The sequence below is a fragment of the Streptomyces sp. NPDC030991 genome (assembly GCF_055571235.1).
In genome coordinates, this window is sequence record NZ_JBVIFR010000017.1 from 1 (window position 1) to 56534 (window position 56534).

Below are 56534 nucleotides of genomic sequence, written 5' to 3' on the forward strand. Positions count from 1 at the left end.
ACAGTGGCTCCACACCTACAATCACCACCGCGGACACACCGCACTCGCAGGCAAACCACCCGCCAGCCGCGTCCCCAACCTCACAGGGCAATACATCTAGAGCGCGACTCCGAGGAGCGCGTCGACGGCGCGCGAGACGACGCCGGGCGCGCCCTCGTCCGTGCCGCCGCCCGAGGTCTGCGCCTCGGCCCAGCGGTCGACGGCGGCCAGCGCCGAGGGGGCGTCGAGGTCGTGGGAGAGCGCCTCGCGGATCTCCTCGACGAGCGCCTGCGCCGACGGGCCGTCGGGCCGCGACACTGCCGCCCGCCACCGTCCCAGACGGTCCACCGCGTCCGCGAGGACCTGGTCCGTCCACTCCCAGTCGGCCCGGTAGTGGTGCGCGAGGAGCGCGAGCCGGATCGCGGCCGGGTCCACGCCTTCGCGCCGCAGCGCCGAGACGAAGACCAGGTTGCCCTTCGACTTGGACATCTTCTCGCCGTCGAGCGCGACCATCCCGGCGTGCACGTACGCCTTGGCCATCGGGAACTCGCCGGTGAGCGCCTGCGCGTGCGAGGCGCCCATCTCGTGGTGCGGGAAGACCAGGTCGGAGCCGCCGCCCTGGACGTCGAAGCCCATGCCGAGGTGGTCGAGGGCGATGGCGACACACTCGATGTGCCAGCCGGGGCGCCCCTGGCCCAGCGAGCCGCCGTCCCAGCTGGGCTCGCCGTCGCGCGCGGCCATCCACAGCATCGGGTCGAGCGGGTTCTTCTTGCCCGGACGGTCCGGGTCGCCGCCGCGCTCGGCGGAGAGCAGCCGCATCGCCTCGGCGTCGAGGTGCGACACGGAGCCGAAGTGCGGGTCGGCCTCGACGGAGAAGTAGGTGTCGCCGTCGAGCTCGTAGGCGGCACCGCTGTCACGCAGGCGCTCGACGAGCGGCACGATGCCCGGTATGGCCTCGACGGCTCCTATGTAGTGCTGCGGCGGCAGCATCCGCAGGGCGGTCATGTCCTCGCGGAACAGGGCGGTCTCGCGCTCGGCGAGGCCGGCCCAGTCGATGCCGTCGCGTACGGCCCGCTCCAGCAGCGGGTCGTCGACGTCCGTCACGTTCTGGACGTAGTGGACCTGCCGCTTGGTGTCGAGCCACACGCGCTGCACGAGGTCGAACGCGTTGTAGGTCGCCGCGTGGCCCATATGGGTCGCGTCGTACGGCGTGATGCCGCAGACGTAGATACGGGCGACGGGACCGGGGTCGAGTGGGACGAGCCCACCGGTCGCGGTGTCGTGGATCCGAAGGTCGCGGCCCTTGCCAGGCAGGGCGGGGACCTCAGAAGCGGGCCAGGCATGCATGCCTTGAGCGTAACCGGACGGTGCTTCCGCATACGAACCGGACCGGTCCCATTGGCCGACGAGGCCCTCTTGCGCGTCCATCCGCCCACCCCCAGGGCCTGTCCTCGAAGCCGGCGCGGACCACTGACCACCGCCCTGCGGCCCGGCGAATCCGCAGGTCAGATGGGCGGCCACGGAATCGCCGGCCACTCGCCGCTCGGCTCCCGGTGCCGGCCGGTCTTCAGCAGGGCCGCCACCCGCTCCCGTACGGCCTCCAGCTCGGCTTCGGTGATCAGCTCGCCGAGCCTGACGCTCAGCGGTTCACCGGCCCCGAGGCGCTCGCGCAGCCCCTCGAGAGCCGCGGTCGCCTCGCCGGTCAGCGGCTCGCCGGCCCAGCCCCACAGCAGGGTGCGCAGCTTGTCCTCGACGTTGAAAGTGACCCCGTGGTCGATGCCGTAGAGATGGCCCCCGGCGTCGACGAGCAGGTGGCCGCCCTTGCGGTCACCGTTGTTGATCACCGCGTCGAGCACGGCGAGGCGGCGCAGCCTCGGGTCGTCGGCGTGCACGAGCAGCGCTGTGCGCCCCTCCTCGACCTCGGCGAACCCGATCGCCTTCCAGCCCTCGGACGGCTCCTGCGCGTCGACGAGAGCCAGCAGCCCGTCGCCCTGCGCGGGCCCGGTCTCCTCGGCCAGCCCGGCTTCCTCGGTCGGCCCGTCGATCCACAGCTGGCACATGCCCTCGCCGTACGGGCCGTCGCGCAGCACGGTCGGCGGCACGAGACCCCAGCCGAGCGCCTCGGAGACCTCGTACGCGGCGACCTCCCGCTGGGCGAGCGTCCCGTCGGGGAAGTCCCACAGCGGCCGCTCACCGCGCACGGGCTTGTAGACGCAGCGGCTCTCCCGGCCCTCGTACGTGACGGCGCACAGCAGGACCGCGTTCGAGGCGTCCCGGATCTGTCCCTGTACGCGCAGCTCCCCACGGGTGAGGAGCTCGATGTCCCGGTCCGTCACGCGTCGCGCCGGTATCCGTTCTGGCGCGGACATACGTGTCCCTCCGGGTCGAGCGGCAGACTGCACAGCGGGCACGGCGGGCGGCCCGCGTTCACGACGTCCAGGGCCCGCTTGGCGAAGGCGCGGGCCTGGGCGCCGGTGAGGCGGACCCGGAGCATCGGCGGGCCGTTCTCCTCGTCCTGAAGAAGCCTTTCCTCGGCTTCGGCCAGGTCCTCGTCGGAATCGGCGTCCACCTCGACGAGGGCCTGTGCCTCGACGATCATGCGCTCCTCGTCACCGTCCCAGGCGAGCGCCATCGTGCCGACGCGGAACTCCTCGTCGACGGGCGCCTCCAGGGGGTCGGTGTCGGAGGTCTCGCTCGGCACCACGGCGGGTACCGGCGCGTTGCCTCCGCTGCGCCGCACGACCTCGTCGAGCAGCTCCTCCATGCGCTCGGCGAGCGCTGCCACCTGGGTCTTCTCCAGCGCCACGCTGGTGACCCGGGGTCCTGCCGAGGCCTGCAGGAAGAAGGTGCGGCGCCCGGGGAGCCCGACCGTACCGGCCACGAAACGCTCCGGTGGGTCGTAGAGGAACACCTGACGGGACACGTCCTGTCTCCATGGGATCGGGGGGGAACGACTGGCTGGGCCCGGCCGTGGACGACCAGGCCGTGCTTACGGCTGCTTCACCCTACTGCGGCCGACGATCACGGTGCGCCCGCGCCGCCCCCGACGGGTGCGTCCGGCTCCCCCGGCTCCTCGCGCGGTGCCAGGGACGCGAAGTCGCCGGTGTCGCCGAGACGTACGAGAAACGGGCGCAGTCGTGTGTAACGGATCGCTGTGATGGAACAAGGCTCTACAGAGATGCGCTGAAAGAGGTCCAGATGCAACCCGATGGCGTCCGCCACAAGCGACTTGATGATGTCTCCGTGCGAGCACATCAGATAGACGGCGTCCCCGCCGTGCTCGCGCTCCACGCGCGCGTTCCACTCACGCACCGCTTCGGCGGCCCGGTGCTGCATCTGCCGCATCGACTCCCCGCCGGGGAACGCGGCGGCGGTCGGGTGCTGCTGCACGACCTGCATGAGCGGCTCGTCGGTCAGTTCGGCGAGCTTGCGGCCCGACCAGTCGCCGTAGTCGCACTCGCCGATCCGCTCCTCGGTGCTCACGGCCACGTCGGGCCGCGCGGCGAGCAGCGGCGCGAGGGTCTCCTGGCAGCGCTGCAGGGGGCTGGTGACGATGTGCGCGAGAGGCAGGTCCCTCAGCCGCTCGGGCAGCGCCGCGGCCTGCGTGGCGCCGCGCTCGTCGAGGGCCACGCCGGGGGTCCACCCGGCGAGCAGTCCCGCGGTGTTGGCGGTGGAGCGTCCGTGCCGGACGAGGATCAGCGTGGGCATACGGGCCAGCCTAGGCGTACACGGGAGTGCGGCTCCCCCGGCCCCTGGGGAGAATGCGCATCATGATCGTCGACTGTGCCATCTACCGGGACGGGCGCCGGACCGAGGGCCCCGCGGACTTCTCCGACGCCCTCGACAAGGCGCGCGCGGAGGGTGACGCGTTCGTGTGGATCGGTCTGCACGAGGCGACCGAGGACGAGTTCGCCCAGGTCACCCAGGAGTTCCGGCTGCATCCGCTGGCCGTCGAGGACGCCCTGAAGGCGCACCAGCGCCCGAAGTTGGAGGTCTACGACGACTCGCTCTTCGTGGTCCTCAAGCCGGTCGTGTACGAGCCGCAGAGCGACAAGGTGTCCACGGGCGAGCTGATGCTGTTCCTGGGCGACTCGTTCGTGGTGACCGTGCGGCACGGCGAGGGCGCGCCCCTGAAGACGGTACGACAGCGCCTGGAGGCCGACCCGGAGGTCCTCAAGCAGGGGCCGACGGCGGTGCTGTACTCGATCGCCGACGCCACGGTCGACCACTACCTGGAGGTCGCCAACGAGTTGCAGACCGACCTGGAGGAGCTGGAGGCGGAGGTCTTCTCCCCCGATCGCGGGGGTTCGCGGGACACGGCGTCGCGGATCTACACCTTCAAGCGGCAGGTCCTGGAATTCCGGCGCGCCACCGGCCCGTTGGCCCTGCCGCTCGACCGGCTCGCCGGCGTGGGCCCCTGGGGGCTGGCGAAGGTGCCGTTCGTGAACGAGAGCGCGAAACCGTTCTTCCGTGACGTGAACGACCACCTGACGCGGGTCAACGAGTCCGTCGACAGTCTGGACCGGCTGGTGTCGGACATCCTCTCCGCGCACCTGGCGCAGATGAGCGTGCGGCAGAACGACGACATGCGGAAGATCTCGGCGTGGGCGGCGATGGCCGCGGTGCCCACCATGATCGCGGGCATCTACGGCATGAACTTCGACCACATGCCCGAGCTGCACTGGGTGTGGGCGTATCCCGCGGTGATCCTGCTGATGGCCGTCCTGGAGCTGGGTCTGTACCGGCTGTTCCAACGGCGCGGCTGGCTGTAGTGCCCGTCCGGCGGACCGGGGCGGGTCAGGCGAACTCCACCGCGGTGGTCGCCGGGCCGCCGAGCGCGTCACGTTCGGGTGGCATCGTCAGGGAGACCATGCGCCGCCAGCCGCCGGCCCGTTCGTACGCGTAGATGGCGTGGATGCCGGCCGCGAGCACGGCCGACTTCGCCCTCGGCCACCGCAGGATGCGGCCCATGTGGTCCATGACGGCCAGGCTGACGTCCCGGTAGACGGCGATCTCCGCGAGCGCGCACTCGCGCAGGATGCGCTGGATGGCGCGCCCGTGGCCCGCGTGGGCGAAGCGGAGCAGTTCCTCGTGGCAGTAGGCGAGGTGGTTGTCCTCGTCGTGGGAGATCATCCTCACCGCGCGGCCGAGGTCCGGGTGGTCGGCGAAGTGTCTGCGCAGCAGTTCCATCTGTTCGGAGGCGCGTTGTTCGGTGACGCGGCTGTGCGCGAGGTAGGTGACGACGTCCCGCACGGAGAGCGGCTCGTCGCGCCGGAGCTGTTCGTGCGCGAGCCCGATGCCGTGGCGCTCCAGCAGCATCGTGTAGTCGGTCTCGGGCGGGACGGGCACGGGTCGCAGACCGCGCTTCTTCATGAGGGCGTGGAAGATGCGGCCGTGCTTGTCCTCGTCCGCGCCGTGCCGGGCCACCTTGGGGGCGAGGTCGCGCTCGCTCTCGGGGACGAGCGCGGCGATCCGCCCGTTCTCCCAGCCGCCTTGCGCCTCGCCGCTGGCCGCGATGGAGCAGAACAGTCGGAACGACTCGTCGTCGTCGAGGATCTCCTGGAACAAACTCTTGGCCGACAGCATCGTGGTACCTCCATGCCCGCGCACCGCATCCGGTGTTCCGCTCCGCAAAAGACGAGTCAAATGTGGTGCGCGGGGAGGGGCAACAGCTGTGCCCCACGACTCGGCCGAACGGCGGAGGCGGGCCACCGGGCAGGGGCGTAACCATGGCCGCGGCGACGCGTTGTGCTCCGTGACGGCCGTGGCGGGGAAGACCCCCCGAGCCCCCACCACGGCCGCGGAATCGTCCCGGCCCCTCAGCGCCCGTCCGGCAGGCCCCTCAGTGCCCGTCCGGCCGGGCGCTCACGCCAGGCCGGCCCGCTCCAGCGCCTCCGTGCCGGCGCGCAGAGCGGCCACCCGCTCGTCGAGCGTGAAACCGGCCGGATTGATCGTCAGCGTGGTGACACCGGCGGCGGCGTAGGCCCGCATCCGGTCGGCGATCCGGTCCACGGAGCCCAGCAGCGTCGTGGAGTCGATGAGCTGGTGCGGGATGGCCGCGGCGGCGCCGTCCTTGTCGCCGCCGAGGTACTTCTCCTGGATCTCGGCGGCCTCCTTCTCGTAGCCCATGCGCTGCGCGAGCCGGTTGTAGAAGTTCTGCTTGGGGCTGCCCATGCCGCCCACGTACAGGGCCGTGTAGGGACGGAAGAAGTCGGCGAGCGCGGTGACATCCTTGTCGGCGCCGAGGGCGAGCGGCAGCGTCGGGCAGACGTCGAAGCCCTCCATCGTCTTCCCGGCCTTCTCGCGGCCCGCGCGCAGGGGCGCGATGGTGGTCTCCTCCAGGTGCTCGGCCGACGGGAAGATCAGCAGGGCGCCGTCGGCGATCTCGCCGGTCTGCTCCAGGTTCTTCGGGCCGATCGCGGCGATGTAGAGCGGGATGTGCTCGCGCTGCGGGTGCAGGGTCAGCTTGAGCGGCTTGCCCGGGCCGTCGGGCAGCGGCAGCGTCCAGTGCGCGCCGTCGTAGGAGACCCGCTCGCGGCTCATCGCCTTGCGGACGATCTCGACGTATTCGCGCGTGCGCGCCAGCGGCTTGTCGAACTTGACGCCGTACCAGCCCTCGGAGACCTGCGGTCCCGACACACCGAGGCCGAGGCGGAAGCGGCCGCCGGAGAGCGAGTCGAGGGTGGACGCCGTCATCGCCGTCATCGTGGGCTGGCGCGCCGGGATCTGGAAGATGGCCGAACCGACGTCGATGCGTTCGGTCTGCGCGGCGACGTAGGCGAGGACGGTGGCGGCGTCCGAGCCGTATGCCTCGGCGGCCCAGCACACCGCGTAGCCGAGCTTGTCCGCCTCCTTCGCGACGGCCAGGTTGTCCGCGTCCATGCCCGCGCCCCAGTACCCGAGATTGATGCCGAGCTTCATTGACCACATCCCCTTAACGCCGTGCGGATCCGCTGGCTTACCCACCGGTAACGTCTCTTGCCGGGCACCCTAGCGCGACGGGCCAGGCGAGAGTTGTCCACAGGTGCCCCCATCTTGACCTTCGGCCAGTAATCTCAGCGCCCATGGAGCAGAGGCATCTCGGCCGCACCGGCCTGCGTGTGTCCCGGATCGGGCTCGGCACCCTCACCTGGGGCCGGGACACCGACGAGCACGACGCCGCCGAACTGTTGAAGGCCTTCTGGGAAGCGGGCGGCACGCTCGTCGACACCGCCGACGTGTACGGGGACGGCGAGTCCGAGTACCTGCTGGGGCGGCTCGTCGAGGGGCTCGTGCCGCGCCGGGATCTGGTCATCTCCACGAAGGCGGGCAGCGTGCCCGACCCGGACCGCCGCTTCGACGGCTCGCGCGGCCATCTGCTCTCCGCCCTCGACGCCTCGCTGGGCCGCCTCGGCACGGACTACGTCGACCTGTGGCAGGTCCACGCCTACGACACCGGCACGCCCCTGGACGAGACGCTCCAGGCCCTCGACATCGCTGTCAGCAGTGGCCGCGCGCGGTACGCGGGCGTCTCCAACTTCTGCGGGTGGCAGCTGGCCAAGGCGGGCACATGGCAGCTGGCCGCGCCGGGTGTGCGCACGCGGCTCGCCAGTACGCAGATGGAGTACTCGCTGCTCCAGCGCGGTGTGGAGCGCGAGGTGCTGCCCGCCGCGCTCGACCTGGGCATCGGGCTGCTGCCGTCCTCGCCGCTCGGCCGGGGCGTGCTCACCGGCAAGTACCGCGCGGGCACCCCCACGGACTCGCGGGGCGGCTCCGACCACATGGCGCCGTTCGTCGCGCCGTATCTGGACGAGGCGGCCGGGCACATCGTGGACGCGGTGGCCATAGCCGCCGACGGACTCGCGGTGACGCCGTTGCAGGTCGCTCTCGCCTGGGTGCGGGACCGGCCGGGGGTGGCCGCGCCGATCATCGGCGCGCGCAACGCGCAGCAGCTCACGGCCGCGTTGTCAGTGGAGGCCCTTAGTCTTCCTGACGAGATCTGCCAGGCGCTCGACGATGTGTCGGCGCCCGTGCACCGCTATCCCGATCAGGACTGGAGCACGTTGTGAGTACGGAGTCCGCTGCCGCGGAGAACGAGTCAGGGGCGCGCCCCGACGCCGGGCCGGACGAGCCGCTTGCCGCGCAGGGCACGGAGCCGGCGGGCGGCGCCGAAGGCACGGAGGCCAAGAGCGCCGAGGGTGGCGAGAGCACGGAAGGTGCCGAGGGGGCCGAGGGCGCGGAGAGCGCCGAGGGCACGGAGGCCGCGGCTCAACTGTCCGAGGCCGAGGCGGAGCTCGCCGCGCAGCGGGCTCTTCGGGAGCGGATCGCGGAGCGGAAGGCAGCCAAGGAAGGACCGGTCGCCGCCGGGACGAAGCTGAGCGGCACGGCCGCCGATCTGCTGGCCGCCGTACGCGCCGTGGAGAGCGGGGAGAAGCCCGTCGCCGTGTTCGCGGAGCCGGAGCGCGCGCCGCGCCGGGTCGTGGCGCCCGAGCCGGTCCGCAGGCCGGAACCCGTCGCGCCGACCGCCGACGCGGGGCCCGACGCCGGGACGGTGGACGCGGTGCGGGCCGTGCTCGTCGAGGGCGGGGCGCCCGAGGCGTTCGCCGCGCCGGCCGCCCGGACCCTGGGCGAGGACGCGGCCGGTCGACTCCGCGCGGACCCCTGGCAGTTGCTGCGCCTGAGCGGCGTCCGGCCCGAGCAGGCGGACGGGTTCGCGCGGGCGCTGCTCGGCGCCGAGTGCGCCCCGGACGACGAGCGGCGCGGGCGCGCCGTCACTCTCTGGCTGCTCGAACAGGCCGCGGTGGCCGGGCACACCGCCCTCGACCTGTCCGTCCTCGTCGAGGCGCTCGGCAAGCAGGGGGTGCCGGAGCCGGACGAGGCGGTGCAGAGCGCGGTCGCGGAGGGTGACGCACTGCTCTTCCAGGACGCCCTCGACGACGCTCCCGAGCCCCGACCCGAGCCCGAGGGCGAGGAGGAGGCCGAGGCCGAGCGCCCGGTCCGGATCCTGGTCGGGCTCGAACGGACCGCGCTGGCCGAGGAGAGCCTCGCCGACGGGCTGGCCCGGCTGATCAACTCCGGCCCCAAGGAGGGCGGCCCGGCTGCCGGGGAGTGGGAGGACGCCGCCGCCGCGAACGGCACGACGGCCGAGCTGATCCGCGCGATCGCCGCGCACCGGCTCGTCCTGCACACCGGTGGCGAGGCCGCCCGCGCGGAGCCGGTCGCCGCGGCGGCGGTCGCCGCCCGGCTCGGGCTGCGGGTCTGCGTGGCCGCACACAGCGCGGACGGACGGCGCCGCGCGGCGGAGCAGCTCGGCGCGGACGCGCCGGCGACCGCCACGGCGACGGTCGCGGGGCTGCTCGCGCAGGCGGAGGGCCCCGGCCGGGACGCCGACGGGGCGTTCGCCGTCGACCTGCTCGTCGTCCTGGACGCGCCGCAGCTGGACGTGGACGACGCCGCGATGCTGGTCGAGTCGCTCGCCGACGGCTCCTGTCTCGTGCTCGGCGGGGACCCCGGGACGCTCTGGTCCGCGGGCCCCGGCCGGGTGTTCGCTGATCTCCTGGCAGCGGGCATCTGCCCCCGTGTCACCTCCCGCACCCCGGACTTCGGGCCCATCGGCGAGCTGGTCTCCGGCATCGGCATCGGCGAGCTGAACCAGGTGGAGGCGCCGGGCAAGGAGGTCGTGATCGTGCCCGTGCGGGACGCGGCCGAGGCAATCCACCGCACCGTGCAGCTCGTCGCCGACTCGGTACCGCGGGCGATCGGCGTGCCGGCCGAGGAGACCCAGGTGATCACGCCGGGGCACGGCGGCGCGGCCGGGACGCGGGTGTTGAACGCGGCGCTGAAGGAGCGGCTGAACCCCGGCCCCGGCCGGTTCGGCGGCTTCGACCCCGGGGACCGCGTGGTGTACGCACCGGCGCCCGGGCGGGTCCGGCCCGGCCGGGTGCTGGGCGCCGACGCGGAGGGGCTGCGCCTGGAGTGCGCCGGCGAGCCCGTCCTCGTACCGAAGGAGCAGGTGGAGCGGGCTGTCCGGCACGGCTGGGCGATCACCGGACACCAGGCCGTGGGGCTGCGCTGGCCGGCGGCCGTGGTGGTGCTGCCCGGCGACGCGACGCAGGCGTTGAGCCGGCCCTGGGTGTACTCCGCGTTCGGGCGCGGGGAGCGGCATCTGTCCGTCGTGCACGGCGCGGACGCGGCGCTGCCGCGAGCTGTCGCGGAGGTCCCGGCGAAGCCGCGGACCACGCGGCTGCGCACGCTGGTGCGGGCCCAGCTGCCCGGCGCCTAGCCGACCAGGAAGCTCCCCCCGGCCGGTCGCCCGGCGCCGGCCGGGGGGGTGGTCGCTCCTGGGCCGGTGTCAGCGGTCGGCGTCCTCCAGCGCCTCGTCGATCTCGACGTCCGCCTCCACCACGTCGATGTCGACATCGACATCGTCGTCCGGGTCCAGCTCGTCGTCGTCGAAGACCGCGCTCACGTCGAAGCGGCAGACGACCCGCTGCGGGTCGGCCTGGTCGAACGGGGCCTCCAGCCACTCCCCCGCCTCGGGCGGCTCGTCCGCGGCGAGGACCCACAGCGTGGAGTCGCCCTCCTCCAAGCCGAACTCCTTGTGCCGGGAGCCGATCTCGTCGGGTTCGAACTCGCCGAAGAGGACGCCGAGCGCGGCGTGGACGCTGTTGCTCGCCCCGGTCGCGGTCTCGGTGTCGATGTCCGGGTCACCGTCGAGGTCGGCGACCCGGCCGGCCTGGGCGAGAAGACGCTGCGGCTCCACCACCGCGTAGTCGCGTCGGATCAGCACGCTCAGCGCGTTCGGCTCCTCGGGACCGGTGTACGGCGGCAGGGAGTCCTCTCCGCCGGGGATCTCGAAGGGGGTGACCTCGTCGTGGCGGTCGTAGAGGAGCTCGTCGTACTCCTCGGCCGCCGCGGCCAGCTCGTTGAACGCTTCGTAGACGGCCGGGTCGTCCTCACCCGACCTGCGCTCGACAGCCGCCAGGTGACGGTCGAGCGCGGCCTTGACCGCCTCGGCGGCGGCACGTACCTCGGCAGCGGTGGGCTGCGCAGCATCAGACATAGTGCAGACGCTATCCGTACCGGGCCACTGCCCGCACAATAGATGCGATGCCGGAATACGAATTTGTCGACGTGTACGTACCGCGCGGGGTATCCCGCAAGGAGGCGACGCGTCTGCTGACAGACCATGCAGAGTACGGACACTGGGAGTTGGACCGACTGAGCCTGCGCCGCGACGGCAGTCGCCGCGTGCGGCTGCGTCGCCGGATCATCCGCCAGCTACGGGCCACCTGGTGACCTGTACCTGACGGGCCGCCGACGGAAACGGAGCGGGCCCCGCGTCGGCGGGGCCCGCTCCGTTCGTCCTGCCGGCCCGTACGTACTGCTCGTGTACGGCCGGTCCGGCTCAAGCCGTCACGCGGCCGGCCTGGCCCGCCGGTAGAGCACCGCGCCGGCGAGCAGCGCACCCGCGCCCACCGGGATGGCCACGCCGATCGGCAGCGAGCCGCCGGTCATCGCGAGCTGGGACTCGGCCCGGGGCCGGCTGACGCTCTGCGCCTGCGGATGGTTGGCCCGGCCGGGCTTCGCCGCGGCGACGTCCTCGCCGACGAAGTGTCCGCCCCGGGTCTGCGGGGAGCCCGGCGTGCCCGGGGCGTCGGGGTGGTCCGGGGTGGCGGGGTCGCCCGGGTGGTGCGGCTTCGACGGCGGCTGCTGGGGCTTGCCGGGCGGCGTGCCGGGGTGTCCGTCGCCGGGGTTCCCGCAGTCGTTCCCGAAGGCCGGGTTGCCGAGACCGATCACATTGACCGAGTTGCCGCACGCGTTGGCCGGCACATCGATCGGGGCCTGGACGTTGTTGCCCGAGCCGACGCCGGGCGAGCCGCCCGTGTGGCCGCCGGCGTGCGCTCCCGATCCCCCGTCGGACGGCTTGTGCGGGCCCCTGCTGCCATGACTGCCGTGGCTGCCGTGACCCTCGTGCGAGGTGTTGGCGCAGTTGTTGCCCATCGCCGGGTTGAGCAGCCCGATGACGTTGACCGTGTCGCCGCACAGGTTGACGGGGATGTGCACGGGGGCCTGCACCGAGTTGCCGGAGCCGACGCCCGGCGAGTTCGACGCGCCTCCCTGCGCGCCGGAGTCGGCGTGCGCGTATCCGCCGGAGACCGCGAGCACACCGCTCGCCGCCGCCACGGTGATCAGGCCTTTGCGTGTGACCTGTCGCATAGCTTTTCCTGCCTTAGAACGTGCCCGAGCGCTGATGAAGGCGCGGGCCGATGCGCGCCGCGCCGGATGCCCGATCGGCCCCGGAGCGCGCGTTCGCACTCCGGGGCCGGCGGGCTCATACCCTCAAGGGGTGAGGTACCACGACGTCACTTGTTGACGCAGGCATTGCCGAAGGCGGGGTTCAGCAGTCCGATCACGGAAACCGTGTTGCCGCACACGTTCACCGGCACGTGGATGGGCACCTGGACGACGTTGCCCGACAGCACACCGGGAGAGTTCACGGCGGCACCCTGGGCACCGGCGTCGGCGGCGGAGATGCCCGCACCCGCGAGCACGAGACCACCAGTGGCAACCGCAGCAGCGACGATCTTCTTGATCATTGTTCCTCCTCATTGGCAATGCAGTCCCAGCCGCGGACTGCACTCCCTGTAACGAGGGGAGTGCCAGGGAGCTACGAGCTCAGGGCCCCTTTCACTCGTTCCAGGCAACTCCGCACGTACGCCCGATTGTTGGATTGTCAGGATGCGTCGATGAACCGGTCGAGCACCCGGACCCCGAACTTGAGCCCGTCGACCGGGACCCGCTCGTCGACACCGTGGAACATCCCGGCGAAGTCCAGCTCCGGCGGCAGTTGCAGCGGCGCGAAGCCGAAGCCGCGGATGCCGAGGTCGTCGAAGGACTTGGCGTCGGTGCCGCCGGAGAGCATGTACGGGATGGCCTTGCCGATCGGGTCCTCGGCGGTGATCGAGGACTTCATGGCCTCGACGAGCGCCCCGTCGAAGGTGGTCTCGACGGCCTTGTCCCCGTGCACGTCCGTGCGCGTGACCTTGGGGCCGAGGATGCGGTCGAGGTCGGTGAGGAACTCCTCCTCGTGGCCAGGCAGGAACCGCCCGTCGACGTGGGCCGTGGCCTCGCCGGGGATGACGTTGACCTTGTAACCGGCGCCCAGCTGCGTGGGGTTGGCGGTGTTGCTGAGCGTGGCGCCGATGAGTTTGGCGATGCCGCCGAGCCGGGCCAGCGTCGACTCCATGTCCTCGGGGTCGAGCTCGGTGCCGAGCGCGTCGCCGAGCTCGTCGAGGAAGGCGCGGGTGGTCTTGGTGACGCGCACCGGGAACTTGTGGCGGCCGAGCCGGGCGACCGCCTCGGAGAGCTCGGTGATCGCGTTGTCCCGGTGGATCATCGAACCGTGCCCGGCGGTGCCGGCCACGGAGAGCTTCATCCAGTGCATGCCCTTCTCGGCGGTCTGGACGAGGTAGAGGCGCCGCTGCTCGCTCACCGTGAACGAGAAACCGCCGACCTCGCTGATCGCCTCGGTGACCCCCTCGAAGAGGTCGGGGTGGTGGTCGACGAGGTGGCGCGCACCGTAGGTGCCGCCGGCCTCCTCGTCGGCGAGGAAGGCCAGGACGATGTCGCGCGGGGGCTTGCGGCCCGTGCGCAGCCGGTCGCGGACGACCGCGAGGGTCATCGCGTCCATGTCCTTCATGTCGACGGCGCCGCGGCCCCACACGCACCCGTCGGCCACCTCCCCGGAGAAGGGGTTGTGGGTCCAGTCCACCGCGTTGGCCGGGACGACGTCGGTGTGGCCGTGGATGAGGAGCGCGGGCCGCGACGGGTCCTCGCCCTCGATGCGGGCGACCGTGGAGGCGCGGCCGGGGTGGGACTCGAAGATCTTCGGTTCGAGGCCGACCTCGGCGAGCTTCTCCGCGACGTACTCGGCGGCCTTGCGTTCACCCGGGCCCGAGTGGTCGCCGTAGTTGCTGGTGTCGATCTGGATCAGTTCACGGCAGAGGTCGACGACCTCGTCCTGTCCGGAGACGGCCCTGCCCGTGCTCGACTCGCTCACGCTTGTTCCTCTCTCCCTGTGGATCCCCCTCATCCTCTCTCTCCCGGCGTCCGTGCCCAAGGCCGGGCCTCCCTCGTCACGTGCCGTTCACAGGGCCCGCGGGGCGGCCGGTGGCGTGATCGAGGCACTCGGAATCTTTGGTAATGTTCTCTGTGTCGCCGCGGGAGACACCCCGCACAGAGCGGCAGACACCTTGTCCGGGTGGCGGAATGGCAGACGCGCTAGCTTGAGGTGCTAGTGCCCTTTATCGGGCGTGGGGGTTCAAGTCCCCCCTCGGACACAGCGAAAGGCCCCAGTTCATCTGGGGCCTTTTTGTTTGCGCCCGGGCTCGTGCCCGCTGCCGACGAGAGGGAAGTTGTGCGGTTTCAGCGCGGTGGGCGGGATGCCCGCTGGTGGTTCACGTTCGGCGGGATCGCGTTCGGGACACTGTTCCTGGCGATCGGTCTGCTGGTGGGGGCCTCGTCCCTGTCCCTCGCGGTGAGCGGGAAGCACGCGGACGGCATGGTGGTGGACCTGGAGTGGAGCGGCGGCAGCAGCGGCGGCTCGTCCCGCAGGAGCCACAGCGACGGACCCACCGCGCACCCGGTGGTCCTGTTCACCCCGGCCGGCGGCGAGCCGGTGACCTTCCACAGCTCCGTGGGGTCCGACCCGCCCGCGTACGAGATCGGTGACCGCGTCGGCGTGCTGTACCGCGCCGACGATCCCGGGGACGCGACGATCGACGAGTTCGTGTCCATGTGGCTGCTGCCGCTGATCTTCAGCGGGGTCGGTCTGGTGGTCATGGCGGTCGCGATCGCCTTCGCGGTGGCGCGGCGCAGGCGATCCCGGGCCGTGCCCGCCGCCGCGCCGGTCCTGCTCACGAAGGCGTAGAGACGCACCAAGGCCCCCGGCCGGGCGGCCGGGGGCCTTGGTGCGTGCGGGCTCAGCGGGCTCTCAGCCGGTGAACCCGGCCGTGATCTTGGTGAACTGCCAGGTGTCCTGGTTGATGCCGGAGCAGTTCTCCGCGACGCCGCCGCCCGCGCACGGCCGGTCCCGGTTGACCGACCAGAAGGCGAGGCGGGCGATGTGCTTGCTGTTCGCCCAGTCCTTGATCTGGGTCCAGATGGCGGGCGTCGTGATCTCCTGCTGGTCGCTGAGGCCGTTCATCCCCGAGATGCCGAGGTGGGCGTAGGCCGTGGCGTCGTCCCAGCCGAAGACCGACTTGAGCTTGGTCTTGAGGCCCTCGGCGGCGTTCACGGTGTTGCCGTACATGTCGGAGCCGCCGCCGAAGTCGAACGGCATGATCGTGAAGACGTCGATGTTCGCGTTCAGGGCCTTGGACTGCTCGATGAGGCGGTTGCCGTAGTACGTCGGTCCGGTGGTGGACGTACCGAAGGTGAGGATGGTGCGCAGGCCCGGGTTGTTCGCCTTGACGATCTTCAGGGCGTTCAGGATGCGGTCCTGCACGACCGTGTTCTCGAACTCGTCGGTGTTCTCGATGTCGACGTCGATCGCCTTGAGGCCGTAGGCGTCGATGACCTTCTGGTACGCGCCCGCCAGGGCTTCCGGCGTCGAGCAGTTGGGGCCGAGCTTGTTGCCGCTCCAGCCGCCGATGGACGGGACGATGTCACCGCCCGCGGACCGGATGGCGTTGATGGCGGTCTGGTCCTGGCCGCCGGTGAGCGGGCGCTGGCCGTCCCAGGCCGGGTTGCAGCCGCCGGAGGAGAGGATGAAGGCCATGGTGAACCACTTGACGCCGGTGGCGTTCATGACGGTGGTGGGGCTGGGCGGGTCGCCCCAGCCGGTGTAGAGGTAGGGGGCGGCCTGTTTGAAGCCGGTGGAGCCGCCGGAGCCCGCGCTGGTGGTCACGGCGACGGCGTTGGAGGCGGCCGAGCTGTTGCCGGCGGCGTCGTGGGCCTTGACCGTGAAGCTGTACGCGGTGGACGGCGTCAGCCCGGAGACGGTGGCCGAGGTGCCGGACACGGTGAGGAGTTTGCTGCTGCCGCCTGCGTAGATGTCGTAGCCGGTGACGCCCGTGTTGTCGCTCGCCGCGCCCCAGGACAGAGAGACGCTGGTGGACGTCTTGGCGGTGGAGGTCAGGCCGGTCGGCGCGGTCGGCGCCTGGGTGTCGGAGCCGCCCCCGCCGCCCGGCCCGTCGAGGCTGAGGTCGTCGGCGTAGTAGGTGCCCTGGGCGTACCAGCCCTGGGTGTAGAGGGTGGCGCTGGTCTGCGAGGCGCCGGTGGTGAACTTCACCGTCAGCTGGCTGTACGTGGACGGGGACTGGGTCCACGTGGAGGCGCCGCCGTCGACGCCGAGGTAGACGTAGTTCCCGCGCACCCAGCCGGAGAGGGTGTACGCGGTGTTCGGCTGGACGGCGACGGTGCGGCTGCACTTGGCGTTGTCGCTCGCGCTCGCCGCCCCGGCCAGGGCTTTGGTGCCGCCGTGGACGGGGCTGGGGACCACGGAGCCGAGGTTACCCGAGCAGTTCCAGGAGCCGAGGGAGCCCGACTCGAAGCCGGGGTCGGAGAGGATGTTGGCCGCCTGCGCCGTGCCGGGCAGCGCGACGGCGCCGCCGAGGGCGAGTGCCGCGGCGCCGACGAGGGCGAGGAGGCGGGGCCGGCCGGAGATCGCGGCGCGGCCTATGGAGCGGATGCGTCTGGTGCGGCGTTGCGTTCGGTGTGGGGACACGCGAACTCCCTGTGCTCAAGGGGGATGGGGATGTGCGCGAACCATGTCGTTCCTGTGCCCCCATAAGTTGGTATGGACCAATGCCGTTGTCAAGGTCCAGGCGCGTTCGGCCGGGCGGGAGTTGGGCGCGGCCGGCGCGGCGCGCACGCGAAAGGCCCGCCGGACCGGGAAGGTCCGACGGGCCTGGGGAACGCCGCTGATTACTTGGCGGACTCGACCGCGTGGCCGCCGAACTGGTTGCGCAGCGCGGCGATCATCTTCATCTGCGGCGAGTCGTCCTGGCGGGACGAGAAGCGCGCGAAGAGGGAGGCGGTGATCGCGGGCAGCGGCACCGCGTGGTCGATGGCCGCCTCGACGGTCCAGCGGCCCTCGCCGGAGTCGGCCGCGAAGCCGCGCAGCTTGCCGAGGTGCTCGTCGTCGTCGAGGGCGTTGACCGCCAGGTCGAGGAGCCAGGAACGGATGACCGTGCCCTCCTGCCAGGAGCGGAAGACCTCGCGCACGTCGGTCACCGAGTCGGCGGCCTCCAGCAGCTCCCAGCCCTCGGCGTAGGCCTGCATCATGGCGTACTCGATGCCGTTGTGGACCATCTTGGAGAAGTGGCCCGCGCCGACCTTGCCCGCGTGGACGTAGCCGAAGTCGCCTTCGGGCTTGAGGGCGTCGAAGATCGGCTTGACCTTGGCGACGTTCTCGTCGGTGCCGCCGACCATGAGGGCGTAGCCGTTCTCCAGGCCCCAGACGCCGCCGGAGACACCGGCGTCGACGAAGCCGATGCCCTTGATGCCCAGCTCGGTGGCGTGCTTCTCGTCGTCCGTCCAGCGGGAGTTGCCGCCGTCGACGACGATGTCGCCCTCGGAGAGCAGTTCCTTCAGCTCGTCGACGGTCGACTGGGTGGCGGCGCCGGCCGGGACCATGACCCAGATCACGCGCGGGCCTTCGAGCTTCTCGACGAGCTCGGCGAGCGAGGCGACGTCGGAGACCTCGGGGTTGCGGTCGTAGCCGATGACGGTGTGGCCGGCGCGGCGGATGCGCTCGCGCATGTTGCCGCCCATCTTGCCGAGACCGATGAGACCCAGTTGCATCGATGTCATGTCAGTTCACTTACCTTCGGTGGTGCGGCCGCGCAGCGCGCGGTACGTGGCGACGAGGGACTGGGTGGAGGCGTCGAGGCCGGGGACCTGCGCGCCTTCGGTGAGGGCGGGTTCGACGCGCTTGGCGAGGACCTTGCCGAGCTCGACGCCCCACTGGTCGAAGGAGTCGATGTTCCAGATCGCGCCCTGGACGAAGACCTTCTGCTCGTAGAGGGCGATGAGCTGGCCGAGGACCGACGGGGTCAGCCCGGTGGCGAGGATCGTCGTCGTGGGGTGGTTGCCCTTGAACGTGCGGTGGGCGACCTGCTCCTCGGCGACGCCTTCGGCGCGCACCTCGTCGGCGGTCTTGCCGAAGCCGAGCGCCTGGCCCTGCGCGAACAGGTTGGCCATCAGCAGGTCGTGCTGACCGGCCAGTTCACCGAGCTCCTCGACCGGCTTCGCGAAGCCGATGAGGTCCGCCGGGATCAACTTCGTGCCCTGGTGGATGAGCTGGTAGTAGGCGTGCTGGCCGTTGGTGCCGGGGGTGCCCCAGACGACCGGGCCGGTCTGCCACTCCACGGGGCGGCCCTGGCGGTCCACGGACTTGCCGTTGGACTCCATGTCGAGCTGCTGGAGGTACGCGGTGAACTTGGAGAGGTAGTGCGAGTACGGCAGCACCGCGTGCGACTGGGCGCCGTGGAAGTTGCCGTACCAGATGCCGAGCAGGCCGAGCAGCAGCGGCGCGTTGGCCTCGGCCGGGGCGGTGCGGAAGTGCTCGTCGACGAGGTGGAAGCCGTCGAGCATCTCGCGGAACGCGGCCGGGCCGATGGCGATCACCAGGGACAGGCCGATGGCCGAGTCGAAGGAGTAGCGGCCGCCGACCCAGTCCCAGAACTCGAACATGTTGGCCGTGTCGATGCCGAAGTCGGAGACCTTCTCGGCGTTGGTCGACAGGGCCACGAAGTGCTTCGCGACGGCCGACTCGTCGGCGTCGAGGCCCGCGAGGAGCCAGGAGCGGGCCGCCTCGGCGTTGGTGATCGTCTCGATGGTGGTGAACGTCTTCGAGGCGATGATGAAGAGCGTCTCGGCCGGGTCGAGGTCGCGGACGGCCTCGTGCAGGTCGGCGCCGTCGACATTGGAGACGAAGCGGAACGTGAGGTCCCGTGCGGTGAAGGGGCGCAGCGCCTCGTAGGCCATCGCGGGGCCGAGGTCGGAGCCGCCGATGCCGACGTTGACGATGTTCCTGATGCGCTTGCCGGTGTGTCCTGTCCACGCGCCGGAGCGGACCTTGTCGGCGAAGACGGCCATCTTGTCGAGGACGGCGTGCACCTTCGGTACGACGTTCTCGCCGTCGACCTCGATGACCGCGTCGGCCGGGGCGCGCAGGGCCGTGTGGAGCACGGCGCGGTCCTCGGTCGTGTTGATCTTCTCGCCGCGCAGCATGGCGTCGCGCTGCCCGAACACGTCGGTGGCGGTGGCCAGCTCCTGGAGCAGGGCGAGCGTCTCGTCCGTGACCAGGTGCTTGGAGTAGTCGATGTGCAGGTCGCCGACCTGGACGGTGTACCGCTGGGCGCGGCCCGGGTCGGTGGCGAACAGCTCACGCAGATGCGTGCCGTTGAACTTCGCCCGGTGGTCCTCCAGGGCGGTCCACTGCGGGCGGCGCGTCAGCAGGGGGGTGGTGTCAGGCATCTTCAGCGGACTCCTTGGAAGCCTTCGCGTTCTTCGTGGCCGGCGCGGTCTTGGGGGCCGGTGCGCTCTTCGCGGTCTTGGTGGCCGACGCGGGCTGCGTGCTCTTGGCGGGGGTGACGCTCGCCACGTCCCCGCGCAGCGCGACGGCGTACATCTCGTCGGCGTCGAGGCGGCGCAGCTCCTCGGCGATCAGTTCGGCGGTCGAGCGGACCTTCAGGGCGAGGGTCCGCTCGGGCTGCCCCGGCAGGGACAGGGTGGCCAGCGGGCCGTCGGGGCGGTCGATGCGGATCTCCCCGTTCGCCGTGCCGAGGCGGACCGCGGTGACGACGGGGCCGGCCGTGGTGACGCGCTCGACCGGCACCCCGAGCCGGGAGCCGAGCCAGCGCGCGAGCAGCTCGGCGCTGGGGTTCTCGGCCTCGGACTCGACGGCCGCGGAGACGATGTCGGCGCGGGCCTGGTCGAGGGCGGCGGCCAGCATGGAGCGCCAGGGCGTGAGCCGGGTCCAGGCCAGGTCGGTGTCGCCCGGCGCGTAGGACGCGGCGCGCCGGTCGAGGGCGGCCAGCGGCTCCACGTCGGCGTACAGGTCGGTGATGCGGCGGGCGGCGAGCGCGCCCAGCGGGTCCTTGGCGGGCTCGTCCGGGGCCTCGACCGGCCACCACACGACGACCGGGGCGTCGGGGAGCAGCAGCGGCAGGACGACCGAGTCGGCGTGGTTGCCGACCTCGCCGTGCAGGCGCAGGATCACGGTCTCGCCGGTGCCCGCGTCGGAACCGACCCGGACCTCGGCGTCGAGGCGGTGGCCCTGACGGTCGCGCGGGGTGCGGGCGGTGCGCCTGATGACGACCAGCGTGCGCGAGGGGTGCTCGCGGGACGCCTCCTCCGCGGCCTTGATGGAGTCGTAGGCGTTCTCCTCGTCGGTGACGATCACCATCGTGAGGACCATGCCCACGGCCGGGGTCCCGATGGCGCGGCGTCCTTCGACGAGCGCCTTGTTGACCTTGCTTGCCGTGGTGTCGGTCAGGTCGATCTTCATGGCCTGCGCCAGCTCCGTCCGTCTCGTGCGAGCATCTCGTCCGCTTCCTTCGGGCCCCAGCTTCCCGAGGCGTACCGGGCGGGCTTGCCGTGTTCTTCCCAGTGCCCCTCGATGGGGTCGAGGATGCGCCAGGACTCCTCGACCTCCTCCGTTCGCGGGAAGAGGTTGGCGTCGCCCAGCAGGACGTCCAGGATGAGCCGCTCGTACGCCTCCGGGCTGGACTCCGTGAACGACTCGCCGTACGCGAAGTCCATGGACACGTCGCGGATCTCCATCGAGGTACCCGGGACCTTCGATCCGAAGCGTACGGTCATGCCCTCGTCGGGCTGGACCCGGATGACGATGGCGTTCTGGCCGAGCTCCTCCGTGGCGGTCGAGTCGAAGGGGGAGTGCGGGGCGCGCTGGAAGACGACCGCGATCTCGGTGACGCGGCGGCCCAGACGCTTGCCGGTGCGCAGGTAGAAGGGGACCCCGGCCCAGCGGCGGTTGTCGATCTCCAGCTTCACGGCGGCGTAGGTGTCGGTCTTCGACGCGGGGTCGATACCGTCCTCCTGGAGGTAGCCGCGCACGCGCTCGCCGCCCTGCCAGCCCGCGGCGTACTGGGCGCGCACCGTGGACTTCTCCAGGTCCGCGGGCAGACGTACGGACTTCAGGACCTTGAGCTTCTCCGTGACGAGCGACGCGGCGTCGAAGGAGGCGGGCTCCTCCATCGCGGTGAGCGCCATCAGCTGGAGCAGGTGGTTCTGGATGACGTCACGGGCGGCGCCGATGCCGTCGTAGTAGCCGGCGCGGCCGCCGATGCCGATGTCCTCGGCCATCGTGATCTGCACGTGGTCGACGTAGGACCGGTTCCAGACGGGCTCGTACATCTGGTTGGCGAAGCGGAGCGCCAGGATGTTCTGGACGGTCTCCTTGCCGAGGTAGTGGTCGATCCGGAAGACCTGCTCGGGCGCGAAGACGTCGTGGACGATCCGGTTGAGCTCCTTGGCGGAGTCCATGTCGTGGCCGAACGGCTTCTCGATGACGGCGCGCCGCCAGGAGCCCTCGGGGGCGTCGGCGAGGCCGTGCTTCTTGAGCTGCCGGACGACCTTGGGGAAGAACTTCGGCGGCACCGAGAGGTAGAAGGCGTAGTTGCCGCTCGTGCCGCGCTTCTCGTCGAGCTCGTCGACGGCCTCGCGCAGCTGCTTGAACGCGGTGTCGTCGTCGAAGTCGCCGGGGATGAAGCGCATGCCGTCGGCGAGCTGGGCCCAGACCTCCTCGCGGAAGGGGGTGCGCGCGTGCTCGCGCACGGAGTCGTGGACGACCTGCGCGAAGTCCTGGTCCTCCCACTCGCGGCGGGCGAACCCGAGGAGCGAGAAGCCCGGCGGGAGCAGGCCGCGGTTGGCGAGGTCGTAGACGGCCGGCATCAGCTTCTTGCGGGACAGGTCGCCGGTGACGCCGAAGATGACGAGCCCGGAGGGGCCCGCGATACGCGGCAGACGCCGGTCGCGCGGGTCCCTCAGCGGGTTCTGCCAGGCGGTGACGCTCACTTGGCGGTGCCTTCCTTGCCGGCGAGGCGGTCGGCGACCGTGCCGAGCAGGTCGTTCCAGGCGATCTCGAACTTGGCGACGCCCTCGTCCTCGAGCTGCTGGACGACCTCGTCGTAGGAGATGCCGAGCTTCTCGACGGCGGCGAGCTCGGCGCGGGCGGCGTCGTAGGTGCCGGTGACCGAGTCGCCGTGGATGTCGCCGTGGTCGGCGGTGGCGTTCAGGGTGGCCTCCGGCATCGTGTTGACGGTGCCCGGGGCGACCAGCTCGTCGACGTACAGGGTGTCCTTGTACGCCGGGTCCTTGACGCCGGTCGAGGCCCACAGGGGGCGCTGCTTGTTGGCGCCCGCTGCGGCCAGCTTGGCGGCGCGCTCACCGGCGAAGACCTGCTCGTACGCCTCGTAGGCGAGACGGGCGTTGGCGAGGGCGGCCTTGCCCTTGAGCGCCTTGGCCTCTTCGGTGCCGACCTTGTCGAGGCGCTTGTCGATCTCGGCGTCGACGCGCGAGACGAAGAAGGAGGCGACCGAGTGGATGCCGGCCAGGTCGATGCCGCGCTCGTGCGCCTTCTCCAGGCCCGCGAGGTAGGCGTCCATGACGGCCTTGTAGCGGTCGAGGGAGAAGATCAGCGTGACGTTGACGGAGATGCCGAGGCCGATGACCTCGGTGATGGCGGGCAGGCCCGCCTCCGTCGCCGGAATCTTGATCATGACGTTGGGGCGCTCGACGAGCCAGGCGAGCTGCTTGGCCTCGGCGATGGTGGCCTCGGTCTCGTTGGCCAGGCGCGGGTCGACCTCGATGGAGACGCGGCCGTCGCGGCCCTGCGTGGCGTCGTACACGGGGCGCAGGATGTCGGCGGCGGCGCGGACGTCGGCCGTGGTCATCATGCGCACGGCCTCCTCGACGGTGACCTTGCGGACGGCCAGGTCGGCGAGCTGGTCCTCGTAGCCCTCGCCGGAGCCGATGGCGGCCTGGAAGATCGACGGGTTGGTGGTGACGCCGACGACGTACTTCTCCTCGATGACCTGGGCGAGGTTGCCGGACTCGATGCGCTTGCGGGACAGGTCGTCCAGCCAGATGGAGACGCCTTCGTCGGAGAGGGCCCGCAGGGGAGCCGTCGAGGAGGCTGCGGAGGCGGCGTTGCTCATGTTCTGCTTCATCTTCTTTCGGTACAGCGTTCTTACGACGGGGAAGTGATCAGGCGCGGGCGGCGGCGAGGGACTCGCGGGCCTGCGCGGCGATGTTCTCGGCGGTGAAGCCGAACTCGCGGAAGAGGATCTTCGCGTCGGCGGAGGCGCCGAAGTGCTCCAGGGAGACGATGCGGCCGGCGTCGCCGACGTAGCGGTACCAGGTGAGGCCGATCCCGGCCTCGACGGCGACGCGGGCCTTCACCGACGGGGGCAGGACGCTGTCCTTGTAGCCCTGGTCCTGCTCCTCGAACCACTCGACGGACGGCATCGACACGACGCGGGTGGCGACGCCCTCGGCCTCGAGGCGCTCGCGGGCCTCGACGGCCAGGTGCACCTCGGAGCCGGTGGCGATCAGGACGACGTCCGGGGTCTCCTTCGAGGCCTCGGCCAGGACGTAGCCGCCCTTGGCCGCGTTCTCGTTCGCGTCGTACGTCGGCACGCCCTGCCGGGTCAGCGCCAGGCCGTGCGGGGCCGGCTTGGCCGAGCCGCGGCGCAGGATCTCGCGCCAGGCGATGGCGGTCTCGTTGGCGTCGGCCGGGCGGACCACGTTCAGGCCCGGGATGGCGCGCAGCGAGGCGAGGTGCTCGACCGGCTGGTGCGTCGGGCCGTCCTCACCGAGGCCGATGGAGTCGTGGGTCCAGACGTAGGTGACGGGCAGCTGCATGAGGGCCGACATGCGGACGGCGTTGCGCATGTAGTCGGAGAAGACGAGGAACGTGCCGCCGTAGATGCGGGTGTTGCCGTGCAGCGCGATGCCGTTCATCTCCGCGGCCATCGAGAACTCGCGGATGCCGAAGTGGACGGTGCGGCCGTACGGGTTCGCCTCGGGCAGCGGGTTGCCGGCCGGGAGGAACGACGACGTCTTGTCGATGGTGGTGTTGTTCGAGCCGGCGAGGTCGGCGGAGCCGCCCCACAGCTCGGGGATGACCGGGCCGAGCGCCTGGAGGACCTTGCCGGACGCGGCGCGCGTGGCGACGGCCTTGCCCGTCTCGAAGGCGGGCAGCGCCTGCTCCCAGCCCTCGGGCAGCCGGCCCGCGACGACGCGGTCGAGCAGCTCGGAGCGGTCCGGGTTGGCGGCGCGCCACTCGGTGAGCCGCTTGTCCCAGGCGGCGTGCGCCTCGGCGCCGCGGTCGAGGGCGCCGCGGGTGTGGGCGATGACCTTGTCCTCGGCGATGAAGGACTGCTCGGGGTCGAAGCCGAGGGCGCGCTTGGTGGCGGCGATCTCGTCGGCGCCGAGCGCGGAGCCGTGGGAGGCCTCGGTGTTCTGGGCGTTCGGGGCGGGCCAGGCGATGATCGTGCGCATGGCGATGATCGAGGGGCGGCCGGTCTCGGCCTTGGCGGCGGCGAGCGCGGCGTGCAGGGCCTTCACATCGACGTCGCCGTCGGCGCGCGGCGTGATGCGCTGCACGTGCCAGCCGTACGCCTCGTAGCGCGCGAGGACGTCCTCGGAGAACGCGGTGGCGGTGTCGCCCTCGATGGAGATGTGGTTGTCGTCGTAGAGGAAGACGAGGTTGCCGAGCTTCTGGTGCCCGGCGAGGGAGGAGGCCTCGGCGGAGACACCCTCCTCCAGGTCGCCGTCGGAGACGATCGCCCAGATGGTGTGGTCGAAGGGGCTGGTGCCCTCGGGGGCCTCGGGGTCGAAGAGGCCGCGCTCGTAGCGGGCGGCCATGGCCATGCCCACGGCGTTGGCGAGGCCCTGGCCCAGCGGGCCCGTGGTGGTCTCGACGCCGGCGGTGTGGCCGTACTCGGGGTGGCCGGGGGTCTTGGAGCCCTGCGTGCGGAACGCCTTCAGGTCGTCGAGCTCCAGCTCGTAGCCGGAGAGGAAGAGCTGGGTGTAGAGGGTGAGGCTGGTGTGGCCGGGCGAGAGGACGAAGCGGTCGCGGCCGGTCCACTCCGGGTCGGCCGGGTCGTGCCGCATGGCCTTCTGGAAGATCGTGTACGCGGCCGGGGCCAGGCTCATGGCCGTGCCGGGGTGTCCGTTGCCGACCTTCTGCACGGCGTCGGCCGCCAGGAGACGGGCGGTGTCGACGGCACGCTGGTCGAGTTCGGTCCACTCGAAGGGCTTTTCGAAGGGGTCGAGGCCGTCCGGTGTCTGCGTGCTCATCTGTAGTGCTTCCTTCGCATCCGTTGTCCTGCCGATGTGCCGGTCGGCACCGCCCGCCCTGGAGCAAAGTCCCTGGTCGAGCCAGTTACCAACTTAAAGGTCATACTTTTCGCGAGGTAGGTGACCCAGGGCCAGGGTTCGGTGAAAATGGGACACGGGAACCGGTCGAAGCCAGGGAAAGTGCATGACGGAGCAAGGCGGCGCACAGACGAGCGCACATCTGGGAACGACGGAGCACATCCGTACGTATCCCTTCGATCCGAGCGCCAGCGTCTTCGGGGTCGGCATCCAGGTCGGCCCGATGGGCACCGACGGCCCGTGGGCGGGCGGCGTCGGCCTCTCGCGGCGCGTGCACCGCATCGACTTCCACGTCCTGCTCTTCTTCCGCGAGGGGCCCGTCCGCCACATGATCGACTTCACCGAGTACGAGGTGGCCGCAGGGGAGATCCTGTGGATCCGGCCGGGCCAGGTGCACGGCTTCTCGGCGAGCGAGGAGTACGTCGGCACGGCGCTCACCATGCAGCCCGGCTTCCTGCCGCGCGCGATCGTCGAGGCGACCGGCATGTACCGCTACGACCGGCCGCCACTGCTCCGCCCCGACCGGGACCAACTCGCCGCGATCGAGACCTCGTTGGCCCAGTTGCAGCGCGAGTACCTGGACACCACGACCCTGCCGCTGAGCCTGCACACCTCGGTCCTGCGCCACACCCTGACCGCGTTCATGCTGCGGGTCGCGCACGTGTCGGCGCAGGCCGCGGCGGACGCGTGCGAGCCGCAGCCGGACACGACGTTCACCCGGTTCCGCACCGCGGTCGAGCAGGGCTTCACGACCAACCACAGCGTCAGCGCGTACGCCGACGAGCTCGGCTACTCGCGCCGCACCCTGGTCCGCGCGGTGCGCGCCGCGACCGGCCAGACGCCGAAGGCGTTCATCGACCGGCGCGTGATCCTGGAGGCGAAGCGGCTGCTCGCCCATACGGAGCTGCCCGTCGGGCGGATCGGGGTCGCGGTCGGCTTCGGCGACTCGGCGAACTTCTCCAAGTTCTTCCAGCAGCACACGGGGGCGACCCCGGCGGCGTTCCGGGCCGAGCAGGTCTGAGCGCCTTTTTCCGAACCCGGCGCCGGGGCTGAGGCCACGGGGCTCCGCCCCGGACCCCGCTCCTCAAGCGCCGGAGGGGCTGAAGATTGGCCCCCGTTTCACCATGCGCAACGGGGGGTTGACCCATTCCCGAACGCCTCATAGCGTGCTCGCACCCCCGCAGGTATATCGATTAACCACTCCCGGTTGGAGACATACCGCTGTGCCCCCTGTGCCCTCTGTGCTGCCCTCGGCGATGAGTCGGCGCGGTTTCCTCGCCGCCGGTGGCGCGCTCGCCGCCGCTTCCGCCCTGTCCGGCTGCTCCTCCCTCGCCGCGGCCGACGACGATCCCGACACGCTCGTGGTGCACAGCCAGCTCGGCACCACCGCGCCCGGCTCCCCCACCTACCTCGCGGCCCTGGACCGGTTCCGCGCGGAGAACCCCGGCCTCAAGGTCAGGAACCTCGTCAACGGTGACGACCTCGCGCAGGTCTACGAGACCTCACGCCTGGCCCGCAAGGAGCCGGACGTCGTCATGGTCAACCTGTACGACAAGACGCTGGCCTGGACCGACGTCGGCGCCACCGTCGATGTCAAGGGCTACCTGGACGACTGGGGCCTGCGGAAGCGGGTGCTGCCCGTCGCGCTCGACGCCTGGACCGACGGCAAGGGCCGGCTCCGCGCCTTCCCCTACTTCGCGACGAACTGGCCGATCGCCTTCAACCGGGCGCTGCTCGACCGGGCCGGCGTCGACCGCGTCCCCGTCACCGGCGACGAACTCATCAGCGCCGCCGCCAAGCTGCGCAGGAAGAACATCGCGCCCGTCACCACCGGCGGCAACGACTGGACCGGGCAGAAGCTCCTCGCGCAGATCATCCAGACGTTCCTGAGCCAGGACGAGGCCCGGCACGTCTACACGACCGGTGACTTCAGCGGCAGCCGCGGCGCACGGCGGGGTATCGACTACTTCGTGGAGCTGCGCGACGCCGGGGTCTTCGCCGACAAGGCGCAGGGCCTGACGTCGGACACGATGACCACGCAGTTCAACACGCAGGCCGCGGCCATGCAGTCGGCGATGTCGTCGGCGCTCGCCAAGGTGCCGGAGGCGGTGGCGCGCCACACGGACGTGGGCGGCTGGCCGCTGGCGCCGGGCGCGGCGCACGACAGGCCGACGATCCTGCGCACGTACACCCTGATCGGCTTCTGGATCAGCCCGAACGGCACGAAGAAGATCGACGCCGTCGAGAAGTTCCTGAAGTTCTTCTACCGCGCGGACACGGTCGCCCGGTTCATCAAGGAGTCCGGGCGGGACATGGCCCTGCACTCGGATGCGGTGAGTACGGACTTCCCGCTGGTCGCGGCGGCGCAGCGGCTCGGCTCCGACGTGGGCCAGGTGCTGCTGCCCGACCTGTTCGTGCCACCGGCGGCGACGCAGCCGCTGGTGACCGCCACGAGTACGTCGTTCACGCGCGGCACGAGCGCCGCCAAGGTCCGCCAGGTCCTCGAAGCCGCCTACCGCGGTGTCTGACCGCCCCTCCCCCTCTCACCTTCCCCGTAAGGGAGTTGCTCCATGACGACGATGACGTCGACAGCGGGCGAGGCAGCGGTCAGCCGCCCCACCCCTCCTTCCGCCGGCCCCGGCCGGCCCGCGCGCAAGCAGGGCGGCACGGTCCTCGCGCTGCCCGCGCTCGTCTGGTACCTGGTCTTCATGGTCGGCCCGCTGGTCGCCATCTTCGTGGTGGCGGCGCTGCACTGGCCGGGCATGCTCCAGCCGGTGTCGTTCGCCGGGTTCGACAACGTACGCACCGTCTTCGACGACCCGGTCTTCTGGGACGCGGTGAGCAACACCGCGATCCAGCTCGTCGTCGCCATCCCGGTGATGGTGGTGTGCGCGTACATGCTCGGCTACTACGTGGCGCAGAAGCCGCCGGGCCACCGTGTCATCCGGTATCTGCTGTTCATTCCCGGGCTGATCTCGACGCCCGCGAAGGCCATGGTCTTCTACGCGGCTCTCTCCCCCGACGGGCTGCTCAACGGCGGCCTGGAGGCGGTCGGTCTCGGCTCGCTCGCCGACGCGTGGCTCGCCTCGCCCTCGACGGCCCTCGCGTGTCTGATCGCGCTCGACATCTGGGCGGGCATCGGTTTCACCGCCGTGCTGTTCGCGGCCCGGCTCGGCAGTGTCCCGGACGAGCTGGGCGAGGCGGCGCAGCTGGACGGGGCCGGGCACTGGCGGACGATGTGGCGCGTGCACTTCCCGGTGATCAAGGACTACGTGGGCGTCGTGACGATGCTCCAGTTCCTGTGGACGCTGTTCGGCTCGGCGCAGCACGTACTGCTCCTCACGCAGGGCGGCCCCGGGAGTTCGTCGACGACGCTGTCGTTCCTCGTCTACCAGAAGGCGTTCATCGCGGCTGACCTCGGCTACAGCCAGACCGTCGGCGTCATCCTCTTCCTCGCCGGGCTCGTCGGGCTGCTCGCCATCAGGCGCGTGTTCCGCCAGAGCTACTGACCGCCAGTCACTGATCGGAGTACGCCTTGAAGTCCTCGGCACGTTCTCGCTTCGGCCGGTCCTGGCTGCCCGCGCACATCCTGGTGTGGCTGTACGCGGTGCTGCTCGTCATTCCGCTGTACTACTTCGTCGCCTCGGCGTTCAAGACGAACGACGAGATCTTCGCGCACCCCTTCGCGCTGCCGTCCTCGTACGGTTTCGGGAATTTCGGCACCGCCTTCGAGAGCGCCGATCTGGGGCTCGCGATCGTCAACTCGGCGCTGGTGACGGTCTTCTCGCTGGTCCTGACGCTGGCGCTGGCGATCCCGGCGGCGTTCGCGCTCGCCCGCTCCACGGGGCGGCTGGCGTCGGCGGTGGAGAAGGTGTTCTCGCTGGGCTTCCTGATCCCGACGTTCGCCGCGCTGTTCCCGACGTTCCTGCTGGCGGCGGCCACCGGCCTGTTCCACACGCGGACGTTCATGGTGCTGTTCCTGCCGGCGACGGCGATGCCGCTGTCGGTGGTGATCCTGGTGCAGTTCATGCGGACGATCCCCAAGGAGATGGAGGAGGCGGCCCGCCTGGACGGAGCGTCCACCTTCGCGGTCCTGCGGCACGTCTACACGCCGATGTGTCTGCCCGGCATCGCGACGGTGCTGCTGCTCAACTTCCTGACCTTCTGGAACGAGTACCTGTACTCCCTCGTCATCATCGGGCCCGACCCCGCGCAGCGCACGGTGCAGGTGGCGCTGCCGACCCTGAAGTCCATCACCGGCACGGACTACGGGGTGCTGACCGCCGGCACCGTCCTGACCCTCGTCCCGGTGTGGGTGGTCTATACGGTGCTGCAGAAGCGGATGCAGCAGGCACTGGTGAGTGGGGCGGTGAAGATGTGAGCGGGTCCAGGACGGGCGGCCGGCCGACCATCAAGGCGGTGGCGGCCGCGGCGGGGGTGTCGACGGCGGCAGTGTCGCAGGCGTTCAACGACAAGGGACGGCTCGCCGAGGCGACACGGCAGCGCATCCTGGAGGCGGCCGTCGACCTGGGCTGGTCGCCGAGCGCGTCGGCGACGGCGCTGCGCAGTGCCCGTACCCGCACGCTCGCGCTGGTGGTGCGCCGGCCCACCGATGTGCTGGGCGCCGACCCGCACTTCAGCGAGCTGATCACCGGCATAGAGGGCGAGTTGGCGCCGCGCGGCTACGGTCTGCTCCTTCACCTGGTCGCCGATGTCGAGGAGGAGAGCGCGCTGTACGCGCGGCTCGCCGCCGAGAAGCGGGTGGACGGGGCCGTGCTGACGGACGCCCGCGCCGACGATCCGCGCCCGGCGCTGCTGACCCGGCTCGGGCTGCCGGCGGTCCTGCTCGGCGCGCCGACCCCGACGGCGGACGTGCCGGTCGTCGGCCTCGGCCACCAGGGCGCGGGGGTGCTCGAAGTCGTGGATCATCTGCGGGGGTTGGGGCACACGCGGTTCGCGTACGTGGCCGGTCCCGCCGAGCTCCAGCACACCCGGCTGCGTCTCGCCGTCTTCGAGGAGGCCCTCGCGGCGGCCGGGCTCGCGCCCGCCGCGGTGCGGCACACCGACTTCTCGGAGGCCGCGGCCGTCGCCGCGACCCGCGAGCTGCTCGCCGCCGCCGAGCGGCCGACCGCCCTCGTCTACGCCAACGACTCGATGGCCGTGTGCGGGATCGGTACCGCCCAGCGGGCCGGCCTGCGCGTGCCGGAGGACCTGTCGGTCGTCGGCTACGACAACCTGCCGCTCGGCCGCTGGCTGCACCCGCGCCTGACCACCGTCGACCAGCAGGTGCAGCGGGTCGGCGCGGCCGCCGCCCGGACGCTGCTCGCCCGGTGCGGCGAGGACCTGCCCGCCGCGCGCCTCGACGAGCGGCCGCGCCTCGTGGTCCGCGAGTCGACCGGCCCCGCTCCCCACAACTGACGTACAGCCGCACGCACTTCTGCAACGGAGACCCGTACCACCATGCGACGCCACAGCGCCCACCTCACCCATGACGCCGCCGTCCTGCCCTGGCTCGGCGCCAACTTCTGGTCCCGCACGGGCGGACCCCTGATGTGGCGCGACTACGATCCGGAGGTGGTGCGCGAGGAGCTGCGGGTGCTGCGCGAGCACGGCCTGAACATGACGCGCTCGTTCTTCTACTGGCCGGACTTCCACCCCGAACCGCACCGGATCGACGAGGAGTTGTGCGAGCGGTTCCGGGACTTCCTGGACGCGCACCGGGAGCTGGGCATGGGGACGGTGCCGACGTTCATCGTGGGGCACATGTCCGGGGAGAACTGGGACCCGGCGTGGCGGGGCGGCCGCGATCTGTACGAGGACGTGTGGATGGTGGGCCGCCAGGCGTGGTTCGCGGCGCAGATGACGCGCCGCTTCAAGGACCACCCGGCCGTCACGGGCTGGCTCATCACCAACGAGATGCCGGGCTACGGCCGTGTCTACCAGGTCGATCCGCCGAACAGCGACGTCGTGACGGCGTGGGCGCAGTCGATGTGCAACGCGGTGCGGGCGGCGGGCGCGACGCAGCCGGTCTCGCTGGGCGACGGCGCGTGGGGCATCGAGGTGACCGGCCGCGACAACGGTTTCTCGCTGCGCGACACCGCCGAGTACGTCGACTTCGTGGGCCCGCACGTGTACCGCTCGGACACCGACCGGCCGCGCCAGCACTACCGTGCCGCGTTCGAGTGCGAGCTGGCCGGGGTCACCGGGCAGCCGGTGGTCCTGGAAGAGTTCGGCCTGTCCACGGACACGGTCTCCGCCAAGAACGCGGGCGTGTACTACCGCCAGACCCTGCACAATTCGCTGCTCGGCGGCGCGACGGGGTGGATGGCCTGGAACAACACGGACTACGACGATCTGTGGGACCGCTCCCCCTATGACCACCACCCCTTCGAGATGCACTTCGGCATCACGGACAGCACGGGCGCGCCGAAGGAGCCGCTGCGTGAACTCGCCGCGTTCGCCGAGGTGTTGAAGGGCGTCGACTTCGCACACTGTCGGCGTACGGACGCGGGTGCGGCTCTGGTCGTGCCCGCGTTCCTGGAGCGCGGCTACCCCTACAGCCGGCCCGCCGACCGCCCGCTGATCTTCACGTCGCTGCACCAGGGGTACGTCGCCGCGCGCGCCGCCGACCTGCCGGTGGGCCTGACCCGGGAGGCGGACGGCATAGCCGAGGACGTGGAGCTGTATCTGCTGCCCGCGACACGGCAGTTGACGACGCGGACCCGGCGCGCGTTGCAGCGCAGGGCGGACGAAGGCGCCACCGTCTACCTGTCGTTCTGCTCGGGCGAGCACCCGGGCACGCGCGGCCCCTGGTTCGACGACCTGGACGGCCTGTTCGGCGTCGAGCAGCAGCTGTCGTACGGGGTCGCCGAGCCGATCGAGGACGACACCCTGGAGATGACGTTCCAGGAGGACTTCGGCGGCCTCCGCGCGGGCGAGGTGCTGCGCTTCCCGGTCGCGGGCAACGAGGACAGCCGCGCCTACCTGCCCGTCGTGCCGCGGGGTGCCCGGGTGGTGGCGGTGGACGGGCACGGCCGCCCGGCGCTGCTCTGCCGCGAGACCGGCCGCGGCCGCACCGTGCTCGCCACGTACCCGCTGGAGCACATGGCCGCCCGCACGGCCCGCGTCAATCCGGAGCAGACGCACCGGCTGTACGCGGCGCTGGCCGAACTCGCCGGTGTGCGGCGGCCGGTGACGGTGGACGAGCCGTTCGTCGGGGCCGACGTGCTGGTGCACGAGGACGGGCGGCGGTTCGTGTGGCTGGTCAGCCAGGGCGAGGACGAGGTGACGGTGCGCCCGGCGGCGGACGGCACGCTGCACGACCTGGCCACCGGTGAACCGGTCGAGGCCGTCGCCCTGCCCGCCTTCGGGGTCCGCGTCCTGGAACTGCGATGAGCGGGCCGCTGTACCGCGATCCGGCGGCGCCCGTCCCCGACCGGGTGCGGGACCTGCTGGGCCGGATGACGCTGCCGGAGAAGGTCGGGCAGGTCAACCAGCGGCTGTACGGCTGGCACGCCTACGAGCGCGGGGCCGACGGAGGCCACCGGCTGACCGACGCGTTCCGCGCGGAGGTCGCGGCGTACGACGGGATGGGCGCCCTGTACGGGTTGCAGCGCGCCGATCCCTGGTCGGGCGTGACCTTCGCCGACGGGATCACGGCGGCGGACGCGGCCGGGGTCGCCGACGCGGTGCAGCGGCACGTGGTGGAGGGCACCCGGCTCGGCATCCCGGTGCTGATGGTCGAGGAGGTGCCGCACGGGCATCAGGCCCTCGACGGCACGGTCCTGCCGGCGAACCTCGCGGCCGGCGCGAGCTGGGACCCCGACCTGTACGAGGCGGCGGCGGGCGCCGCCGCGCGGGAACTGCGGGCCCGGGGCGGCCACGTGGCGCTGGTCTCCGCGCTCGACCTGGTGCGCGACCCGCGCTGGGGCCGGGCCGAGGAGTGCTTCGGCGAGGACCCGTACCTGGCCGCCCGGTTCACCGGGGCGCTGGTGCGCGGTATGCGGGCCGCGGGCGTCGGCGTGGTGCTCAAGCACTTCGCGGGGCAGGGCGCGACGGTCGGCGGGCGCAACAGCGCGGCGACCGAACTGGGCGCCCGGGAGTTGCACGAGATCCATCTGGCGGCGGCCCGCGCCGGAGTGCGGGCCGGGGCCGCCGGGGTGATGGCGGCGTACAACGAGTTCGACGGCCTGCCGTGCGCGGCCAGCCCGTATCTGCTCACCGAACTCCTGCGGGAGCGCTGGGGGTTCGACGGGATCGTGATGGCGGACGGGTGCGCGCTCGACCGGCTGGTGCGGCTCGCGGGCGATCCGGCGGCGGCGGGCGCGATGGCGCTCGCGGCGGGCACGGATCTGAGCCTGTGGGACGGGGCCTTCCCCCGGCTCGCGGAGGCCGTCGAGCGCGGTCTCGTGGCCGAGGCGGCCCTGGACACGGCGGTCGGGCGGGTCCTCGCGCTGAAGTTCCGGCTCGGACTGTTCGAGCAGCCGTACACCGGGAACGTCGAACACCCCTCCGGCGCGAGGGAGTTGAGTGAGCGGCTGGCGCGCGCGTCGATCACCCTCCTGGAGCACGACGGCACGACCCTCCCCCTGGCGTCCGGCGTGCGGCGGATCGCGGTTCTCGGCCCGAACGCCGACTCCGTGCCGCAGCAGATCGGCGACTACACGGCGCCGCAGCGCCCCGGTACCGGCGTCACCGTGCTCGACGGGATCCGTGCCGCGGCCGGGCCCGGCCGCGAGGTGACGTACGCGCGCGGCTGCGAGCTGGTCGGCGGCGACAGGGCCGCGATCGCCGAGGCGGTCGCCCTGGCCGCCGGGGCGCAGGTCGCGGTGGTCGTGCTCGGCGGGTCGAGCGCTCGCGAGGACGGCACCCGGTTCGAGGCGAACGGCGCGGCGGTCGTCTCGGCCGGCACCCCGCCCGGCATGACCTGCGGCGAGGGCGTCGACCTGGCCGAACTCGCGCTGCCGGAGGGCCAGTCGGCGCTGCTCGACGCGGTCGCGGCGACCGGGACGCCGGTGGTGGCGGTGCTGGTGCAGGGCCGGCCGCACGCGCTACCGGATCTCGCCGGGCGGGTGGGGGCGTTGCTGTGCGCGTGGTACCCGGGCCCGTGGGGCGGCAGGGCCGTCGCGGACGTGCTCTTCGGGTCCGCGGGGCCCGCGGGGCGGCTGCCCGTCTCGGTGCCGCGCTCGGCGGCCCAGCTCCCGGTGTTCTACAACGGCAAGGACCACGGTTACCGCGGTTACGTCGACCAGCCCGCGACCGCGCGGTACGCGTTCGGGCACGGGCTCTCCTACGGGCGCGTCACCTACGGCCCGCCCGTCCTCGACCGGCCCGCCGTTTCCGCCGACGAGCCGCGTCTGACCTGCACGGTCACCGTCGAGAACACCGGCTCCACGGTCGTCCGCGAGACCGTGCAGCTGTATGTGCGGCGCGTCTCGGGCGGCTCGTCCTGGCCGCGGGTGCGGGAGCTGCGCGGGTTCACGGGCCTGGATCTCGCGCCCGGCGAGCGCCGGGACGTGACCTTCGAGGTGACCGCCGAGACGCTCGCCTCCGTCGGGCGGGACCTGCGGACCGTCGTGGAGCCGGGCGGGTTCTCGCTGGAGACCGGCCCGGCGTCGGACCGCACCCAGGGGGCACCGCTCACCGTCACACCGGGCTGAGGGGGCGTGGGGGACAATGCCCTCATGGCACGCCCCACCCTCCCCACCTGCCCCTGCGGACTCCCCCAGCCGTACGAGAACTGCTGCGGCCGCTACCACGCGGCCCGCGCCGCGGCGCCCACGGCCGAGGCCCTCATGCGCTCCCGGTACTCCGCCTTCACCCGCAAGGACGCCGCGTACCTGCTGCGCACCTGGCACCCGGACACCCGGCCGCCCGCCGTCGACTTCGACCCCGCCCTCACCTGGTGCGGCCTGGAGATCCTGGGGACCACCGACGGCTCCGCGTTCCACCAGAGCGGCACCGTCACCTTCCGCGCCCGCTACAAGGACGGCGGTCGCCCGGGCTCGCTGCACGAGCGCAGCCAGTTCCTGCGGGTGGCCGGCGCCTGGGTCTACGTCGACGGGGACTTCATCGAGTAGGGACCGACAACGGCGGTGCGGAGCACGGCCGTTCAGGGCGCCAGGATGTCCAGCTCCTGGAGCGCCCCGACCGCGATCTCCCGGGTGAGCGCCTCGGCGCGCTCCGCGTCCCCCTCGCGCACCGCGTCGGCGACCCGTACGTGCAGGGTGACCGCCGCGGGGTCCGGGTCCTCGAACATGACCTGGTGGTGGGTGCGGCCCGCGAGGACCTCCGCCACCAGGTCGCCGAGGTGCGCGAACATCTCGTTGCCCGACGCGTTCAGCACGACCCGGTGGAACTCGATGTCGTGGACGAGGTACGCCTCCAGCTGCTGGCCGCGTGAGGTGGACACCATGCCGAGCGCGCACTCGGTGAGCGCCGCGCACTGCTCCGCCGAGGCGTACCGCGCGGCGAGCCCCGCGGCGACCGGCTCGACCGCCGAGCGCAGCATGGTGAGCGAGCGCAGCTGGCGCGGCCGGTCGGCGCCCGCCAGGCGCCAGCGGATGACCTGCGGGTCGTAGACGTTCCACTCCCCCGCGGGCCGGACGGTCACCCCGACGCGCCGCCGGGACGCCACCAGGTGCATGGATTCCAGGACCCGCACCGCCTCGCGCATCACCGAGCGCGACACCTCGTAACGCTGGGCGAGCTCGTCCGTGCGCAACACGCTGCCCTCGGGGTACTCACCCGCGGTGATGGCGGGACCGAGGCTGGCCAGTACGCGGGCGTGCAGCCCCCGGTCCTTGGTGGTCATGGAGTCAGCGTACGGTTCCGGCACAGGCAACAAAAAGTCTGACTTTTACATCACAGACTCTTGAATTCGTCAGACCTATTGAGTTTCAGTGACGTGACACAGCGATGTCGATGAAGACAGCGAGGCAGCGATGAGTACCCCCCATGTCGTCGTGGTCATGGGCGTGGCAGGCACCGGCAAGACGACGATCGGTCCCCTGCTCGCCGAACGGCTCGGCGTTCCCTACGCCGAGGGCGACGACTTCCACCCTCCGGCCAACATCGCCAAGATGACGGCCGGCACGCCCCTCACGGACGAGGACCGATGGCCCTGGCTGGACGCCATCGGCGAGTGGGCCCACGGCCGGGCCGGGCTCGGCGGGGTGGTCAGCAGCTCCGCGCTGAAGCGCAGCTACCGCGACCGGCTCCGCGCCGAGGCGCCGGGCGCCGTCTTCGTCCACCTCACCGGTGACCGCAAGCTCATCGAGGACCGGATGGCGCACCGGCAGGGCCACTTCATGCCGACCGCGCTGCTCGACTCGCAGTTCGCCACGCTCCAGCCGCTCGCGGCGGACGAGACGGGCGTCGACGTCGATGTGTCGGGCTCGCCCGAGGAGATCGCGGACCGGGCCGTCCAGGCCCTCGCCGCGCTCGACTCCGAGTAACCCACAGCAGCACCTCCCCCTCTCCACCCGTCTCCCACCACGTATCAAGGGATAGACCGTGACCAGTCTCAGCGTCGAGATGCTGGCAGCGGACGCCGTCGAGCCGATCACCTCCGCGGGCCATGCCCAGCTCGGGATCGCCGTCCTCGCGGGCATCGCCGTCATCGTCCTGCTCATCACGAAGTTCAAGCTCCACGCCTTCCTGGCCCTGACCATCGGCTCGCTCGCGCTCGGCGCGTTCGCCGGGGCACCGCTCGACAAGGCGATCACCAGCTTCACCGCGGGCCTCGGCTCCACGGTGGCCGGTGTCGGCGTGCTGATCGCGCTCGGCGCGATCCTCGGCAAGCTGCTCGCCGACTCCGGCGGCGCGGACCAGATCGTCGACACGATCCTCGCCAAGGCGGGGAAGTCCGGCGGCCGGGCGATGCCGTGGGCGATGGTCCTGATCGCCGCCGTGATCGGACTGCCGCTCTTCTTCGAGGTCGGCATCGTGCTGCTGATCCCGGTCGTCCTGATGGTCGCCAAGCGCGGCAACTACTCGCTCATGCGCATCGGCATCCCGGCCCTCGCCGGCCTGTCGGTCATGCACGGCCTGATCCCGCCGCACCCCGGCCCGCTCGTCGCGATCGACGCCGTCAAGGCCAACCTGGGCATCACGCTCGCGCTCGGCATCGTCGTCGCCATCCCGACGGTGATCATCGCCGGTCCGGTCTTCTCGAAGTACGCCGCCCGCTGGGTGGACGTCCCCGTCCCCGACAAGATGGTTCCCGGGCGGGCCTCCGACGACCTGGAGAAGCGGCCCAGCTTCGGCGCCGCGGTCGCCACCATCCTGCTGCCGGTCGTCATGATGCTGGCCAAGGCCCTCGTCGACATCATCGTGGACGACCCCGAGCACACCGTGCAGCGCACGTTCGACGTCATCGGCAACCCGCTGACCGCCCTCCTCGTGGCCGTCGTCGTCGCCATGTTCACGCTCGGTCGTCCGGCCGGGTTCACCAAGGGCCGGCTCCAGTCCACCACCGAGAAGTCCCTCGCCCCGATCGCGGGCGTGCTCCTCATCGTCGGCGCGGGCGGCGGCTTCAAGCAGACCCTCATCGACGCCGGCGTCGGCCAGATGGTCCTGGACATCTCCAAGGACTGGCACATCTCGGCGCTGCTGCTCGCCTGGCTGATCGCCGTCGTGATCCGCCTGGCCACCGGTTCGGCGACGGTCGCGACCGTCTCGGCCGCCGGTCTGGTCGCGCCCCTCGCGGCGAACATGTCGGACAGCCACACGGCGCTCCTGGTCCTCGCGATCGGCGCGGGCTCGCTGTTCTTCAGCCACGTCAACGACGCCGGGTTCTGGCTGGTCAAGGAGTACTTCGGGCTCAGCGTCGGGCAGACGATCAAGACCTGGTCGATCATGGAGACGATCATCTCGGTGGTGGCCGGCGCGCTGGTCCTGCTGCTGTCGCTCATCATCTAGGCCGCGCGAGGAGTTCCACGCCGATGAGTCACCCCCTGTTCGACATCAGCGGCCGCACCGCCCTCGTCACCGGGTCCAGCCGCGGGATCGGGTTCGCCCTGGCCCGCGGCCTCCTGGAGGCCGGCTGCACGGTCGTGCTCAACGGCCGCGACCCGGGCCACCTGGAAGAGGCGGCCCGGGAACTCGGCGGCAAGGTCCGCACGGCGGCGTTCGACGTCACCGACGGCGCCGCCGTGGCCGCCGGGATCGCCGAGATCGAACAGCGGGTCGGCCCGCTCGACATCCTCGTCAACAACGCGGGCATGCAACTGCGCTCCCCGCTCCTGGAGTTCACCGACGCCGACTGGCACCGGATCCTGGACACCAATCTGACGAGCGCGTTCCTCGTGGCCCGGGAGGCCGCGCGCGGCATGGTCGGGCGCGGCCACGGCAAGATCGTCAACATCTGCTCGCTCCAGAGCGAGGTGGCCCGCCCTGGCATCGCCCCGTACGCGGCCACGAAGGGCGCCCTGAAGATGCTCACCAAGGGCATGTGCGCCGACTGGGGCCCGTCGGGCGTCCAGGTCAACGGGCTCGGCCCCGGTTACATCGAGACCGAGCTGACCGCGCCCCTCGTCCGGGACGAGGAGTTCAGCGCCTGGGTGCGCCGCAGGACCCCGGCCGGGCGCTGGGGCCGCACCGAGGACCTGGTGGGCGGCGTGCTCTTCCTCGCCTCGCCCGCAGCGGACTTCGTCAGCGGACAGATCCTGTACGTCGACGGCGGCATGACCAGCGTTCTCTGAGGCGGGAGTTGCCATGTTGGGCTGCGTGATCCACGGCGCCGGTGAGCTCCGCGTCGACGAACTCCCCGCCCCGGTCCCTGGGCCCGGCCAGGCGCTGGTCGCGGTCCGGTACGGCGGGATCTGCGGCTCCGATCTGCACTACTGGCGCCACGGCGGCGTCGGTGACTTCCGGCTGCGCGAGCCGATGGTGCTCGGCCACGAGGTCGTCGGCACGGTCCTCGCGTACGGGCCCGGCGCCTCGGGCCCCGCGCCCGGCACCCCGGTGGCCGTGCACCCGGCGACCCCGTGCGGCGACTGCCCCGAGTGCCGGAACGGGCGGCGCAATGTCTGCCGCTCCACCCGCTACCTGGGCAGCGCGGCCCGCACCCCGCACGTCCAGGGCGGCTTCGCGGCGGAACTGGCCGTTTCCGCGGACCAGTTGAGGGCGCTCCCGCAGGGTCTTCCGCTGGAGCGGGCCGTGCTCGCCGAGCCCCTCGCGGTGGCGCTGCACGCGGTGCGCCGCGCCGGGGACGTCGCCGGGCGGCACGTCCTGGTGACCGGCGCCGGGCCGATCGGCTGCCTCGTCGTCGCGGCGGCGAAGGCGGCGGGCGCGGCCCGGGTGACGGTGACGGACCTGCTGCCGAGGGCGCTGGAGTACGCCTCGGCCGCGGGCGCCGACCGCCTCGTACGGGCCGATGATCCGGGCGATCCCGGCTGGCCGGACGAGGTCGGCACGGCGATCGAGGCGTCCGGGGCGGCGGCCGGGCTCGACACCTGTCTGCACCGGGTGCGGCGGGGCGGTGTCGTGGTGCAGCTGGGCTTGTTGCCGCCGGGGCCGAGTCCGTTCGCCGGGAACCTGGTGGTGAGCCGGGAGATCGAGCTGCGCGGCGCGTTCCGCTTCGACACCGAGTTCGACGAGGCCCTCGGCCTGCTCGCGCGCGAGCCCGCGCTCGCCGGGCTCGTCAGCGCCGTGGTCCCGGTCGCCGAGGCCGCCCGGGCCTTCGCGCTGGCGGCGGACCGGACGGCGTCCTGCAAGGTGCTGCTGGACTTCGGCGCCTGAGTGGACCCGGTCTCAGCCCGCCTTCTTCTCCAGCTGGAACGCCTCGTTGCCCAGGCCGATCCGGGCGTGGGCCTCGGGGTTGCGGGAGCGCAGGACGAGGCTGTGGACGACGCCGACGACCGCGGCCAGGACGATGATGCCGGGGAGCAGCCAGTTCAGGGAGGAGCCGGGGCCGGAGCCGACCAGGACGTCGAAGTCCTTGATCGTGTACCCGGCGATCACCAGGAGGGCGAGGCCCGCGATGCCGGACGCCACCAGGCGCCAGGCCTGCGGGCCCGCCGCACCGCGCTTGACGAAGAAGACGATGACCGCGAGGGACGCCGTGGCCATGAGCAGGATGACGCCGAGCGCGCCCACGTTGCCGCCCCAGGTGAACAGGTGCAGGACGGGCGCTGTCGGGTCGCCGGCCGGGCCGTCGTCGGCGACGGCGAACCCGATGACGACGACCAGGGAGATCACCGACTGGAGGACCGAGCCGGTGCCGGGGGCGCCGGTGCCGCTGTTGGTGCGGCCGAACCTGGCCGGGAGCAGCCCTTCGCGGCCCATCGCGAACGCGTACCGCGCCACCACGTTGTGGAAGCTGAGCACCGCAGCGAACATGCCCGTGACGAAGAAGACGTGGACGATGTCGGTGAAGGTGCCGCCGAGCCGGTCCTCGGTGAGGGCGAACAGCAGGCCGGTGGAGTGCTTCTGGGACGCGCCGACGATCCCCGACGGGCCGGTGGCCACGGTCAGCGCCCACGAGCTGAACGCGAAGAAGACGGCGACGCCGCCGACGGCCAGGAACATCACCCGGGGCACCAGGATGTGCGGGCGGCTGGTCTCCTCCGCGTAGACGGGCGCCTGCTCGAAGCCGGTGAAGCCGGCGATGCAGAAGCACAGGGCGGTGCCGAGGCCGACCCCGGAGAGCGTGGACGGGTCGAAGGCGTGCAGGGACAGGCCCTGGCCGCCCGGGTCGCCGATCGCCGCGATGTCGAAGACCAGGACGACGGCGACCTCGATGAGCAGCAGGACGCCGAGCACCTTCGCGTTGACGTCGATCTTGAGGAGGGCGAGGACGCCGACGGCGACCACGGCCACGAGCGCCGGTATCCACCAGGCCAGTTCGACGTCGAGGTACTGCTGGAAGAGGCCCGCGACCTCGAAGCCGAAGATGCCGAAGATGCCGACCTGGAGCACGCTGTAGGCGACGAGTGCGACGAGGGCCGCGGCGGCGCCTGCGGTCGGGCCGAGCCCGCGGGATATGTACGCGTAGAAGGCGCCCGCGTTGTGCACGTGCCGGCTCATCTCGGCGTAGCCGACGCTGAAGAGGGTCAGGACGACGCCGAGGATGAGGAAGAGCAGCGGCTGTCCGACGACGCCCATGACGGCGAACGTCGTCGGCATCACGCCGGCCACCACCATCAGCGGCCCGGTCGCGGCGAGCACGGACAGCAGCAGCCCGGCCGTGCCGAGGCGGCCGGCCCGCAGCGCGCTCTCCTCGCCCAGATACGTGCTGATGCCCGGCTCGGCCGCCACGGCTCTGTCGCTCGTGCTCGAACTGCCCGTCGTCATCGCGGGGTCGTCCCTTCCGATGTGTGCTGCCTGGTCACTGGCTGATCGTCTACGCCGAGCCGAGCGCGGCACTGCGCGCGGCGCGGAAGGCTTCGTACGGGTCCCGGTCCGGGTACGACCAGGGGGCCGGGGTGATGTGCGGGCCGATGCGGTGGAACAGGGCGGCGGCCTCGGCCGGGCGGCCCTCGCAGTACTTGGCGTGGGCGAGGAAGTTGAGGTCGATGCGGGCGCGTGGGTGGGCGGCGCCGGCCCGGTCGTGCGGGTCGCCCCACTCCAGCCACCAGTCGAAGGCGGCCTTCATGACGAGGCGGGCCCGGCGCCCCGTCCAGTGCCCGGACGCCTTCGGGTCGGGGGGTTCGACCCCGGCCCTGGCGAGGACGCGGTAGCGCTCGGCGTGCGCGACGACCGGGAGGACCGCCAACGGCGAGTCGGACGGCGCCTGTTCGGCCGCCCAGGCCGCGAAGTCGTACACCTCGTGCAGCGGGTCCTGGCCCGCGTCGGCGCGCCGCTCGGCGAGCCGGGCCACCATCAGGTGGTGCGCGTGGTGGTGGACCGGGTGGCGGTGGCGCACTTCGTCGAAGAGGCGTACGACGTCCTCCTCGCGGCCCAACTCCCGCTCCAGGAAGAGCAGTCCGAGCCAGGGCGTCGGGTCGGCGGGTACCAGCGCGGCCGCGGCCGTGCAGGCGGCGCGGGCCTTGTCGGGGCGCGCCTTGCCGGCCACGGCGCGGTGCACGAGGGCGCAGGCGAGAAGGGTGGCGGCGTCGGTGGACTCGGGCTCGGCCAGCCGCCAGTCGCCGACCCAGGCGACCGCGGTCGGTTCCTGCGCGAGGCCCATCGCGCGGTGGCCGCGGCGGTCCCAGTCCTCACCGGTGGCGGCGAGCAGCGTCCGTGCCTCGGTCCACCGGCCCTGGGCGAGGGCGGTGCGGGCGGTGACGAGCGCGGTGTCGTCCAGCGCGGGGTCGAAGGAGTGCGCGGCCTTCTTGCGGGGGCGCCCGAGCGGAGGCGGGGGTGGGGACACCGCGGCGGTTCCTCTACGACTTTTCAGGTACGAAGCAACGACGGTGCGGCGCCGACGCGACGCTGCGCGGCCCGGGAATAAAGATCACGCACAGCAAACCGGTAGGGGGGCCTCCGCGTCAAGGGTCGCCGGGTGACAGACTTCACCAACTCGGCACCACACCCGGCGAGTTCAGCATCTGAATCGTTCAACCACCTCATGGTCGAGGCTCTGACCTGGGGCGTTGGATACGTGACACGAGTACGTAGCGGCCGACCGCGGGAGCGCGGGCCCGTCGCACTCGTGGAGCGGACGGCCCCGGGGAGCGCTATCGTCGGCAGATACCCACTCCTGCCCGTCCAGCAGCTGTCCGAGGTGCGCAGCGTGTCGGTTCTCGTACTGGTCCTCGCCGTGAGCGCGGCATTCTGCCTGGGCATCGGCTTCGTCCTCCAGCAGAACGCGGCACGGCACGCCCCGCTCGGCGACTTCCTCTCCCCCCGGCTGCTGATCGACCTGATCCGGGTGCCGCGCTGGCTCGCCGGGATAGGGCTGATGGTCTGCGGCATGGCGCTCGGCGCCGTCGCGCTCGGCCGGGGCGAGGTGACCCTGGTCGAGCCGCTGCTGGCCACGAACCTGCTCTTCGCCCTGATGCTCTCGCGCCGCCAGACCAGACAGCCGCTCGGCCGGCAGGGCTGGGCGGGGCTGCTGCTCCTCGCGGGCGGGGTGAGCGCGTTCATCGTGGCCGGGCAGCCGCGCGGCGGCAACGCGATCACCGATCCGCTGCGGCACTGGCTGATCATCGGTGTGATGGTCGGCGGCGCCCTGTCCCTCGCGGCGCTCGCGAAACGGTCCCGGCTCGGCGCGGCGCCGGTGCTGCTCGCGGTGGCGGCGGGGCTGCTCTACGGGGTGCAGGACGCGCTCACCCGGGTCAGCGGTCAGCGGTTCGCCGCCGGGGGCTGGTCGGCGCTGCTCACCGGGTGGCAGCCGTACGCGGTGTTCGCCCTGGGGGTGACGGGGCTCGTGCTGGTGCAGAGCGCGTTCGAGACGGCGCCGCTGCGGATGTCGCTGCCCGCCCTGACGGCGGCGCAGCCGTTGGCCGGGATCGTGTGCGGGGTGGGTTTCCTCGGGGACCGGCTGCGGACGGACACCGGCGCGCTGGCCTGGGAGGCGGCGGGCCTCGCCGGGGTGGTGGCGGGGGTCGTGCTGCTGGGCCTGCATCCCGCCATGCCGGGCGCCGCCGCGCGGGAGCGGGACCAGCTGTCCAGCGGGGCTTGAGAGCCTGTCTTTGAACCCCCGTCCGCGCCCCGACGCCCGGCACGGGCTCCGCCGCCGGACGCGGGTGGCGGGGCCGGTCCGGCCCGGGGCTCCTCGGGGCGCATAGCCTTTCCGCCATGGACCCCGCTGAAGAGATCCTGGACATCGTCGACGAACACGACCGCGTCGTCGGGCAGGCCCCGCGCGGGGCGGCGTACGCGGCGAACCTGCGGCACCGGGCCGTGTTCGTCCTGGCCCGCGACCCTGCGGGCGGCGTGTTCGTGCATCGCCGCACCGCCACCAAGCTCGTCTTCCCGGGGATGTATGACATGTTCGTCGGCGGCGTCGTGGGGGCCGGGGAGAGCTACGACGCGGCCGCCCTGCGCGAGGCCGAGGAGGAGCTCGGGGTGAGCGGGCTGCCGGCGCCCACCCCGCTGTTCAAGTTCCTGTACGAGGACGGCGCCGGGGGCTCTTGGTGGTCGTACGTCCACGAGGTGATCTGCGATCTGCCCGTGCGTCCGCAGGCCGAGGAGATCGACTGGTACGCGTTCCTGAGCCCGGACGAGCTGGAGCGGCGGCTCGAGGAGTGGCCCTGGACGCCGGACAGCCTCACGGCGTACGAGCGGCTGAAGGCTCATCGGTGACGCGGGTGACGCACGGGTAATGTCCTTCGAGTGATCGATTTCGTGCGCAACGCCCGGCTCTGGTTCGCCCCGGAACGGGTCAGGGACGAGGGCGATACGCCCGACTACCGGTTCTCGCTGGCCAACGAACGCACCTTTCTGGCGTGGGTGCGCACCGCGCTGGCGCTCATCGGCGGTGGCTTCGCCGTGGACCAGTTCCTGCCCGATCTGCGCTGGGCCTGGCGGGTGGGGCTCGCGCTGGCGCTGCTCGGCGCCGGGGTGCTCTGCTCGCTGCGGGCGGTGAGCCACTGGGTGCGCTGCGAGCGGGCGATGCGGCGCGGCGACGACCTGCCGGTGTCGAGGTTCCCGGCCGTGCTGAGCCTGGTGGTCGCGCTGGTCGCGCTGGCGATGGTCGCCGTGGTCGTCGTGGGCTGGGAAGGGTGAGCGGGGCGGGCGGGGCCGTGCGCGATCCCGGTCTCCAGCCGGCCAGGACCCGGCTCGCGTGGCGGCGTACGACGCTCTCCTGCACCGTCGCGGCCGTACTCGCTATGAAGACCGTGCTGCACGGCGGGGCCGGGCCGCTGGGCATCGTGGCCGCCGCGCTCTGCCTCGGGGTGTGGCTGGGCTTCCTCGGGGTGGCGCACCGCCGGATCACCGGGCTCGCCCTGAACGAGGCGGCGCCCCCGCGGATGTCCCGGCGGGCCGCGACGACGGCGGCGCTGTGCACGGTCGCGCTGGCCGTGTCCGCGGCGGTGCTCGTGGTGTGACGTGCGGAGGCACGACAGCGCCACATAGCACCGCCCAACGGACATTTCGGGCTAGCCTTCGGGGCGTCAACCCGGCATGCCACCGAAGGTGAGCCGCATGACCACCGTTCATCAGGAGCACCCCGTCCACGAGCACGCCCACGGCCCCTCCTGCGGGCACCGGGCGGTGCCGCACGGCGATCACGTCGACTACGCGCACGACGGGCATCTGCACGCCGCGCACGACGGCCACTGGGACGAGTGCGAGCCCGGCTCCCATGTCGCCCACGAGAACCACGAGCACCGGCACGGGCCGGACTGCGGGCACCCGGCGGTCCCGCACGGCGACCACGTCGACTACGCGCACGACGGCCACCGGCACGCGGCGCACGAGGGGCACTGGGACGACCACTGACCCCACCGCCCGTACGGGCGCGCGAAGGGCCCGGCAGCCGGCATCCGCCTCCTGCCGGGCCCTTTCGTTCGCCCCGGGGACAGGGCACCGTGGGCACCGTTAGAACGATCACTTTCCTGCGAGCCTCTGGACGACATACCGACTGGTCGGCATGATGAGGCCCATCGCTGCGTGCGTTTCCCCGCCCACCCGGACTCCCGGAGGACCTCGATGAGTCACCCCCCAGGCCTCGACCTCGACCAGCTGCGCGCCCACCTCGACCGTGAGCGCCCCGGTCTGGTCGGCGGTCCGCTGTCCGGGCGGCTCATCGAGGGCGGCCGCTCCAACCTGACGTACGAGGTCACCGACGGGGCGGCCCGCTGGGTGGTCAGGCGGCCGCCGCTGGGGCACGTGCTGGCCACCGCGCACGACATGAAGCGCGAGCACCGGGTGATCGCCGGACTGTATCCGACCGCCGTGCCGGTTCCTGAGCCGCTGCTGCTCTGCGAGGACGAGGACGTGCTCGGGGCGCCGTTCTACGTCATGGAGTTCGTGGCGGGGACGCCGTACCGGACCGCCGCGGAGCTGGCGCCGCTCGGGCCCGAGCGGACCCGGGCCGCCGTGCTCGGGCTCGTGGACACGCTCGTCGATCTGCACGCAGTGGACCCGGCCGAGGTGGGCCTCGCCGACTTCGGGCGGCCGGAGGGCTTCCTCGACCGGCAGTTGCGCCGCTGGGGCAAGCAGCTCGACGCGTCCCGCAACCGGGAGCTGGCGGGCATCGACGAGTTGCAGGCGGCGCTCGGCCGTTCGCTGCCCGCCTCGCCCGCCCCCACGATCGTGCACGGCGACTACCGGCTCGACAACGTCCTGATCCGCCGGGACGAGACGGACGGCGTCGACCGCATCCAGGCGATCCTCGACTGGGAGATGTCCACGCTCGGCGATCCGCTGACCGACCTCGGGCTGCTCGTGATGTACAGCGCCCGCCTCGAACTGCCGGACTCCCCCATCTCCACGACCGCCTCGGCCCCCGGGCATCCGGCCCCGGCCGAGCTGGTCGAGCGGTACGCCGCGCGCTCGGGGCGCGACGTGTCCGCGGTCTCCTGGTACACGGCGTTCGCCTGGTTCAAGCTCGCCGTGATCCTCGAAGGCATCCACTACCGCTACACGCTCGGCCAGACGGTCGGCGCCGGCTTCGACCGGATCGGCGAGCTGGTCCCCGTCTTCATCGAGCACGGCCTCACCACACTCCAGGACCTTCAGGAAGGCTGACCTCACCCATGGACTTCGCATTCGACGCCCGCACCGAGGAACTCCGGGAGCGGCTCCTCGCCTTCATGGACACGCACGTGCACCCGGCGGAGGCCGTCGCCGCCGAGCAGCGCGCCGCGCTCGACTCGCCGTGGCAGACCCCGGCCGTGGTCGAGGAGCTGAAGGCCGAGGCCCGCCGGCAGGGCCTGTGGAACCTGTTCCTGCCGGACCCCGAGCACGGCGCCGGTCTGACCAACCTCCAGTACGCGCCGCTGGCCGAGATCACCGGCCGCTCCCCGCAGTTGGCGCCCACCGCGCTGAACTGCGCCGCGCCCGACACCGGGAACATGGAGGTGCTGGCCCAGTTCGGCAGCGAGGCGCAGCGCAAGCAGTGGCTGGAGCCGCTGCTCGCCGGTGAGATCCGTTCCGCGTTCGCGATGACGGAGCCGGAGGTCGCCTCCTCGGACGCCACGAACATCACGACGTACATCGAGCGGGACCCCGACGGCACGGGCGACTACGTCATCACGGGCAAGAAGTTCTACATCTCGGGTGCCATGAACCCGGACTGCAAGGTCTTCATCGTGATGGGCAAGACGGACCCGGACGGGCCCGACATCCGCCGCCAGCAGTCGATGGTCCTGGTGCCGCGTGACACGCCGGGTGTCGAGGTGCGCCGGGCCATGACGGTGTACGGCTTCGAGGACCACTGGCACGGCGGCCACGCCGAGGTCGTCTTCGACCACGCGCGCGTGCCCGCCGCCAACCTGATCGGTGAGGAGGGCGGCGGCTTCGGCATCGCGCAGGCGCGGCTCGGCCCCGGCCGGATCCACCACTGCATGCGGCTGATCGGCATGGCGGAGCGGGCCATCGAGCTGATGTGCAAGCGGGCCGTCGCCCGCACCGCCTTCGGCAAGCCGCTGGCCCAGCAGGGTGTGGTGCAGGAGTGGATCGCGGACGCGCGGGTGGCCGTGGAGCAGCTGCGGCTGCTCGTGCTGAAGACGGCGTGGCTGATGGACACGGTCGGCAACCGCGGGGCCCACACCGAGATCCAGTCCATCAAGATCGCGACGCCGCGGACGGTCGTCGACATCATCGACAAGGCGGTGCAGCTGCACGGCGCGGGCGGCGTCTCGCAGGACTACCCGCTGGCCGAACTGTGGGCCGGCGCCCGGACGCTGCGCCTGGCCGACGGCCCCGACGAGGTCCACCAGCGGTCGCTGGCGCGGCGCGAGCTGAAGCAGTACCTGTAGGGCTGACGGCGGGCGCGGTCCGGGTCCGGGGGCCCGCGGCCGCGCCCGGCCTTCAGGGGCGAAGGGCCCGCAGCAGCAGGTCGGCCAGCTGGTCGGCGAGCTGCTGCGGGGTGAGGGAGCCGTCCGGGCGGTACCACGTGGACAGGTGGTGGACCGAGCCGAAGTGGTAGTCGACCACGAGGTCGGCCGGTGTCTCGGCGGAGAAGACGCCGGTCTTCTGGCCTTCCTCGATCAGCGCCCGGAACCGCTCGTGGTAGCGGCGTCGCTCGGCCCGTACCTGCTTGTTCTTCTCGGGGCTGAGGTGGTGCATGGAGCGGAAGAAGATCGAGGCGTCGTCGAGGTTGTCGATCGTCGTGACGACCACGTCCGCCGCCGCGGCGCGCAGCCGCCGCTCGACGGGCTCGTCCCCCTCGGCGAACGCGTCGAGCCGCTCCTGCTGGAGGCGCAGCACGCGCGCGTACACCTCGTGCAGCAGATCGTCCTTGGAGCCGAAGTAGTGGTAGAGGGCGCCCTTGGTGACGCCCGCCGCCTCCACGATCTCCTGCACCGACGTGCGGTCGTAGCCGCGTTCGGCGAACAGCCGGGTGGCGGCCGCGAGGAGTCGTTGCGGAACGGGTGTGCCGTCGCCGTCCGTCGTGGGCACTGCCGCCACCTGCCTTCCGTGCTGTTGCGTCGCTGTGTGTCGCTGTGCGCGGCTCAGTCCCGAGCCGACGGGGAACGCAGTTCCCGCCGGAGGATCTTCCCACTTGCCGTCTTGGGCAGCTCGCGCAGGACCTCCACCTCGCGCGGGTACTTGTACGCGGCGAGGCGCTCCTTGCAGTACGCGGAGAGCTCGCCGGCGCTGATGTCCGCGCCGGGGCGCAGGCTCACGTACGCCTTGACGCTCTCGCCGCGGTAGGCGTCCGGGATGCCGACGACGGCCGCCTCGCGCACGGCGGGGTGGGTGTAGAGGACGTCCTCGACCTCGCGGGGCCAGACCTTGAAGCCGGACGCGTTGATCATGTCCTTCTTGCGGTCGACGACGTAGAGCCAGCCGCGCGCGCCCATGAACCCGATGTCGCCGGTGCGCAGTTCGCCGTCGGGGAAGGCCTCGGCGGTGGCGTCCGGGCGGCGCCAGTAGCCGGGCACGACCTGGGGGCCGCGCACCGCGATCTCGCCCTGTTCGCCGAAGGGGACCTCGTTGCCCAGGTCGTCGAGGATGCGCACGACCGAGTCGGGCCCGGGCACGCCGACCGCGAGGGTGCCGGAGACCGGGTCGACGGGTGCCTCGACGCCCGGCGGCACGGAGGCGCAGGGCGCGGTGCACTCGGTCAGCCCGTAGCCGTTGTGGATGTACGGGCCGAAGGCGGCGCGGAACTTCTCCACGAGGGCGGGCGGCACCGGCGCGCCGCCCGACGATATGGAGGCGAACGAGGCGAAGTGCTCGCGGGTCGCCTGCGGCTGGGCGCCGAGCGCCATGAAGGCCGTGGAGGGGCCGACGGTGTAGGCGGGCCGGTGCTCGGTGAACGCGTCGAGGACGACGCCCGGCTCGAACCGGTAGGCGAGCGCGAGGGTGCCGGTGTTGGCGAAGCTCGCGACGAGTTCGCAGACCATGCCGGTGATGTGGAAGAGCGGCGCCAGCGCGAAGTACGTGGCGCCCTCGGGCAGTCCGAGGCCGGTGCGCTGCCGCTCGGCGTTGTACGTGATGTTGCGGTGCAGGTTCGTGGCGCCCTTCGGGGTGCCGCTCGTACCGGACGTGTAGCTGATCAGCGCGGTGTCGTCCGGGCCCGGCGTCCGGCCTTCGGGTACGGCGTGGCCCGCGCGCGCGACCGTCACGAGGTCGTCGGCGTCGTCGGCCGCCGGGGTGACCCGCTCGAACGTCAGGACCCGCTCGTCGCCCCGCGTCTGGAAGTCGAGTTCACAGGCGGTGAGCACGATGCGGACGGTCGAGCCGGCGGCGGTCTCGCGCAGGTACGCGTCCCAGGCGCGGTCCGCGCAGACCAGGGCGGTCACCTCGGCGTCGCGCAGGACGTGCCCGACCTCGCCCGATTTATACATGGGGTTGACGGGGACCACGACCGCGCCCGCCTTGAACGCGCCGAGCAGCGCCAGCACGAAGTGCGGGGTGTTCTGCAGCATGATCGCGACGCGGTCGCCGCGCTCCAGGCCCCGGGCGGCGAGATGGCCGGCCACCGAGTCCGACAGGGCGTCCGCCTCGGCGTACGAGAGGCGGCCGTCGAAGTAGGCGAGCGCGGTGCGGGCGGGGGCGCGGCGCACGGCGTCGGCGAAGGCGTGGAGGACGGTGGGGGCCGGGGTGACCGGGGCCTTCTGCGCGTCGTTGAGGACGCCGAGCCAGGGCCTGGCGGCGTAGATCGACTCCGTCGCCGGGTCCGCCGGGGAGTCCGTGAGGTGGTCCGTCACTTGGCGGCCTCCCACTTCTGCTGGATGTGGTTCATGCCGGTGAGCCAGCGGTCGGGGACGGCGGCGCGGGCCGCGTAGTACTCGGCGACCTCCGGGTGCGGCAGGATCAGGAAGCGGTCCTCCTCGATCCCCGCGAACAGCGCCTGGGCGACGTCCTCCGGCTCGATGGCGGTCGGCGCGAGGACCAGGTCGCCCGCCGATCCGGCCGCGGTGAGCATGTCGGTGCGCACGCCCTGCGGACAGATGGCGTGCACCTTGACCCCGCGGTGGCGGTACGTGAGGGAGAGCCACTCGGCGAAGGCGTACGCGCCGTGCTTGGTGACGCTGTACGGGGCCGCGCCCACCATGGTGAGCAGCCCGGCGGCCGAGACGGTGGAGACGAAGCGGCCGGTGCCGCGCTCCAGCCAGTCGGGGAGCAGCGCGTGCGCGGCGCGGACGTGTGCCATGACGTTCACGTCCCAGGCCGCTGCCCAGACCTCCTCGGCGGCGGCCTCGGTGCCGCCGGAGGCGAGGCCCGCGTTGGCGCAGTAGACGTCGACGGTGCCGTCGAGGGCGGCGCGGGCATCGTCGATGATCGCGGAGGCGTCGCCGGGGACGGCGGTCGCGCCGATCTCGTCGGCGACCGCCGCGGCCTTGGCCGCGTCCAGGTCGTTGACGACGACACGGGCGCCGGCGGCGGCGAACCGGCGGGCGATGGCGGCGCCGATGCCGCCGCCCGCGCCGGTGACGACGATCCCCTGGCCTTGCAGACTCTCCACTATCGGTCTCCTTCGACACGACGCGAAACGGCTCGGTTGCGTCAGCAGACTAACCAGTCGGTATGTGGTCGGGGAAGGGGTTCCGGCGGGTGATCCAGGTGAGCTTCGTTCCCCGCGGCCGGTCCGGGCGCTAGCGTGCAGGGCCATGCCAGTCCCGTTGATCACGGAGGTTTCCCGCATGAACGTGTCGAGACGAACCCTGCTCGCGGTGGGCGCGGGAGCGGTGGGCGCGGCCGGCGGGCCGAGCGTCGGTGCCGGGGTGGCGAGCGCGGCGCCGGGGGGCGGCGGACCCCGCCTGCGGACCGGCTTCGAGCGGCTGGCCGCCGACGGTTACGCGCTGCTCGACGGCGACAAGGTCGGCATCGTCACCAACCCGACCGGGGTCACGCGGGACGTGCGGCACATCGTCGACGTGATGCATGCCGACGAGCGCGTCGACCTGACGGCGGTGTTCGGGCCCGAACACGGCTTCCGCGGCACGGCCCAGGCGGGCGGGTCGCAGGGGCGCTACGACGATCCGGCGACCGGACTGCCCGTCTACGACACGTACTTGAAGAGCGGGCAGCCCCTCGCCGACGTCTTCACGGCCTCCGGTGTCGACACGGTCGTCTTCGACATCCAGGACGTGGGCGCCCGCTTCTACACGTACATCTGGACGCTGTACGACTGCATGGAGGCGGCGCGGCTCGCGGGCAAGCGGTTCGTCGTCCTGGACCGCCCGAACCCGGTGACCGGCCGGGGCGCGTACGGGCCGGTGCTGCACAAGGAGTTCGCGACGTTCGTCGGCCGCCGGGAGATCTCCCAGGCGCACGGCATGACGGTCACGGAGCTGGCCCGCCTCTTCAACGGCGAGTACCTGACGCACCCCGTCGAGCTCGCCACCGTCACCATGACGGGGTGGCGGCGGCGCGACTTCTACGACGTCTCGGGGCTGCCGTGGGTGCCGCCGAGCCCCAACATGCCGACGGCGGACACCGCGCTCGTGTACGCGGGGACGTGTCTCTTCGAGGGCACCAACCTGTCCGAGGGGCGCGGCACCACGCGCCCCTTCGAGCTGATCGGCGCCGACGGCATCGACGGGCGCTGGGCCGCCGCGGTCAACGAACTCGCGCTGCCGGGCGTGCACTTCAGGGAGGCGTACTTCGCGCCCACGTTCTCCAAGTTCCAGGGCAGGACGATCGGCGGCGTGCAGCTCCACGTCGACGACCGGGAGGCGTACGACCCGGTCCGCACCGGGATCGCCCTGCTCGTCACCGCCAAGGCGGTCTGGAGCGACTTCGCCTGGCGCTCGGACAACTGGATCGACAAGCTCACCGGTTCCACGAAGGTCCGCACGATGATCGACGCGGGGGCCTCCACGGACGAGGTCGTGGCGGCGTGGCAGGGCGAGCTGGCGGCGTTCCGGAACGTGCGCAGGCGCTACCTCACGTACAAGTAGACGCCACCGGGTCTCAGCACCCGAGACGGACCGTCTCAGGCATTGACTGCACTATGCAGCTACCGAGACAGTGCGGGGCGTGCTCAAAGACGAATCGACCAGGGAGAACGCGCGCGCGGACGCGGCGCAGGCCGGATCCGGTCCAGGGCCCGAACCGGAGAGCCTGCGCCGCGTGGCGGTGGCGAGTTTCATCGGGACGGCCATCGAGTTCTACGACTTCTACGTCTACGGAACCGCCGCCGCCCTCGTCCTCAACGAGGCGTTCTTCCCGAACCTCTCCTCCCTCAACGCCACCCTCGCCTCCTTCTCGACGTACGCCGTCGCCTTCGCGGCCCGCCCGATCGGCTCACTGGTCTTCGGGCACTTCGGCGACCGCGTCGGCCGCAAATCGGTCCTGGTGGCCTCCCTGCTCCTGATGGGCCTCTCCACGGCCTGCGTCGGCCTGCTGCCCGGCTACGACACGCTGGGCGTCTGGGCGCCGCTGCTCCTCGTCCTGCTCCGGTTCCTCCAGGGCGTCGGCCTCGGCGGCGAGTGGGGCGGGGCGGCGCTGCTCGCCGTGGAGCACGCGCCGCGCGGCAGACGCGGCATGTTCGCGGCCTTCCCCCAACTGGGCCCATCTGTCGGCTTCTTCGCGGCGACCAGCATCTTCTGGCTGCTCTCCGAGTCGCTGTCCGACGAGGCGTTCCGGTCGTGGGGGTGGCGCGTCCCGTTCCTGCTCTCCTTCCTGCTGGTCGCCGTCGGCCTGTTCGTCCGGCTGAAGATCAGCGAGACACCTGTCTTCGCCAAGGTGATGCGGGACCAGGAGGCCAGCAAGGCTCCGGCCCTTGAGGTCTTCAAGCGCCACCCGAAGGAGATCCTGCTCGGCGCGGGCGGCATGGTCGTCGCGTACGGCCTCTTCTACACGGCGACCACCTACTGCCTCGCGTACGGCACGAAGACGCTGGGCGTGCCTCGCGGCACCATGCTCGCGGTGTCGCTCGTGGCGTGCCTCTTCCTGGCCGCCGGCACCTGGCTCGCCGCGACGCGCTCCGACGCGGGCGGGCGCCGCAGGACGGTGCTCGTGGGTTCCGGGCTCGCGGCGGTCTGGGGCCTCCTGCTGTTCCCGCTGATGGACACCGAGCGGCCCGCGCTCATCGCGCTCGCGCTCGGCGGGGCCCTGTTCTGCATGGGCGTGGTGTACGGCCCGATGGGCGCGTACCTGCCGGAGCTGTTCGGGGTGCAAGTGCGTTACTCGGGCGCCTCCTTCGCCTACAACCTGGGCGGGGTGCTCGGCGGCGCGGTGGCCCCGCTGGTGGCGACACGGTTGCAGGGCGCGTTCGGCTCGTCGTCGGTGGGCTGGTACGTGAGCGCGATGGCGGTCGTCTCGCTGCTGTGCGTGCTGGCCCTGCCGGAGACGCGCGAGCGCGCACTCGACTGATTGCGCCCGTACGCGACGGGACGTATGGCCAATCCCCGGCAGCGGCAGGACGATGCGGCACATCGCACGCACGACTGCCACGGGGGTTGGCCATGGCCGTACCGGAAGTACACGTACGTCCCTACTGGGAGCTGCAGTTCGACGCCGACGGGGATCCGGAGCCCGGACGCCGGGACCGGCTGCTGCGCGAGGTGCGCGGGCGCGGGGTGCGGGACCTTGTCGTCCTCGCGCACGGCTGGAACAACGACCGGGCCATCGCGACCCGGCTCTACGACCGCTTCTTCGCGCCGTTCCCTGCGCTCGCGTCGGGCGCCGGGATCGGGTACGTGGGCGCGCTGTGGCCCTCGATGCGCTTCACCGACGAGGAGATCCCCGACTTCCACCCGGCGCGGGCGGCCACCGCCACACCGCCGCGCACCACGCTCGCCGAAGGCACCCGGCAGGCGCTCGTCGCGACCTTCCCGGACAGCGAGGCGGTGATCGGACGGCTGGCCCGGCTGCTGGAGCGGCAGCCGGAAGAGGCGGAGGCGTTCGACCAGTTCGGCGGTCTGGTACGCCAGTTGGCCGGTATCCACCCCAGCGCCCACGGGGCGGACGTCCAGGACGAGGACTCGCCGCACAGCGCTCCCGCGATGCTCCAGGAGAACACGCACACCGTGTGCCTGCGGTTCGCCGACGCTCTGGAGGCCGCGGCGGCCGGGGCGGGCATCCGGCTGCCCGGCGGTCTCGCGAAGGCGTGGAAGGGCGCGCACGAACTCCTGCGGCAGGCCACGTACTTCGCGATGAAGAGGCGGGCGGGCAAGGTCGGCAAGGACGGGCTCGGCCCGCTCCTCGGCCGGCTGGCGGACGCCGCCCCGGACGTGCGGGTCCATCTGGTGGGCCACAGCTTCGGGGCGCGCCTCGTCTCGTTCGCGCTGTCCGGCCTGCCGGCCGGTGACCGCAACGTGAAGTCGGTGACGTTGCTTCAGGGCGCCTTCTCCCACTACGCGTTCGCCGACCGCGGGGTCCTGAAAGGGCGCCAGGCCCGGATCGACGGCCCGCTGGTGTCGTGCCACTCACGCTTCGACTCGGCACTCGGCACCATCTACCCGCTGGCGTCCCGGCTCGCCGGGGACGACGAGGGGGCTCTGGACCTCGGCGCCCGCTGGGGCGCGATGGGGTTCGACGGGATCCAGGACATCCCCGGCACGGTCCGTCTCACGCTCGCGGACGCGCTGCGGTCGGGCGTTCCCGGCACGGGGTGCGTGAGCGTGGACGCCGCCCAGGTCGTCCGGGCCGGGGGGCCTCCGATGGGGGCCCACAGCGACATCTGCCACGAGGAGCTGGCACGGGTGGTACTGGGGGCCGGGCGGATGCGCGCCTAGGTCCCGCGCGGGCTCACGGACTCGCTCCGGGTGTGGCCCTCCGAAGTGCCGGAGGGCCACACCCGGAGCGGCGGCGTACGGGCTTCCCGCGCCCCTACCGGTGGGCCGGGAACACCCTTACCGGTGGGCCGGGAACTCCACCACCTGCTGGTACGTGGGCCGGTTCTGCCACTGGATCCCGCGGTGCGTGATGCCGCCGAGGGCCCGGTGGATGATGCTGTCCGCGCACCACTGGTCGCCGGCCTTGCAGGCGTCGTCCCCGGGGTAGACCTCGGTGGCCGGTTTCGCCGCCGCGGTGGCCAGCGTGGTCAGGAGCGCGTCCCGGCAGGCCGAGAGGTTCCCGGCACCGCAGTACGTCTCCCCCAGCTTGCCCTGCACCGGCTGCCCCAGCACCGTCCGCAGGTCCTTGTCGACATAGCCCCACCAGCCGTACTGGAACGCCGACCCGGCGTGCGCGCCGGTCGGGCCGTGGCCGGCCGAGGGCGACTCGTCGACGCTGAGCTGTCCCGTCAGCGCCTGGTAGAGGTCGCCGCCGAGGCCGGGCTCGAACTCCGCCCGCACCAGCAGCGGCCACCACGCGTCCATGATCCGCACCGCGTCCGGATGCGCGTACGCCTTCGAGCCGGCCGACGTCTGGTTGCGCTGGGCGCCCGCCGTGCGCCATGCCTCCAACTGCTGGACGGCCTTCGCGAGTTGCGGGTCGTCGACCGGTTTGCTGCGGATGACCTTCAGGATCTCCGGCAGGACCTGTTCGCCCCGCAGGTCGGTCACCGCGGCCTCCTCCATGGCCTGCGTCAGCGAGGCCCGCGTGACCCCGCCCTCGGCGGTCAGCTTCTTCACGCGGTCGTCGAGGAGGTTGGCGCGCTGCACGGCGCCCAGGCTGAAGTTGGCCGCGGTGAAGTCCTTCGCCTGCTTGTTGTTCCAGGAGACGTAGTAGTCCTGGTCGACCGACTGGGGGTGCTGGGACGGCGG

Annotated in this window: 51 protein-coding genes and 1 tRNA gene (1 of these 52 running past the window's edge); 28 read left to right on the forward strand and 24 right to left on the reverse strand. The window is 72.1% G+C overall.

What is annotated here, in order from left to right:
* Window positions 1–96: 96 nt before the first annotated feature.
* The 4 genes from mshC to ACZ45E_RS28120 form a co-directional block, all read right to left on the reverse strand.
* Window positions 97–1326, reverse strand: coding sequence for a cysteine--1-D-myo-inosityl 2-amino-2-deoxy-alpha-D-glucopyranoside ligase (gene mshC, locus ACZ45E_RS28105; RefSeq protein ID WP_468225564.1), 1230 nt, complete (start codon window positions 1324–1326; stop codon window positions 97–99).
* Between the two features lie 158 nt (window positions 1327–1484).
* Window positions 1485–2348: an SCO1664 family protein gene (locus ACZ45E_RS28110; protein WP_468225566.1), complete on the reverse strand. Its 864-nt coding sequence runs from the start codon at window positions 2346–2348 to the stop codon at window positions 1485–1487.
* On the reverse strand, window positions 2312–2902 hold the full coding sequence (locus ACZ45E_RS28115) for a DUF3090 domain-containing protein (protein ID WP_468225568.1): 591 nt from the start codon (window positions 2900–2902) through the stop codon (window positions 2312–2314). Before ACZ45E_RS28115 ends, ACZ45E_RS28110 begins: the two co-directional genes overlap by 37 nt.
* 98 nt (window positions 2903–3000) lie before the next feature.
* Window positions 3001–3687 carry a histidine phosphatase family protein gene (locus tag ACZ45E_RS28120; RefSeq protein WP_468225569.1) on the reverse strand — a complete coding sequence of 229 codons (687 nt, stop codon included), beginning with the start codon at window positions 3685–3687 and terminating at the stop codon, window positions 3001–3003.
* Between the two features lie 62 nt (window positions 3688–3749).
* Here ACZ45E_RS28120 and corA point away from each other — a divergent pair, with 62 nt between their 5' ends.
* Entirely contained in the window at window positions 3750–4751 is a 1002-nt protein-coding gene (corA, locus tag ACZ45E_RS28125) for a magnesium/cobalt transporter CorA (protein WP_468225571.1), read from the forward strand.
* 25 nt (window positions 4752–4776) lie between these two features.
* Here the strand turns inward: corA and ACZ45E_RS28130 are convergent, their stop codons facing one another.
* Together ACZ45E_RS28130 and ACZ45E_RS28135 are read right to left on the reverse strand one after the other, a co-directional pair.
* A complete protein-coding gene (locus tag ACZ45E_RS28130) occupies window positions 4777–5565 on the reverse strand; it encodes a ferritin-like domain-containing protein (protein ID WP_468225573.1) in 789 nt (262 codons plus the stop codon).
* A 279-nt stretch (window positions 5566–5844) separates the two neighbouring features.
* Window positions 5845–6900: an LLM class F420-dependent oxidoreductase gene (locus ACZ45E_RS28135; protein WP_468225575.1), complete on the reverse strand. Its 1056-nt coding sequence runs from the start codon at window positions 6898–6900 to the stop codon at window positions 5845–5847.
* A gap of 143 nt (window positions 6901–7043) precedes the next feature.
* On the opposite strand from ACZ45E_RS28135, the gene ACZ45E_RS28140 reads away from it, so the two are divergent.
* Complete coding sequence (locus tag ACZ45E_RS28140; protein WP_468225577.1) at window positions 7044–8027, forward strand: aldo/keto reductase; 984 nt, start codon at window positions 7044–7046, stop codon at window positions 8025–8027.
* Entirely contained in the window at window positions 8024–10240 is a 2217-nt protein-coding gene (locus ACZ45E_RS28145; RefSeq protein ID WP_468225579.1) for a helix-hairpin-helix domain-containing protein, read from the forward strand. The genes ACZ45E_RS28140 and ACZ45E_RS28145 overlap by 4 nt, the downstream gene beginning before the upstream one ends.
* A 69-nt stretch (window positions 10241–10309) precedes the next feature.
* Here the strand turns inward: ACZ45E_RS28145 and ACZ45E_RS28150 are convergent, their stop codons facing one another.
* On the reverse strand, window positions 10310–11020 hold the full coding sequence (locus tag ACZ45E_RS28150; RefSeq protein WP_468225581.1) for a hypothetical protein: 711 nt from the start codon (window positions 11018–11020) through the stop codon (window positions 10310–10312).
* 47 nt (window positions 11021–11067) lie between these two features.
* On the opposite strand from ACZ45E_RS28150, the gene ACZ45E_RS28155 reads away from it, so the two are divergent.
* Window positions 11068–11256, forward strand: a complete 189-nt coding sequence (locus ACZ45E_RS28155; protein WP_189827295.1) for a DUF5703 family protein — start codon at window positions 11068–11070, stop codon at window positions 11254–11256.
* Window positions 11257–11373: 117 nt separating this feature from the next.
* Here the strand turns inward: ACZ45E_RS28155 and ACZ45E_RS28160 are convergent, their stop codons facing one another.
* The 3 genes from ACZ45E_RS28160 to ACZ45E_RS28170 all read right to left on the reverse strand — a co-directional run bounded on the left by ACZ45E_RS28160 (window position 11374) and on the right by ACZ45E_RS28170 (window position 14020).
* Window positions 11374–12177, reverse strand: coding sequence for a chaplin (locus ACZ45E_RS28160; RefSeq protein ID WP_468225584.1), 804 nt, complete (start codon window positions 12175–12177; stop codon window positions 11374–11376).
* Between the two features lie 146 nt (window positions 12178–12323).
* Window positions 12324–12557, reverse strand: coding sequence for a chaplin (locus ACZ45E_RS28165; RefSeq protein ID WP_404220751.1), 234 nt, complete (start codon window positions 12555–12557; stop codon window positions 12324–12326).
* Between the two features lie 137 nt (window positions 12558–12694).
* Window positions 12695–14020 carry a M20/M25/M40 family metallo-hydrolase gene (locus ACZ45E_RS28170; RefSeq protein WP_468225587.1) on the reverse strand — a complete coding sequence of 442 codons (1326 nt, stop codon included), beginning with the start codon at window positions 14018–14020 and terminating at the stop codon, window positions 12695–12697.
* A gap of 195 nt (window positions 14021–14215) precedes the next feature.
* Here ACZ45E_RS28170 and ACZ45E_RS28175 point away from each other — a divergent pair.
* Both ACZ45E_RS28175 and ACZ45E_RS28180 read left to right on the forward strand, forming a co-directional pair.
* Window positions 14216–14300: transfer RNA gene (locus ACZ45E_RS28175), tRNA-Leu, on the forward strand.
* Window positions 14301–14377: 77 nt separating this feature from the next.
* Window positions 14378–14890 carry a DUF3592 domain-containing protein gene (locus ACZ45E_RS28180; protein ID WP_468225590.1) on the forward strand — a complete coding sequence of 171 codons (513 nt, stop codon included), beginning with the start codon at window positions 14378–14380 and terminating at the stop codon, window positions 14888–14890.
* 63 nt (window positions 14891–14953) lie between these two features.
* Here the strand turns inward: ACZ45E_RS28180 and ACZ45E_RS28185 are convergent, their stop codons facing one another.
* From ACZ45E_RS28185 to tkt, 7 genes are all read right to left on the reverse strand, one after another.
* The gene (locus ACZ45E_RS28185; RefSeq protein WP_468225917.1) at window positions 14954–16642 is read right to left on the reverse strand and encodes a fibronectin type III domain-containing protein; all 1689 of its coding nucleotides are present in this window, start codon (window positions 16640–16642) and stop codon (window positions 14954–14956) included.
* A 245-nt stretch (window positions 16643–16887) separates the two neighbouring features.
* Window positions 16888–17766, reverse strand: coding sequence for a phosphogluconate dehydrogenase (NAD(+)-dependent, decarboxylating) (gnd, locus tag ACZ45E_RS28190; RefSeq protein WP_468225920.1), 879 nt, complete (start codon window positions 17764–17766; stop codon window positions 16888–16890).
* Window positions 17767–17781: 15 nt separating this feature from the next.
* On the reverse strand, window positions 17782–19443 hold the full coding sequence (pgi, locus tag ACZ45E_RS28195; protein ID WP_468225592.1) for a glucose-6-phosphate isomerase: 1662 nt from the start codon (window positions 19441–19443) through the stop codon (window positions 17782–17784).
* Window positions 19436–20476: a glucose-6-phosphate dehydrogenase assembly protein OpcA gene (opcA, locus tag ACZ45E_RS28200; RefSeq protein ID WP_468225595.1), complete on the reverse strand. Its 1041-nt coding sequence runs from the start codon at window positions 20474–20476 to the stop codon at window positions 19436–19438. Before opcA ends, pgi begins: the two co-directional genes overlap by 8 nt.
* Window positions 20473–22005 carry a glucose-6-phosphate dehydrogenase gene (zwf, locus tag ACZ45E_RS28205; protein ID WP_468225597.1) on the reverse strand — a complete coding sequence of 511 codons (1533 nt, stop codon included), beginning with the start codon at window positions 22003–22005 and terminating at the stop codon, window positions 20473–20475. Before zwf ends, opcA begins: the two co-directional genes overlap by 4 nt.
* Window positions 22002–23159 (reverse strand): transaldolase, encoded by a 1158-nt coding sequence (tal, locus tag ACZ45E_RS28210; protein ID WP_468225599.1) that lies wholly within the window; start codon window positions 23157–23159, stop codon window positions 22002–22004. Before tal ends, zwf begins: the two co-directional genes overlap by 4 nt.
* Before the next feature lie 37 nt (window positions 23160–23196).
* Window positions 23197–25293: a transketolase gene (gene tkt / locus ACZ45E_RS28215; RefSeq protein ID WP_468225602.1), complete on the reverse strand. Its 2097-nt coding sequence runs from the start codon at window positions 25291–25293 to the stop codon at window positions 23197–23199.
* 184 nt (window positions 25294–25477) lie between these two features.
* Here tkt and ACZ45E_RS28220 point away from each other — a divergent pair, with 184 nt between their 5' ends.
* The 8 genes from ACZ45E_RS28220 to ACZ45E_RS28255 all read left to right on the forward strand — a co-directional run bounded on the left by ACZ45E_RS28220 (window position 25478) and on the right by ACZ45E_RS28255 (window position 35450).
* On the forward strand, window positions 25478–26392 hold the full coding sequence (locus ACZ45E_RS28220; protein ID WP_468225604.1) for a helix-turn-helix domain-containing protein: 915 nt from the start codon (window positions 25478–25480) through the stop codon (window positions 26390–26392).
* 223 nt (window positions 26393–26615) lie between these two features.
* Window positions 26616–27899 carry an ABC transporter substrate-binding protein gene (locus ACZ45E_RS28225; protein WP_468225923.1) on the forward strand — a complete coding sequence of 428 codons (1284 nt, stop codon included), beginning with the start codon at window positions 26616–26618 and terminating at the stop codon, window positions 27897–27899.
* A gap of 42 nt (window positions 27900–27941) precedes the next feature.
* Window positions 27942–28880, forward strand: coding sequence for a carbohydrate ABC transporter permease (locus ACZ45E_RS28230; RefSeq protein ID WP_468225606.1), 939 nt, complete (start codon window positions 27942–27944; stop codon window positions 28878–28880).
* A 26-nt stretch (window positions 28881–28906) separates the two neighbouring features.
* Window positions 28907–29752 carry a carbohydrate ABC transporter permease gene (locus tag ACZ45E_RS28235; protein ID WP_468225609.1) on the forward strand — a complete coding sequence of 282 codons (846 nt, stop codon included), beginning with the start codon at window positions 28907–28909 and terminating at the stop codon, window positions 29750–29752.
* Window positions 29749–30789, forward strand: a complete 1041-nt coding sequence (locus ACZ45E_RS28240) for a LacI family DNA-binding transcriptional regulator (protein ID WP_468225610.1) — start codon at window positions 29749–29751, stop codon at window positions 30787–30789. The genes ACZ45E_RS28235 and ACZ45E_RS28240 overlap by 4 nt, the downstream gene beginning before the upstream one ends.
* A gap of 42 nt (window positions 30790–30831) precedes the next feature.
* On the forward strand, window positions 30832–32766 hold the full coding sequence (locus ACZ45E_RS28245; protein WP_468225612.1) for a glycoside hydrolase 5 family protein: 1935 nt from the start codon (window positions 30832–30834) through the stop codon (window positions 32764–32766).
* A complete protein-coding gene (locus ACZ45E_RS28250) occupies window positions 32763–35030 on the forward strand; it encodes a glycoside hydrolase family 3 N-terminal domain-containing protein (protein WP_468225615.1) in 2268 nt (755 codons plus the stop codon). Before ACZ45E_RS28245 ends, ACZ45E_RS28250 begins: the two co-directional genes overlap by 4 nt.
* Window positions 35031–35054: 24 nt before the next feature.
* Entirely contained in the window at window positions 35055–35450 is a 396-nt protein-coding gene (locus tag ACZ45E_RS28255; protein WP_468225618.1) for a YchJ family protein, read from the forward strand.
* A gap of 32 nt (window positions 35451–35482) precedes the next feature.
* On the opposite strand, the gene ACZ45E_RS28260 is transcribed toward ACZ45E_RS28255, so the two are convergent.
* A complete protein-coding gene (locus tag ACZ45E_RS28260) occupies window positions 35483–36184 on the reverse strand; it encodes a FadR/GntR family transcriptional regulator (protein ID WP_468225620.1) in 702 nt (233 codons plus the stop codon).
* A 130-nt stretch (window positions 36185–36314) separates the two neighbouring features.
* Between ACZ45E_RS28260 and ACZ45E_RS28265 the strand changes: the two genes are divergently transcribed.
* Genes ACZ45E_RS28265 through ACZ45E_RS28280 form a run of 4 tightly spaced genes read left to right on the forward strand, consistent with a single transcriptional unit; the run spans window position 36315 to window position 40113 of the window.
* Entirely contained in the window at window positions 36315–36827 is a 513-nt protein-coding gene (locus tag ACZ45E_RS28265; RefSeq protein ID WP_468225622.1) for a gluconokinase, read from the forward strand.
* 58 nt (window positions 36828–36885) lie between these two features.
* Window positions 36886–38292, forward strand: a complete 1407-nt coding sequence (locus ACZ45E_RS28270) for a GntT/GntP/DsdX family permease (RefSeq protein ID WP_468225625.1) — start codon at window positions 36886–36888, stop codon at window positions 38290–38292.
* A 23-nt stretch (window positions 38293–38315) separates the two neighbouring features.
* The gene (locus ACZ45E_RS28275) at window positions 38316–39074 is read left to right on the forward strand and encodes an SDR family oxidoreductase (RefSeq protein WP_468225627.1); all 759 of its coding nucleotides are present in this window, start codon (window positions 38316–38318) and stop codon (window positions 39072–39074) included.
* Window positions 39075–39087: 13 nt separating this feature from the next.
* Entirely contained in the window at window positions 39088–40113 is a 1026-nt protein-coding gene (locus tag ACZ45E_RS28280) for an L-idonate 5-dehydrogenase (RefSeq protein ID WP_468225629.1), read from the forward strand.
* Window positions 40114–40125: 12 nt separating this feature from the next.
* Here ACZ45E_RS28280 and ACZ45E_RS28285 read toward each other — a convergent pair whose 3' ends face one another.
* Together ACZ45E_RS28285 and ACZ45E_RS28290 are read right to left on the reverse strand one after the other, a co-directional pair.
* Complete coding sequence (locus ACZ45E_RS28285; RefSeq protein ID WP_468225631.1) at window positions 40126–41667, reverse strand: APC family permease; 1542 nt, start codon at window positions 41665–41667, stop codon at window positions 40126–40128.
* A gap of 49 nt (window positions 41668–41716) precedes the next feature.
* A complete protein-coding gene (locus ACZ45E_RS28290) occupies window positions 41717–42685 on the reverse strand; it encodes a hypothetical protein (protein WP_468225633.1) in 969 nt (322 codons plus the stop codon).
* A gap of 363 nt (window positions 42686–43048) precedes the next feature.
* Here ACZ45E_RS28290 and ACZ45E_RS28295 point away from each other — a divergent pair, with 363 nt between their 5' ends.
* The 7 genes from ACZ45E_RS28295 to ACZ45E_RS28325 all read left to right on the forward strand — a co-directional run bounded on the left by ACZ45E_RS28295 (window position 43049) and on the right by ACZ45E_RS28325 (window position 48185).
* Window positions 43049–43939: a DMT family transporter gene (locus ACZ45E_RS28295; RefSeq protein WP_468225636.1), complete on the forward strand. Its 891-nt coding sequence runs from the start codon at window positions 43049–43051 to the stop codon at window positions 43937–43939.
* A 116-nt stretch (window positions 43940–44055) separates the two neighbouring features.
* The gene (locus ACZ45E_RS28300; RefSeq protein ID WP_468225638.1) at window positions 44056–44562 is read left to right on the forward strand and encodes an NUDIX hydrolase; all 507 of its coding nucleotides are present in this window, start codon (window positions 44056–44058) and stop codon (window positions 44560–44562) included.
* Window positions 44563–44592: 30 nt separating this feature from the next.
* On the forward strand, window positions 44593–44985 hold the full coding sequence (locus tag ACZ45E_RS28305; protein ID WP_468225639.1) for a YidH family protein: 393 nt from the start codon (window positions 44593–44595) through the stop codon (window positions 44983–44985).
* A gap of 17 nt (window positions 44986–45002) precedes the next feature.
* Window positions 45003–45308, forward strand: coding sequence for a DUF202 domain-containing protein (locus tag ACZ45E_RS28310; RefSeq protein ID WP_468225642.1), 306 nt, complete (start codon window positions 45003–45005; stop codon window positions 45306–45308).
* A 97-nt stretch (window positions 45309–45405) separates the two neighbouring features.
* Window positions 45406–45702, forward strand: coding sequence for a hypothetical protein (locus ACZ45E_RS28315; RefSeq protein WP_468225645.1), 297 nt, complete (start codon window positions 45406–45408; stop codon window positions 45700–45702).
* A 210-nt stretch (window positions 45703–45912) separates the two neighbouring features.
* Window positions 45913–46953 carry a phosphotransferase family protein gene (locus ACZ45E_RS28320; protein WP_468225646.1) on the forward strand — a complete coding sequence of 347 codons (1041 nt, stop codon included), beginning with the start codon at window positions 45913–45915 and terminating at the stop codon, window positions 46951–46953.
* 8 nt (window positions 46954–46961) lie between these two features.
* Window positions 46962–48185: an acyl-CoA dehydrogenase family protein gene (locus tag ACZ45E_RS28325; protein ID WP_468225648.1), complete on the forward strand. Its 1224-nt coding sequence runs from the start codon at window positions 46962–46964 to the stop codon at window positions 48183–48185.
* Window positions 48186–48237: 52 nt separating this feature from the next.
* On the opposite strand, the gene ACZ45E_RS28330 is transcribed toward ACZ45E_RS28325, so the two are convergent.
* From ACZ45E_RS28330 to ACZ45E_RS28340, 3 genes are read right to left on the reverse strand one after another with little or no spacing between them, the layout of a single operon-like run.
* Window positions 48238–48837 (reverse strand): TetR/AcrR family transcriptional regulator, encoded by a 600-nt coding sequence (locus tag ACZ45E_RS28330; protein ID WP_468225650.1) that lies wholly within the window; start codon window positions 48835–48837, stop codon window positions 48238–48240.
* A 44-nt stretch (window positions 48838–48881) separates the two neighbouring features.
* Window positions 48882–50585: a class I adenylate-forming enzyme family protein gene (locus ACZ45E_RS28335; RefSeq protein WP_468225652.1), complete on the reverse strand. Its 1704-nt coding sequence runs from the start codon at window positions 50583–50585 to the stop codon at window positions 48882–48884.
* Complete coding sequence (locus ACZ45E_RS28340; protein ID WP_468225926.1) at window positions 50582–51346, reverse strand: SDR family NAD(P)-dependent oxidoreductase; 765 nt, start codon at window positions 51344–51346, stop codon at window positions 50582–50584. The genes ACZ45E_RS28335 and ACZ45E_RS28340 overlap by 4 nt, the downstream gene beginning before the upstream one ends.
* Before the next feature lie 175 nt (window positions 51347–51521).
* Here ACZ45E_RS28340 and ACZ45E_RS28345 point away from each other — a divergent pair, with 175 nt between their 5' ends.
* The 3 genes from ACZ45E_RS28345 (at window position 51522) to ACZ45E_RS28355 (ending at window position 55562) form a co-directional block, all read left to right on the forward strand.
* Window positions 51522–52781, forward strand: a complete 1260-nt coding sequence (locus ACZ45E_RS28345) for an exo-beta-N-acetylmuramidase NamZ family protein (RefSeq protein ID WP_468225654.1) — start codon at window positions 51522–51524, stop codon at window positions 52779–52781.
* Window positions 52782–52944: 163 nt separating this feature from the next.
* Window positions 52945–54198 carry an MFS transporter gene (locus ACZ45E_RS28350; protein ID WP_468225929.1) on the forward strand — a complete coding sequence of 418 codons (1254 nt, stop codon included), beginning with the start codon at window positions 52945–52947 and terminating at the stop codon, window positions 54196–54198.
* Window positions 54199–54290: 92 nt separating this feature from the next.
* The gene (locus ACZ45E_RS28355; protein ID WP_468225655.1) at window positions 54291–55562 is read left to right on the forward strand and encodes a serine-threonine protein kinase; all 1272 of its coding nucleotides are present in this window, start codon (window positions 54291–54293) and stop codon (window positions 55560–55562) included.
* Window positions 55563–55679: 117 nt separating this feature from the next.
* Here ACZ45E_RS28355 and ACZ45E_RS28360 read toward each other — a convergent pair whose 3' ends face one another.
* Window positions 55680–56534: the 3' portion of a penicillin acylase family protein gene (locus ACZ45E_RS28360; RefSeq protein WP_468225657.1), read on the reverse strand. Its footprint extends 2022 nt past the window's final position; the window shows 855 of its 2877 coding nt (coding positions 2023–2877); its start codon lies beyond the right edge, outside the window; it ends in the stop codon at window positions 55680–55682.

Excerpts from the sequence above, each read along its gene's own strand:
- mshC (WP_468225564.1), bottom strand. The coding sequence starts at position 1,326 with ATGCATGCCTGGCCCGCTTCTGAGGTCCCCGCCCTGCCTGGCAAGGGC.
- ACZ45E_RS28355 (WP_468225655.1), top strand. The coding sequence starts at position 54,291 with ATGGCCGTACCGGAAGTACACGTACGTCCCTACTGGGAGCTGCAGTTC.
- opcA (WP_468225595.1), bottom strand. The coding sequence starts at position 20,476 with ATGAAGATCGACCTGACCGACACCACGGCAAGCAAGGTCAACAAGGCG.
- gnd (WP_468225920.1), bottom strand. The coding sequence starts at position 17,766 with ATGCAACTGGGTCTCATCGGTCTCGGCAAGATGGGCGGCAACATGCGC.
- ACZ45E_RS28345 (WP_468225654.1), top strand. The coding sequence starts at position 51,522 with ATGAACGTGTCGAGACGAACCCTGCTCGCGGTGGGCGCGGGAGCGGTG.
- ACZ45E_RS28285 (WP_468225631.1), bottom strand. The coding sequence starts at position 41,667 with ATGACGACGGGCAGTTCGAGCACGAGCGACAGAGCCGTGGCGGCCGAG.
- ACZ45E_RS28325 (WP_468225648.1), top strand. The coding sequence starts at position 46,962 with ATGGACTTCGCATTCGACGCCCGCACCGAGGAACTCCGGGAGCGGCTC.
- ACZ45E_RS28155 (WP_189827295.1), top strand. The coding sequence starts at position 11,068 with ATGCCGGAATACGAATTTGTCGACGTGTACGTACCGCGCGGGGTATCC.
- pgi (WP_468225592.1), bottom strand. The coding sequence starts at position 19,443 with ATGCCTGACACCACCCCCCTGCTGACGCGCCGCCCGCAGTGGACCGCC.
- ACZ45E_RS28245 (WP_468225612.1), top strand. The coding sequence starts at position 30,832 with ATGCGACGCCACAGCGCCCACCTCACCCATGACGCCGCCGTCCTGCCC.
- ACZ45E_RS28255 (WP_468225618.1), top strand. The coding sequence starts at position 35,055 with ATGGCACGCCCCACCCTCCCCACCTGCCCCTGCGGACTCCCCCAGCCG.
- tal (WP_468225599.1), bottom strand. The coding sequence starts at position 23,159 with ATGAAGCAGAACATGAGCAACGCCGCCTCCGCAGCCTCCTCGACGGCT.
- ACZ45E_RS28275 (WP_468225627.1), top strand. The coding sequence starts at position 38,316 with ATGAGTCACCCCCTGTTCGACATCAGCGGCCGCACCGCCCTCGTCACC.
- ACZ45E_RS28230 (WP_468225606.1), top strand. The coding sequence starts at position 27,942 with ATGACGACGATGACGTCGACAGCGGGCGAGGCAGCGGTCAGCCGCCCC.
- ACZ45E_RS28250 (WP_468225615.1), top strand. The coding sequence starts at position 32,763 with ATGAGCGGGCCGCTGTACCGCGATCCGGCGGCGCCCGTCCCCGACCGG.
- ACZ45E_RS28265 (WP_468225622.1), top strand. The coding sequence starts at position 36,315 with ATGAGTACCCCCCATGTCGTCGTGGTCATGGGCGTGGCAGGCACCGGC.
- ACZ45E_RS28260 (WP_468225620.1), bottom strand. The coding sequence starts at position 36,184 with ATGACCACCAAGGACCGGGGGCTGCACGCCCGCGTACTGGCCAGCCTC.
- ACZ45E_RS28120 (WP_468225569.1), bottom strand. The coding sequence starts at position 3,687 with ATGCCCACGCTGATCCTCGTCCGGCACGGACGCTCCACCGCCAACACC.
- ACZ45E_RS28135 (WP_468225575.1), bottom strand. The coding sequence starts at position 6,900 with ATGAAGCTCGGCATCAATCTCGGGTACTGGGGCGCGGGCATGGACGCG.
- ACZ45E_RS28140 (WP_468225577.1), top strand. The coding sequence starts at position 7,044 with ATGGAGCAGAGGCATCTCGGCCGCACCGGCCTGCGTGTGTCCCGGATC.
- ACZ45E_RS28220 (WP_468225604.1), top strand. The coding sequence starts at position 25,478 with ATGACGGAGCAAGGCGGCGCACAGACGAGCGCACATCTGGGAACGACG.
- ACZ45E_RS28315 (WP_468225645.1), top strand. The coding sequence starts at position 45,406 with ATGACCACCGTTCATCAGGAGCACCCCGTCCACGAGCACGCCCACGGC.
- ACZ45E_RS28280 (WP_468225629.1), top strand. The coding sequence starts at position 39,088 with ATGTTGGGCTGCGTGATCCACGGCGCCGGTGAGCTCCGCGTCGACGAA.
- ACZ45E_RS28150 (WP_468225581.1), bottom strand. The coding sequence starts at position 11,020 with ATGTCTGATGCTGCGCAGCCCACCGCTGCCGAGGTACGTGCCGCCGCC.
- ACZ45E_RS28320 (WP_468225646.1), top strand. The coding sequence starts at position 45,913 with ATGAGTCACCCCCCAGGCCTCGACCTCGACCAGCTGCGCGCCCACCTC.
- corA (WP_468225571.1), top strand. The coding sequence starts at position 3,750 with ATGATCGTCGACTGTGCCATCTACCGGGACGGGCGCCGGACCGAGGGC.
- ACZ45E_RS28160 (WP_468225584.1), bottom strand. The coding sequence starts at position 12,177 with ATGCGACAGGTCACACGCAAAGGCCTGATCACCGTGGCGGCGGCGAGC.
- ACZ45E_RS28110 (WP_468225566.1), bottom strand. The coding sequence starts at position 2,348 with ATGTCCGCGCCAGAACGGATACCGGCGCGACGCGTGACGGACCGGGAC.
- ACZ45E_RS28130 (WP_468225573.1), bottom strand. The coding sequence starts at position 5,565 with ATGCTGTCGGCCAAGAGTTTGTTCCAGGAGATCCTCGACGACGACGAG.
- ACZ45E_RS28165 (WP_404220751.1), bottom strand. The coding sequence starts at position 12,557 with ATGATCAAGAAGATCGTCGCTGCTGCGGTTGCCACTGGTGGTCTCGTG.
- tkt (WP_468225602.1), bottom strand. The coding sequence starts at position 25,293 with ATGAGCACGCAGACACCGGACGGCCTCGACCCCTTCGAAAAGCCCTTC.
- ACZ45E_RS28300 (WP_468225638.1), top strand. The coding sequence starts at position 44,056 with ATGGACCCCGCTGAAGAGATCCTGGACATCGTCGACGAACACGACCGC.